This is a genomic window from Streptomyces sp. NPDC032091, assembly GCF_055580265.1.
This window is the reverse complement of sequence record NZ_JBVILR010000025.1, coordinates 1-57,671: the sequence shown is the minus strand read 5'-3', so window position 1 is coordinate 57,671 and position 57,671 is coordinate 1. Positions and strand designations below refer to the sequence as shown.

Here is a 57,671-nt window from a genome sequence, read left to right as displayed (position 1 = left end):
GCTGACGTGTCCGATGGCGCTGTTGAAGGTGTACGGCATGCGCGCGCCGGTGACCCCGCCCCGGCGGACGGCGAGTTCGCGCAGGACCTCGACGCCGGAGTGGTGGCGGTGGTCGATGTCGGTGTGCAGCCGGGCCTGGAGGAGCTGGGCGCGTTCGGCGAAGGTCAGCCGGCGGTCGACCTCGGCCTCGACGAGGAGGGTGTCGGAGAACTGGCCGATGGCCTCGAAGACGCGGGGGTGGACGGGCGGGCGGTGGGCGACGGTGGTGGTGAGGGTGAACCGCTCCCCCGCGCCCCAGGCGGCGAGGGTTTCGGCGTACGCGGCGAGGAGCAGGGCGGAGGGGGTCAGGCCGGCGGCGGCGGCGCGCTCCTTGAGCGCGGTCCAGGCGGTCGGCTCCAGGGTGACGCGGCGCGGGGTGAAGCGGGTCTCGGTGAGGGCGGCGGGGCTGGTGCGCAGGGGCAGGTCGGGGTGGGGGGCGAGGTCGTCGGCGCGCTCGGCCCAGTAGGCGCGGGAGCGGCGGGCGGGGGCCTTGTCGCGGGCGGCTTCGAGGGCGGCGAGGTAGTCCTCGTAGGGGAGTTCGTCGTGGACGTCGGCGCCGGGGCTCTGGTAGGCGTGCCACCAGGCGCGGAAGAACAGGAACATGCTGATGCCGTCCATGACGAGTCCGTCGTGGCCGACGTGGAGGAGCATCCTGTCGTCGTCGAGGATGGTGGCGTCGACGGTGATCAGGGGGGCCTGGTCGGCGGGCAGGACCTGGTGGGAGCGCATGTCGCGGAGCTGGGCGCGGATGGCGTCCTGCTGGCGGGGGGTGTGGGAGCGCAGGTCGAGGACGCCGATGCGGGGGGCGTGGTCGCCGTATTCGGTGGCCTGGCGTTCGTCGGACAGGAAGCGGGAGCGCAGGCCGCTGTGGGCGGCGATCACCGTGTCGAGGGAGGACTGGAGCCGGTCGATGTCCCAGTCGCCCTCGATCTCGTGGAAGACGTGGCTGGAGACGTCGCCGACCTCGAAGATCCCGCTGCGGCCGAGGTAGTAGCTGCGCTGGAGGGGCGTGAGGGGGAAGCCGGGACCGTGGTCGGCCTCGCGCTCCAGGTGGGCGACGAGGGCGGGCTTGGCGGCCTTGACGCGGGCGATGAACGCGGGGTCCATCCGCTCGCGGTTGCCCGTCAGGCGCAGGTCGCCGTCGGCGAGGGTGACGGTCAGCCCGCGGTCGGCTATCTCGCGCAGGATGTGGCGGTGCTGGTTCATCGGGCCTCCCCCGAGGTCAGGGCGGCGACGGCGGAGGGCTCGGCGCGCTCGGCGATGACGGCGGCGAGTTCCGCGAGGGTGCCGCCGTGCAGGAGTTCGTCCATGGACAGGTCGACGTCGAGGGCGTCGAGGATCTGGTACTGGACGGTGACGGCCTGGAGGGAGCCGGCCGCGAGCTGGGTGAGGGTGCGGTGGGCGATCCGCTCGTCGGCGCCGAGCCGCAGGGCGGTGCGGGCGATCTCGGCGAGCCAGGGGGTCAGGACGGGCTCCGCCGCGTCGCCGGCGTCCGGGGACGGCTGGAAGAAGACGGCGTCGGCGAGGTCGACGGCGGCGCCGGGGGTGAGGAGTTCGACGGTACGGGGCCACGCGCGCGGGGTGTCGAGGCCGAGGGCGGCGGCCAGGCGGGCGGCGAAGCGGGGCATGACGGGGGCGGCGGCGTGCGCGAGGAGGCGGGCGGCGGCCAGTTCGAGGGCGAGGGCGGTGCGGTTCTCGTCCTCCCAGCCGGGGGTGTCGGTGAGGAGGCCCTCGGCGCGGGTGAAGCGGACGGTGTCGCGGACGATGCCGTCGAGTTCGGCGGCGGCCTGGTTGAGGGAGAAGGAGTCGTTGCCGAGGGCGCCGGTGACGGCGTTCAGGCGGGTGCCGAGGCGGGCGAGGAAGGCGGTGTGCTCGGGGGTCCAGTTCCCGGCGTCGGGGGCGCGGCCGCCGTGGTGCTTGGCGACGCGGGCGCCGAGGTCGGTGAGCCACTGCTGCCAGGTGCCGATGAGGGTGTCGGCGAGGGTGGCCTCGTAGGCGGCGCGCCGGAAGTCGGTGCGGGTGCCCTCGGGGCGGGTGGCGGCGAGGAAGTAGCGGACGGCGTCGACGGTGTCGGGGGTGAGGACCTCCTTGCCCCAGATCGCGTGCCGGCGGCTGGTGGAGAACTTCTCGCCCTCCAGCAGGTAGAACTCGTTGACGTGGTAGTCGATGTCGGGGGTCCAGCGGGGGTGGGCCAGCTGGTAGAGGACCGGGTAGAGCACGGAGTGGTAGAAGCTGTTGTCGTAGCCGAAGAAGTGGACGATCTTCCAGTCGGCGGAGGGTTCCGCGGCCCGCCAGGGGCGGCCGAGGCGGGCGCCCAGGGACTGGATGCCGTGCAGGAACCCGTAGCTCATCTCGGGCCAGACCCAGATGACCTGCCCGTCGGTGTCGCGCTCGCGGGGGGCGACGCCCCAGCCGGAGGGGTGGGTGAGGGGGAGGTCGAGGGTGGGGCGGCGGAAGAGCCGGTCGGCGAGTTCGCGCAGTCGGGCGGGGACGCGGCCGCGCCGGTGGTGGGCGCGGACGTCGCCGGCGTAGGCGTGCAGGGGCAGGGTCCAGCGGGCGGCGGGGCCCGGGCGGGGCGCGCTGCCGGTGAAGGCGGAGCGGGGGTCGGCGAGGTCGGCGACGGTGTTGGGTTCGCCGCACTCCTCGCACAGGTTGCCGGAGGTGGCGGCGCCGCAGCCGGGGCAGCCGCCGGTGACGTCGGCCTCGTAGAGGTACTCGCCGGTGAGGGCGTCGTAGAGGGCGTCGTGGGCGGCGACGTCGATCTCGCCGGAGGCGACGATCCGGCTGAAGAAGTCCCTGAGGCCGTCGGGGTAGCCGGGGTCCTGGTCGGTGACGGTGTACTGGTCGAGGGGTATGTCCATCAGCCGCAGGGTTTCGGCGATCTCGGCGCTGTAGTGGGCGGCGGTCTCGGCGGGGGTGCGGCCGCCCCGGCGGGCGGCGCCGAGGACGTAGCTCTGGTAGTCGTCGCTGCCGGTGAGGTGGTAGGCCTCGGTGCCGTTCATGCGCTGGAAGCGGGTGAAGGCGTCGGCGCCGAGGTAGGGGCCGGCGAGGTGGCCGAGGTGCAGGTCGCCGTTGGGGGTGGGCGGGGTGGAGAAGACGAAGACGGGGCGGTCGCCGAAGCCGGTGCGCACGGGTGCGGAGGCGGCGCGCGCGGCGCGTTCGGCGTCGCGCCAGTACTGGGTGAAGAACACCAGGTCGGTGCCGTTTCCGGCGTCGTCCTGCGGGCCGGTGTTCACCAGGACGTGCGACTCGAAGGGTTCGAAGAGGACGACGGTGCCGGGGACGGCCTCGTGGCGTTCGCCGTCGATGACGAACTCGCCCCGGCCGGAGACGATGACGAACAGTTCGGTCTCGTCGTGGTGGTGGTCGTCGGTGGCCCGGCCGGGGGCGACCCGGCCCCATCCGGCGCCGGTCCCGAGGCCCCGCACCCCGCTCATGTCGATGCCGAACGCCTGTTCCAGCACGTCGTCGTCATAACGCGCGATGATCATGTCGTGGCCTTTCGCGGGGACGGGAGGGAGGGGATCAGGTCCGCGGCGCGGGCGGCGAGCGCCGGCGCCAGGCGGTAGCCGGAGCCGCCGGCGGCGCCCGCGAAGAGGAGCCGGCCGTAGGGGTCGAGGGCGGTGGCCAAGGGCGTCCCGCCGGGCCCGTACGCGTCGCAGAACACCCGGCCCGACCGGCAGTGGGCGGCCAGGGCGGGGGCGTAGCGGGTGAGCAGGGCGCGGCCTTCGCGCAGGTGGGCGGCGGTGAGGGCCGGGTCGACGGTGGCGGGGTCGGGGTCCCATTCGGGGCAGGTGTAGCTGAGCAGCCAGTGGCCGCGGTGGTGGAAGGGCAGCAGGAAGGCGTCCTCCTCGTGCAGGACGACCGCCCGGTCCCCGGGGGCGGGCGGGACGTCCACGTGCAGGGCGACGACCTTCTTGACGCGGGCTCCCAGCGGGGCGACGAGCTCGCGCCAGGCGGGCTGGTCCAGCCAGGGGCCGGGGGCGATGACCACGTGCCCGGCGGCGAGGGTGGCGCCGCCGCTCAGGGTGAGGCGGGCGCCTCCGGGACCGGCGGCGGCGGTCTCGACGCGGACGCCCTCGCGGAAGGAGACGGCGGGGCGCAGTTCGGCGGCGAGGAGCTGGGTGAGGGTGTGGACGTCGGCGTACTGGCAGCCGTCGCCCTCCCAGGCGCCGTAGCCGTTCGGCAGGGCGGGGACGCAGGGAGGCAGTTCGCCGGTCCAGCGGAGTTTGGCCTCCGGCAGGTAGGCCTCGCGGAGGGCCTCCTCGGCGGGCTCGGGTGCGAGGACGGTCATGTCGAGGGGGTGGATGGGCAGGTCGGGGCGGGCGGCGTGGAGGTCGGCGTAGAAGCGCTCGCTCTCGGCGGCCAGGGCCCGGACGGTGTCGTCGGCCCCGCGCGGCAGGTGCAGTCCGGCGGAGCGGCGGGTGGCGCCGGAGCCGATCAGGTCCCGGTCGAGGACGGTGACGGTGGCGGCGGGGTCGCGGGAGAGGACCTCGCGGGCGATGAGCACGCCGAGTATCCCCGCGCCGACGACGGCGACGTCGACCCGCGCCCCGGCCGGCCCGCCGGCGTGCGGGGCGGTGGTGCGGTAGGCGGGGGCGGCGGTGGGGTCGGCGCCCGGGGTGGCCGGGGCGGTGGCGGGCCGGGGGGCCGGGGGCCGGGGGGCCGGGGGCGGGGTGGCCTCGGGGTCGGTGGTCAGGGGGCGGCAGGTGCCGGTGCGGTCCGTGGTCATCAGGCGGTCCACCGTTCGTCCTGGGGGGTCTTGGAGGACCACTCGATGAAGGAGGGGAGCTGCTCGTCCCCGCGTACGCCGCACAGCCGGTCGGCGATGCGCCGGCTGCGCCAGGCGTTGAGGCTGAGGTTGGGGTCGGCGAGGCCGCGCTGGCCGCGGACCCCGTTCTGGACGAAGATCCGGCGGTCGGCGGGCCCGTCCCAGCGGACGGCGTAGTCCTCGTCGACGCGCAGTTCCTCGCCCTCGCGCTCCAGGCGCCCGGCGAGCGGGGCGAGGAACTCGGTGGCGGCGGGCCGGTAGCCGGTGGCCCAGACGACGACGTCGGTGTCGAACCTCTCGACGGCCTCCGTCTCCTGGGTGTGCCGGGCGCGGACCTCCCAGCCGCCGAACTGGCCGGGCCGGACGTCGAAGACCTCGCGGCCGGGGTGCAGGGCGACCAGGTCCTCGTTGCCGTCCACGAACCGGTGCATGTAGATGCCCTGGTAGATCTCGCGGAGCGTGGACTCGGAGATCCCGTCGCTGCTGAGGACGTTGCGGGAGTTCAGCGCCTGGCGGCGCTCGCGCGGGAGCCCGTAGAAGTAGTCGGCGTGGCTGGGCATGTAGTAGTCGTTGGTGAAGGGCGAGTCGTCGATGGGGAGGTAGTTCTGCCGCCGCGAGATCCACGAGACCCGGCGGGGCAGGTCCCAGCCGCCCCGGGAGATCAGGTCGAGGAAGGCCTCGGCGCCGGACTGGCCGCCGCCGATGACCACGACCCGCTTGCCGCCGACGTCCTGCGCGTTGGCCATGTAGTCGCTGACGTGGAACTGGGTGGGGCCGAGCTGGTGCTCCCCCAGCGGCGGCACCCAGGGCCGGCTGCCGACCCCGACGACGACGTTCTCGGCGGTGACGGTGCGGCGTGCGGTGCGGACCGTGAACACCCCGGGTCCGTCGTCGAAGTCGACCTCCTCCACGCCTTCGCCGAAGACGACGTTCTCGTTGCGGCGGCTGGCCCAGGCGAGGTAGTTGCGGAACTCCAGCCGGGGCACGTCGTCGAACCGGGCGTTGAGGAAGTGGTAGACCCGGCCCTTGGCGTGCAGGTAGGAGAGGAAGGAGAAGGGGTTGGCGGGGTCGGCCAGGCTGACCAGGTCCTTGAACTGGGAGACCTGGAGGCCGGCGCCCGGGATCTGCTGGCCGTCGTGCCAGCCGAAGGACTCCTTGCGGTCGAGGAAGAGATTGGGTACGTCCGGCCTGCTGTGCAGCAGGGACGCCAGGCTGAGGTTGGCCGGGCCCACGCCGACTCCCACGCAGCGGAAGTGCGTGATGCCCGGCCGGAAGCTCTCGTGCCCCATGGTTCGGAACCTCTCGTTCGATGTGCGGTGGCTGAGGTGAGGGGGAAGTGGGGTGAGGGAGGGGTGGGTGAGGGAGCGTCAGGCGGTCATGCCGGTACTCCGGTGGGGAGGCGGGTGGTCTCCTCGTAGCGGCCGGCGAGTCCGTGGGCGCCGAGGAACGACAGCCAGCGGGAGGCCTCGCGCGGGGTCTCCGCGGCCCGGTTGAGCCCGGCGGGCAGGGCGCCGGCGAGGATCCGCGTGACCCCGTAGGCGACGGGGAGGGAGACGCAGCGGGCCATCGCGGACTCGTCCGGCCCGCCGGTGAGGTCGAGCAGGCGGGAGCCGCGCCAGCGCTCGCCGGATCTGGTGCGCAGCTCCAGGGAGACGGCCAGCACGACGCGGTCGCGGTCGGCGGGGCCGGCCGGGTGGCGGGCGGCGAGGTCGTACGCCAGGGCGCGGACGGCGCCGGGGTCGCCGGCGGAGACGGTCTCGAACACCTCCTTCCAGGCGTCGTGCCAGCCGGCGTTGCGCAGGGTGCCGCGGACGAAGGTGTCGAGGTGCCAGTAGTACGGGATGCCGTACTGGGCGACGAAGGGGAGGCTGTCGCGGTTGGGGTAGGCCTCGAACTCCTCGCCGGCCAGGATCAGGGGGGCCGTCGCCTCCCAGGGCCGGGGGACGGTGATCTCGGCGCACCCGGCGATGTGGCGGGCCGGGCTGCCGAGGGCGGCCAGGACCCCGTACGGGGCCCAGCTGAAGCGGTAGCGGAACGGTCCGGGGACCGCCGGGAGCCCTCCGCAGTGGGAGGTGAACACGGCGGTCGCCGGGGAGGGGCCGAACGCCTCGCGGGCCCGGGCGACGAGGTCGTGGGCCATGAGGTGGTCGATGCCGGGGTCGAGCCCGGCCTCGGTGAGGACGACGGTTCGGGCGCGCGCGGCGCTCCGCTGCGCCTGTGCGGCCAGTTCCGGGGAGGTGTAGCTGGTGCAGGCGAAGTGGGCGCCGCGGTCGGTGGCCAGGCCGAGCAGGGGGGCGTGCTCGGTGGCCGGGAGCATGGAGACGAGGACGTCGCCCGCGCCCGTCTCCGCCGCCAGGGCCGCGGGGGTGAGGGCGCGGACCTCGGCGCGGCCCGCCAGGCCGAGGGCGGCCAGGCGGGCGGCGGCGCGCTCGGCGGTGCGGTCCCACAGGACCACGCGGCGGGCGCGCTCGCAGACGAGGGAGAGGCCGGAGCGTCCGGTGGACAGGCCGGTGCCTATCCAGTGGACGGTGCCGGACGCGGGGGCCGCGGCCGGCGCGGCGGGCGCGGGTAAGTCAGATGACAAGGGGTGCCTCCTGGGCTTCGACGGCCGTCCGGTAGGTGTGCAGGGCGCGGGCCCAGACGCCGTCCCACTCGGCCAGGCGCAGCAGGTGCGGGGCGAGTTCGGCGGAGAAGGCGGTGCTGGCCTCGACGGGGAGGAGGGAGGGGAGGTTGTCGATGGCGATCAGGTCGAGGGGGCGCTCGCCGTCGCGCAGGGTGCGGACGGGGGCGTCCCAGGTGGTGGTCTCGTCGTAGACGGGCAGGACGTTGCAGTCGGAGGTGACGTCGCAGGTGACGTCGCAGACCAGGGAGAGGCGGCGGGCGGGTTCGTCCAGGTCGGCCTTGGTGAGGAACGGCGGGACGGGGGTGGTGGTCAGGACGGTGTTGACGAGCAGGTCGTGGGCGAGGAGGGCGGGGCGGTCCAGGGCGCGGGTCTCGGGGAGGTCCCAGCGGGCGGGTTCCAGGCCGGCCTGGACGAGGGCGTCGCAGGCGCCGCGGCCGCAGCGGCCGAGGGCGCCGATGACGAGGGCGGTGGTGGGGTCGCCGTGCGGGGCGGTGGAGGCGAGGAGGGCGTCGAGGGCGGGGCGGTCGGTGGGGACCAGCGGGGTGGTGAGGGCGCGGCGGTGGTGCAGGACGGCGAGGGCGGCGCCGACGTAGCCGGCCCAGTAGCCGAACGCGGCGACGCGGCGGCCGGCTTCGTCGGTGAGGTACTCCATGTCGAGGAGGGCGCCGCCGCCGGCGGTGAAGCGGGCGAGGAGCTCGCGGGCGCCGGACTGGCCCTTGTAGGCGTGGCCGAAGTAGATGTGCCGGTGGCGCAGGGCGGGGGCGCCGGGTCCGGCGGGGAGTTCCTTGAGGCCGAGGACGTACGCGTCGTCGGGGGCCTGCGCGTGCCAGGAGGCGGTGGGGGCGGTGGCGCAGCCGGCGGCGGCGTAGTCGGCGAGGGGGAAGGCGCGCTGGGCCGACTCCTCGACGGTGATGCGGATCCCGGCCCCGACGAGGCGGGCGGCGTCCTGCGGGGTGAGGGGGGCGCGGCGTTCGGTGCGGCGGGCCTCGTGCCGCATCCAGAGGTGAGCATTGTCCGACATGGTGCGTTTTGTCCTGTCTGGAGGCATGGGAGTGGCCGACCCCCGGCCTGATCGCGGTGGCGGGGGCTGCGTCCTGGACGTTCTCGCGCGCTACAGGAGCGGGATCCGGGCGTTCGCCAGAGGGCGGTAGGCCGGGGTCGCTGTGGTGCTCCAGCCTGCCCTGCGGAGTTCGCCCACCACGGCGGCGGCGAGGGCCGTCGCCAGCTCCCCGCCCGGGCAGCGGTGGGCTCCCGCGCCGAAGGTGAACACGGTCGGATTCACCCGGCCGGGGGAGAGCGCGTGCGGGTCGGGGTTGACGGCGGGGTCCCGGTTGGCGGCGGCGAGGAGGACGAGCACCTGCTGTCCCGGCCGCACGGTGGATCCGGCGTGGGTGAACGGTTCGGCCGCGAAGCGGCGGGTGTTCTGGACCGGCGCGTCGTAGCGCACCACCTCGCGCACGAGCGCCCCGGTGTCGGGAGCGTCGGCGCCCCGGGCGAGGGCGACGAGGGTGTTGCCGATGAGGCCGGCGGTGGCGTCGTAGGTCTGGGACAGGAACCCGATGGCGTTGGACAGCAGCGGCCCCGGGTGCGCCCCTCCGCCGCGCCCGGCGGCCGCCACCAGCTCCCGTAGCAGCCCGTTCGCCGGGCCGGCCGCAGCCGCCGGGGCCGCCGAGGCCGACGCCAGGGGCGGCCCCAGGAGTTCGCGGAGCCGGACCGCGGCACGGGCGGCGGCGTGGTGGTCGGCGGCCGTGGCCGTGGCGGGGATGCAGCGGACGAAGTCGCCGATCGCGCGGGCCGCCTCGCGGTCGGCGCCGTCCGTGAGGCCGGAGAGGGTGGCCACCACCCGGGCGGGAACCCCGAACATCAGCTCCTCGTACGGGACTTCGCCGCCCCGTGCCAGCTCCTCGTGGGTGAGGCGGGCGGCCAGTGCGGCCGCGTGCCCGAGGTCGGCGCGGGCCAGGGCGGCGGCCACGACCCCCTTGAGCCGGGCCGCCGCCGCGCCGTCCGTCATCCGTACGAGCTCGCCGAAGACCTCTCCGGCCGCCGTCCCGCCGATCCCGGCCGGGACCGGCTCCGCCACGGGCCGCACCCGCAGCCCGCCCGCGCCGAGCACCGCCCGCACCGCGGCCGCGTCGGCGGCCACCCACGCCCCGAGCGCCTCGTCGAAGGCGAAGGGGCGCTCGGCCACCAGGCGCGCGTAGTACGGGTAGGGGTCCGCGAGGCGGACGGCCTCGACGGGGGTGGGGGCGACGGTGCTGCTCACGACCTGCTCCTTGTCGAACGGTGGTACGGGTACGGCGGGTGGTACGGGTACGGCGGGTGGTACGGGTAAGGCGGCTGGTGCGGCGCGGTCAGGCGGCCACGCGGGCCGCCCGGCGCATGTCCAGGGAGCCGGCGATGGCCATCCGCAGGACCTCCGACGAGCCCTCGTAGATGCGCAGGGAGCGGATCTGCCGGTACAGCCGCTCGGTGACGGAGTCCCGGACGATCCCCGCCGCGCCCAGCAGCTGGACCGCGGAGTCCACGACGTCCTGCGCGGCCTCGGTGGCGTGGACCTTGGCGATGTTGGAGTGCCGGGCGAAGCGGCGGCTGCCCCGGTCGGTCTCCCAGGCGGCCCGGGCCACCAGCAGCGAGGCCGCGTTCAGCTGGACCTCCATGTCGGCGAGCCGGGCCTTGACCAGCTGGAGGTCGAAGAGCACGGACCCGTACGCCTCCCGCGCCAGTACGTGGGCGAGCGCGGTGTCGAAGGCGCGCCGGGCGAAGCCGAGGGCGGCCGCGCCGACCGTGGTGCGGAACCGCTCCAGCAGGTCCACGGCGACCACGAACCCCTTCCCCGGCCGCCCCAGCACCGCGTCGGCCGGCAGCCGGCAGTCCTCGAAGGCGAGGTGGGCGAAGGAGCGCGGGGCGATCGCGTCGACCCGCTCGACCCGCAGCCCGGGCGTGGCGGCCGGCACCAGGAACGCCGACAGCCCCAGCGGGCCCGGGCCCTCCCCGGTCCGGGCGATGACGACGAACACGTCCGCGATGGTGCCGTTGGCGATCCACGCCTTGCGTCCGCCGAGCCGGTACGAACCGTCCGGCGCGCGCACCGCCTCCAGCCCGACCGACGCCAGGTCGGACCCGGCCTCCTTCTCGGAGACCGCGAACGCGCCGATCAGGGTGCCGGCGGCCATCCCCGGCAGGTAGCGGCGGCGCTGCGCCTCGCTGCCGAAGCGCAGCAGCGGGGTCGCGGCCAGCGCCTGGATGGAGAAGGCGAAGTCGGCCAGGTCCTCGGCGTAGGCGAGGGCCTCGCGGCGCAGGCACACCGCGCGGAAGTCGTCCACCGGGACGCCCCGCGGGTCCAGTTCGGACAGCCAGCCCGCCGCGCCGAGGGCGCGCACGAGGCGGCGCCCGGCGTCGTCCGGGCCGAGGGAGCGGACCTCCTCCCACAGGACGCGGTTGCTGTCGCACCAGGCCCCGGCCGCCGCGGCGAGACGGCGGTGGGAGTCCTCGTAGAAGGGGAGCGCGAGCACCTCGGGGTCGAAGCTCGTCGTGGGTTCCATGGTCCGGCTCCTCAGATGACCAGCTCGGCGGGGGCGCCGGCGTCCTCGGCCGCGGCCGCGCGCACCCGCTTGACCAGGGCGTGTTCGATGAAGAAGGCGAAGGAGGCGTAGCCGCGCCAGATCCGCCGCCACTCGCGCTGGACGGCCTCCTCGCCGGAGAGGTGGCGGACCTCGTCGAGGTAGGCGACGACGATGTCGGCGGACTGGCGGGCGTGGCCGGCGGAGAAGTTGTCGATGGACAGGTGGGCCTCTTCGTAGGAGACGTCGAGGCCGTGCCGGCGCAGTTTCCGGATCTCGTGCATCCGCATGGCGCCGAGGCCGAACATCTCGATGCCCAGGTTGTAGCCGAGGATCTCGTTGTAGAGGCTGTCGGGGAAAAGCGACAGGCAGAGCTGGTGGATGGAGAAGCCGTACAGGTGGTCCGGCAGCTCGCCCTGGTGCAGGAAGGCCTCCTGGCGGATGTGCGGCAGGTCCATGTCCATGCTGGCCAGGACCTTGTGGATGAGGGTGATGTGGTTCTTGGCCGTGTCGCCGCGGCCCATCTCGTCGGCGTAGATGGCGAAGAGCATGTCGTCACTGCGCCGGCCGCGCCGGCCGAGGTTGCCGACGCGGTGCGCCCAGGTGCCGTCGATCAGGCTGCCGAGGGCGTACGTGGACTGTTCGAAGACCACCTCGTCGCGGGAGGGGACCTCGTCGAGGGGCTCGTACGGGTCGACGAGCTTGTCCCAGTAGATCCGCTCCACCCGCTCCAGCAGGGCCTGCGGGGTGTAGGGGAACCAGGAGGCGTCGGTGAACAGGCCCTCGGCGCCGTGCTCGAAGAGGATCTCGCCCTCGGCGAGGCCGGCCTCGGCGCGGGCGCGGGCGAGCGGCAGCACACTGGGGTGGCGCTCGAAGTTGACGAGCCGGTGGAAGAACCGGCGGTGGTCCTCGGGGCCTTCGGGTTCGCCCACCAGGATGTCGGCGGGGTCGGCGGCGGTGAGCCGGTCGCTCCAGAGGCGGGCGGCCGCGTCCCCGGCGGTGGCGGGGACGAGGTCCGCACCGGCGGGCTCGCCGTCGGCGACGGCGCGGGCCCAGGCGGTGAGGACGGCGGCCTCGGCCTCGTCGAAGACGCCGAACATGGGGCCGCCGAACTTGACGGCCTTCAGGAAGCGGCAGGGGCCGCCGTCGCCGGCGGGCTTGAGCCGGCGGGAGGCGCGCAGTTCGCGGACGAAGGCGGCGGTGTCGAGGTCGCCGGTGTCGAGCCAGTCGGTGAGCCGGCGGGTGCCCAGGCGGACGGAGTGGTGCTGGCGGCCGGCGTGCGGGGCGTGCCGTTCGACGATCCGGGCGACCTTGGCGTCCAGCGACAGCCCGTCGTGCCAGGCGGCGAGTTCGGCGAGGGCGGCGGTGTGCTCCCGCTCCAGGCGCAGCAGGAGGCGTACGGCGGCCAGGGCGCGGCGGCGGTCGGCGGGGCCGGTCGGGGACTCCTTCGTGAAGGCCAGGTAGGCGGCGAGCACGGGCCGGACGTCGCTCTCGGTGAGCATCGGCTCGGTGCCGAGGAGGAGTTCGTCGAGGCCGAGGGCGTGGGCGGCGTAGTGGACGCCGACGACCTCGGGGAGGAAGGAGGCGGGCAGCCGGGACAGGGCCAGGTGGAAGGCGCCGTGCAGGGCGGTGAGCGGGCGGGCGCCGGCCGCGTCGAGGAAGGCGGCGGACTCCACGCCGGGGAGGTGGACGCCCTGGGCGGTGAGGGCCCGGCGGCGGCGGCCGAGGAGGCCGGCCTCGGAGGTGCCCTCCCCCTGGAGCAGCCAGTGCTGGCCGAAGAGGCGGCCGACGATCTCGGCGGGCTGGGTGGCGGCCTGGGAGAGGGTGTCGAGCCAGCAGCCGCCGGTCAGGGCGAGGGGGGCGCGCTGGCGCAGTACGGCGGCGCGGACCTCGGGGTCGGGGTGGGCGCGCAGCGGGCCGAGGACGGCGGCGAGTTCGGCGCGGGCGGCCAGGACGTGGGCGGCGACGGCGTCCGCGTCGGCGCCGGGTCCGAGGGCGCCGCCCCCGTCCGCGTCCTCGTCGTCCGGGGCCAGGAAGGCGGCGAGGACGCGGCGGGCGGCGAGCAGGACGGCCTCGCTCTCCTGGTCGGCGATCAGGCGCCGGAAGAGCCCGGCGGGCGGCCCGGCGGTGATCCGGGCGGCTTCGGCGGCCCCTTCCGGGGAGGCCTCGAAGGGGCCGGAGGGCAGGGAGGTGGTCAGGTCGGGGAGGGAGAAGGCGGGCGCGTAGTGGCTGCGCGCCATGTCGAGGGAGATTTCCTCGTCGGGGGTCTGGGGCGCGCTCATGCCGGGGATCCTTCGGGTGCGGTGACGGGTGCGGTCGCGGGGTCGGTCGCGGGCCGGGGCGCGGGGTGGGGCGCGGGCCGGGGCGCGGGGTGGGGCGCGGGCCGGGGCGCCGGGTCGGTCGCGGCGGGCGCCGGGGCGGCGGGGGTGCGGGCGGCCGTGGGCAGTGCGCGGAGCAGGACGGCGATCCGTACGCCCGGGACGCTGGACGCCAGCAGGTAGTGGCCGTGGGGCTTGAGGGCCCCGTCCCGGGCGCGGTCGACGAGGTTGATCAGCGGGTCGGCGGCGAAGCAGTGGCCCACGCGCGGGATGTTGTCGAGGAAGAGCTGCTCGCGGGTGAAGCCGGCCTGGCGTTCCTTGAGGACGACCAGGGGCTTGTGGAGGTTGGCGTGGAACACGCCGTCGATGTCGCCGGTCTTCATGCCGGCCTCGTCGAGTATCCGCCGGTTGACCTCGCGGGCGAGGTCGGAGCTGATCTCGTTGGACCAGTCGAGTCCGGCCGGGTCCTGGGCGCCGGCGCCCGCGACGACCTCGTAGGCGTCGGGGCCGAGCGGGTCGGCGCTGATGAGGCAGGAGGCGGCGCCGTCGCTGAAGAGGGCGAAGTTCTCCATGCGGACGGACTCGTCGGTGATCCGGTCGGCGGTGACGACCATGACGGTGCGGTGCATGCCGGAGGTCACGTACGCCTGGGCGGTGCGGATGCCGGCGAGGAGGTTGGCGCAGCGGCCGAGGGTGAGGCCGGTGAAGGCGGCGGTGCCGAGCCCGGTGGCGGCCATGACGTTCTCGACGAACGCGCCGTGGGTGCGGGGGCCGCCGGGGAAGCGGGTGGAGCACAGGACGAGGCAGTCGACGTCGGCGGGGGCGGCTCCGGCGCCGTCGAGGGTGGCGCGGGCGGTCTCGGCGGCGAGGGTCTCCAGGGACTTGGCCGTGCGGTGGACCGAGCCCCAGCCCCACAGTTCGGCGCGCGGCGGCATGCCGAAGCGGCGGGCCCGCTCGCGCAGGCCCTCGATGGTGGTGTGGTCGCAGCGGAGCTCGCCGAGGACGTAGCGGGGCGCGGACAGGTGGACGGCGCCGGGGGCCGGTCGGCCCCCCGGGCCGGCGGGCGCGGTGGGTGTCGCGTACGGAAGGCTCACGGTGCCGGATCGCTCTCTCGGTCGGCGGCGGACGGGGCGTTCGGGGCGGGGGCGGCGGCACCGGTGGCGGCGGGTGCGGGCGCGGCGGGCTCGGCGGCCAGCAGCGCGTTGGCCTCGGCGTACGGGAGGGCGTCCGCGCCGAAGCCGAAGGTGCCGGACTCGGCGATCTCGCGGGCGGCGCGGGTGAGGGCGCCGAGCGCGGCGCGGGACAGGGCGGATCCGGTGCTGATCCGGCGCACGCCGAGGGCGCCGAGTTCGGTGACGGAGAGCTTCAGGGCGCCGGTCATCAGGACGTTGACGGGCCGTGAGACGGCGGAGCAGACCGCGCGGATCGCCTCGGCGTCGGGCAGGGCCGGGGCGTAGAGCACGTCGGCGCCCGCTGCCTCGTAGGCCCGCAGGCGGCGGATGGTGTCGTCGAGGTCGGGGCGGCCCAGGAAGAAGTTCTCGGCGCGGGCGGTGACGGTGAAGGGGAAGTCGAGCCCCTTGGCGGCCTCGACGGCGGCGGCGACGCGTGCGACGGCCTCGTCGAGGGGGCGCAGCGGGTCCTCGTCGCGGCCGGTGGCGTCCTCGATCGAACCGCCGGACAGGCCGGCCGCGGCGGCGAGGCGGATGGTCTCGGCGACGTCCTCGGGCCGCTCGCCGAAGCCGCTCTCCAGGTCGGCGGTGACGGGCAGTCCGGTGGCGTCCACGATGCAGGCGGCGTTCGCGAGGAGTTCCGCGCGGGTCAGCCGGTTGGCACCGTCGGGGCGGCCGAGGCTGTGGGCGAGGCCGGCACCGGTGGTGGCGAGGGCGGCGAAGCCGAAGGAGGCCAGGATGCGGGCGGTGCCGGCGTCCCAGGGGTTGGGGACGACGAAGGGGCCGGGGCGGGTGTGCAGGTCCCGGAAGGCTTCGCCGCGCCGGAGTCGGGCGGCGGGGTCGGTGCTGGGGCGGGTGTGGCTCATGAGGGTCCTCGCAGGGGTGGCTTCGTACGTCGGGCGGGCCGTCAGATCAGCTCAACGTACTCATCACCAGGGATGATCGGCCCGGTGGCGGCGGGCTTCGTCACCTCCGCGACCACCGCCGCCTCGTGGGCGAGGGAACGCAGGAGGGAGGTCGCGGCGTCGGGCCGGTCCTCGAAGTAGAAGTGGCCGCCGACGGCCCAGTGGCGCTCGGGCGGGGCGGCGCACTCGCGGGACCAGGGGTCGAGCGCGGCGGGGGCGACGTGCGGGTCGTTCGTGCCGTTGAGCAGGGTGACCGGGACGCTCAGGCGCGGGCCCGGGCGGTAGCGGTGGGCGGCGACCATGCGGAAGTCGGCCCTCAGGTGGGGCAGGAGGAGTTCCTGCACGGCCTCGTCCTCCAGTACCTCGCGCGGCAGTCCGCCGAAGTACCCGACGGCCTCGGCGAAGGCGCGGCCCTCCAGCCGGGCCGTCTCGACGACGCGGGCGGTGGGCAGCAGCGAGGGGGCCGAGCAGCCGGAGGCGACGAGGCCGGCGAAGCCGCGTACGCCGTCCAGGCGGCGGGCCACCTCGAAGGCCAGGGCCGCGCCGAAGCTGTGGCCGAACAGGAGGAAGGGACGCCGGCCGGGGGTGTCGCCGGCGATGGCGGCCGCGGCGCCGTCGGCGAGGGCGGCGAGGGAGGCGGGGGCCGGCTCGCGGAAGCGGTGGCCGCGGCCGGGCGGGCACACGGCGGCGAGCAGTGCCTCGCCCTCCAGGGCGGGCTGCCACCCGAGGAAGGTGCGGGGGTTCCCGCCGGCGTGCGGGAAGCAGTAGACGCGGACGGCGGCGGGGGCGGGGCCTGCGGCGGTCTCGGAGGTCAGGAACCAGGGTGAGGCAACCACGAGGATCAGCCATTCCTTTGCCGGTCGGTCAGTGGCGGGAGGTGATGCAGTGCAGGACGGGGCGTCGGTGGGCGATCAGTTCCAGCCAACGTCGTTGGTGGAGGTGGGGGTGGGCGCGGGGGTCGTCCCGGGCTGCGGGTTGTTCCAGCCGACGTCGCCCGTCTCACCGTTCTCACCGGCGGCGACGTGCGGGTTCACGAGGTTCCAGCCGACGTCGCCGGAGCGCAGGTGGCTGACGGAGCCGGCGGGGGAGGCGTCCTCGGTGGCCTGGAGGGCGAAGCCGGCGACCGCCGTTCCGAGCCCGAGGGCCACGCCGGCCGTCGCGAGAACCACGCGTCCGCGGATTCCCGAAACGCGGTTGGCCGGACGAGTCACCATGCGGTTCTTCCCCATTTTGCCCAGTCCCCTCAAGTCGTTTCGCGTTTGGACATTCCTGGAACGCCAAACCGAGGCGGTAGCCGGGTGGTCTCGATCTCCGGTGCGCCTTCTCGGTGTTCGTTCCTGCGGTGAGACCAAATCTCCCCTGCCCGCTTGAGAGGAACTAGACCTACGATGGCTCCGGTTTACGCATTGCGGGAACCCACGGGGTCTCAACCGCCGCAAACAGCTCCATACCGGACAGACAGGGGTGGGTAGTGGACGTAGTCAAATACGTCAAAACCGCACAGAGCGGTGCACCTGAGGAGCTGTGCAAGGCCGCGGCGGGGGAACCGCAGGCCTTCTTGCGGGAACTCGCAACGCACCTGGGCCTGCTCGCGCAGGAGGCCGCGCAGCAGGCGGCGCGGCCGGCCCCGGCGACGGCCGCCGAGGTCCCGGCCGAGGAGGTGGTCGGGCCCGGCGTGCGGTACCTGCACGGCCTGGGCAGCATCTCGACGGCGATCAACGAGGCCCTGGGCTCGGTCCGGCGCGACATCCTGACGGCGCAGCCCGACGGGGCGCGGCCGAGCGCGGTACTGAAGGACGCGCTGGAATCCGTACGCCGGCAAATCTCGGCGGGCATCGCGATGCGGACCCTGTATCAGCACACCACGAGATTCGACGAGGCGACGAAGGAATACGTCCGCGCCGTAACGGAATATGGCGCTCAAGTACGGACGCTCGAAGAATTCTTCGACCGTCTGATCATCGTGGACGACGTCGCCTTCATTTCCGCAAACGAGGACCGTACCACGGCGATCTCGATTACCGAACCGACCATCGTACGATTTCTGCGCGACACGTTCGACAAGGCCTGGGACCGGGCCAAGCCCTTTCCCTTCGTACCCCTGCACGCCGCGAAGGCGGCCGACGAGGTGGTCCCGGCGATCCGGGAGTCGATCAGCCGGCTGCTGGTGGAAGGTTACTCGGACAAGGCCATCGCGCGTCGCATAGGGATCAGCGAGCGCTCCCTCCAGGCCCATATCGCGGCCATCAAGCAGGAACTCGGCGCGCACAACCGATTACAGCTCGGCTACCTCCTGGGCCGCAACGAGGCCACCTACGTGGTGTGACGGCGGGGGCGGGGGAGCCGGAGGGCTACTGCCGGTTGAGGTAGGTGAGGACCGCGCGGACGCGGCGGTTGGTGTCGTCGTCATCGGTGATGCCGAGTTTGCCGAACAGCGAGGTCGTGTACTTGCTGATGGCGCCGTCGCTGAGGAACAGGCGGCGCGCGATGGCGTGGTTGGACAGCCCCTCCGCCATCAGGGCCAGTACGGAACGCTCCCGTTCGGTGAGGCGCTCCAGCCCCCGGTCGGGGCCGCCTCCCGTCAGCAGCTTCGCGATGACGGCCGGGTCCATGGCGGTGCCGCCCGCCGCGACGCGTTCCAGGGAGCCGATGAACTGGTCGGCGTCGAACACGCTCTCCTTGAGCAGGTAGCCGACGCCGCCGCTGCCGTCGGCCAGCAGTTCGCGGGCGTAGAGCTGTTCGACGTGCTGGGAGAGGATGAGGACCGGCAGGCCGGGAACCTCGGCGCGGGCGGCCAGCGCCGCGCGCAGGCCCTCGTCCGACTGGGTCGGGGGCATGCGGACGTCGACGACGGACACGTCGGGGCGGTGTGTCCGCAGGACGTCGAGGGTCTCGGGCCCGGTGGCGGCGGTGGCCACCACCTCGTGCCCGAACGCCTCGATCAGGCGGACCATCCCGTCGCGCAGCAGGTACAGGTCTTCGGCTACGGCTATGCGCATGGCACGGCCATCCTGACACGGGTCGGCCCGCCGTGGGGGCTGGTGATCGCCAGAGTTCCGTCGAAGACGGCGAGGCGGCGGCGCAGGCCGGCGAGCCCGCCGCCGGGCCGGACGTCGGCCCCGCCCCGGCCGTCGTCCTCGACCTCCACCACGATGCCGTTCTCGTCCCGGACGAGGGAGACGTGCGCGCGGGCCGCCCCCGCGTGCTTGACCGCGTTGGTGAGGAGTTCGGCGACACCGAAGTAGACGGCGGACTCGATCGGCGGCTCCAGGCGCAGCGGTCCGCCGGCCCGGACGGCCACGTCGAGGGGGACGTCCAGGGCGAGCGCGCGGACGGCGTCGACGAGCCCGCGCTCGCTGAGGACGGGCGGGCTGATCCCCCGGATGAGCTCACGCAGTTCGGTCAGCGAGGCGGTGGCACCGGCCCGCGCCTCCCGCATCAGCTCCCTGGCCCGCTCGGGGTCCCGGTCCATCAGCGCCTCGGCGGTGGCCAGGGCGAGCCCGAGCGCGACGAGGCGCGCCTGGGCGCCGTCGTGGAGGTCCCGCTCGATGCGGCGGATCTCGGCGGCCTGCGCGACGGTGGCGTCGGCGCGCTGGGAGGTCAGCTCGTCCACGCGTTCGGCGAGCGCCATCGCGGGCGACGGGCCCAGGAAGCGGACGGCCACCCGGCGCAGGGACCGCCAGGCGTACGGGGCGCAGCCGACGGCCACGGCCAGCGCGCCGGCCCCGGTCAGACGGGCGGCGGTCCCGGAGCCGGCCGGCCCCACGCCGGCCGCCCCGAGGGCCGCCACGGCCAGCGCAGCCGGCGGGACGGCGGCCACCACCCCCGCGGTGAACGGGGCGACGAGGGCGAAGCGCAGGTCGCGCCAGGTGGCGGGGTCGCTCCACCACAGCCGCATCCGCTGGTCCATGACGGCGTCGCGGCGGCTGCGCTCGTAACTGAAGCCGTTCCACCAGTACCCGGTGGACAGTTGCATCACCGGCCCGGCCTCCCGGTAGCCGGCGGGTATCGAGGTGCCGGTCCACCGCGCGACGAGGGAGCGGACCGCCCCGCAGACGGTCCGGGCCACGGCGAGGGTGCCCGCGCACACGATCACGGCGGGCCCGATCCACGCCCACGGGTGCGCGGCCCCGCACCACACCGCCAGCCCCACGGCGGCGGCCCACACCGCCGGCACCGGCAGGCAGACGGCCGCGGCGACGCACGCCCGCCCGAACCCCACCGCGGCCCGCACCACCCAGGATCCCGCACGTCCCATGACTCCCCCTCGTCTCCGGTCCACTCCCCCACTGTGCACCGCCCGCGGCCCGCGCTGGGTCGGCCCGGCGCGGGAGTGGGGCTGGGCCCACCCCCCTGTGGGCCCAGGCCGATACCGCGCCGAACGGCCGCTCCGTAGCGTCGTGGCCATGGACACCACGGCAGACACGAAGACCACCGACCCGGCCCTCCTCGACACCCCCGGCGCCCGGGCCGCCCTCGGCACGACGCGGACCTGCGTCACGCTCTACGCCGCCGTCACCAGCGCCGCCCTCCTGGCGGTCGTCGCGGTCGCGGCCACCGGCCACCTGGTGAACCCGTTCATGTGGACCCGCGCGGCCCTCCTCCCCCTCATCGCCCTCCTCCTCCACCGCCTGACCGCCTCCACCGCCCGGGGCTCGCGCCGCGCCTTCGAACGGCTGCGCACCCTCACGGCCGTCTTTCCGGTCGCGATCGTCGGAGTGGACCTCATCCCGGGCGTCTGCCCGTGGTGGTACGCGGCGCTGCAGGCCCTCTGCGTCCTCCCGGCCCTGCGCGTCACCCTGGCGCTGCGCGGCCCGGCCCTGCGGGTGGCATTCCCCAAGAAGCCCTGAACCGGGTCCCATTGATACCCGATGCTGGGCGCATGGCACCGACGTCCCACCCGGCCGGCCGGCCGAGCACCGCTGCGTGAACCTCACCGGCCTCCACCGCCGGCTGCTCGCCGACGTGATCACCATCGGCAGGGCGTACCCCCTGGTCATCACGGGTGGCTACGCCGTCCAGGCCCACGGCCTCGTCGACCGGGCCAGCCAGGACCTCGACGTCGCCACCGAGAACCCCGCGCCCATGGCGGACATCGCCGCCGACCTCGCCCGGCAGCTGGCCGACGGCGGCTGGCACATCACCGTCATCGGCGTGGACCCGCTGTCCGCCCGGCTGATGGTCACCGACCGCACGGACGGCGGGCGGTGCGGGGTCGACGTCCTCAAGGAGAACCTCTGGGCCGCTCCCCGGCCCACGCCCTACGGACCGGTGCTCGCCTTCGACGACGTCATCGGCACGAAGGTCCGCGCCCTCGCCGACCGGGGCGCCGTCCGCGACCTCATCGACGTCCACGCGGCCGCCCCGCACCGCACCCTCCCCGAGCTCGAACGTCTGGGGGTGCGCCACGGCCGCGGCGCCTTCCGCCTCGACGACCTGCGCGACCGCCTGGCGGGCGCGGACTGGTACGACGACGAGGAGTTCGCCGCGTACGGCCTCGACGGCCACGCGACCGCGGTCCTCCGTGCCTGGGCCCGGCACTGGGCCCGCGACCTCGAACCGAGGCTGGCGGACGACCGGGACGGGCCGTCCTGACGGGACGTCGACGACGGTCAGGATTCGAGAAGCGCGGCGCACCCGGCGCGTCTAGCCTGCTGGTCATGGACATCAGCATTCACACGACCTCCCTCCCGCACGTCGACCCGGACGCGTCGCTCGCCTTCTACCGCGACGTCCTCGGCTTCGAGGTCCGCAGCGACGTCGGGCAGGGCAGGATGCGCTGGATCACGGTCGGCCCGGCCGGCCGGGCGGGCACGTCGATCCTGCTGGCGCCGGCCGCCACCGACCCCGGCATCACCGAGGCCGAACGCCGCACGATCAGCGAGATGATGGCCAAGGGCACCTACGGCTGGATCCTGCTGGCCACCCCGGACCTCGACGCCACGTTCGAGAAGGTGCGGGCCGGCGACGCCGAGGTCGTCCAGGAGCCGACCGAGCAGCCGTACGGGGTCCGGGACTGCGCGTTCCGCGACCCCGCGGGCAACCTCATCCGCATCCAGGAACTGCGCTGAGCCCAGGGGGGGTCCCATGTGCAAGCCCGAATGGGGACGCGCACGCGTCCAGGCTCAGCGCCTGGCCGGTCTCGCGCGGCTGCGCCGCGTCCGCGACCGGATCGACCGGCAGTACGCGCAGCCGCTGGACGTGGAGGCACTCGCCCGCGAGGCGCACCTCTCCGCCGACGACCTGACCCGGCAGTTCCGGGAGGCCTACGGCGCGTCGCCGTACGGGTACCTGATGGCGCGTCGCGCCGAACGGGCGGCGGCGCTGCTGCGGCTGGGCGTCGGCTTCGCGGCCGGGCGCCGGCGGGAGACCGCCACGCCCGCCAGGCAGATCGCGCCGCCCAGGAGGGTGAGCCCGCCCGGGATCTCGTCCAGGACGGACCAGGCGATGAGGACGACGACCGCCGGGACCGCGTAGGTGGTCGCGCCCATCCTGCCGGCCGTGGTGCGCGACAGGGCGTAGGTCCAGGTGGTGAAGGCGAGGGCGGTCGGGAAGAGCCCCAGGTAGACCATGTTGAGGGTGGCCGACAGGGGGGCCTGCGGGAGCTGGCTGAGGAGCTGGCCGGCGAAGGGCAGGGTGCAGGCCGTGCCCACGAAGCAGCCGTACGTGGTGACCTGGATCGGGTCGGCGTGCCGCAGTGCGGGCTTCTGCGAGACCACCCCGGCCCCGTAGGCGAGCGCGGCGACCAGGCAGAGCAGGACTCCGGTGAGGGAGGAGGTTCCGCCCTTGGAGGTGGACATCCCCACGACGACGGCCCCGGCGAAGGAGACGCCCATCCCGGCCAGCAGCATCGGCGGGAACCCCTCCTTCAGCAGCCAGACGCTGAGCAGGGCGATGACGAGGGGGCCGATGTTGACGACCATGGCGGCGGTGCCGGCGTCGACGCCCTGCTCGCCCCAGTTCAGCGTCACCATGTACAGCCCGAACCAGAGCACCCCGGAGGCCAGGATCCCGGGCCACGCCTGACGGGGCGGCAGCGGTACCCGCTTGACCAGCAGGACGGCTCCCAGGGCGACCGAGGCCGTGAGGAGGCGGCCGAGGGCGAGGGCGCCGGGGCCGTAGTGCTCGGCGGCCGCGCGGATGGAGACGAATGCGGAGGCCCAGAGTGCGACGGTGACGGAGGCGGCCGCGAGGGCGCGGTGGTCGATGCTGGAGTCGCCAGCCGGTTGGTCCATGCGCGTCAATGTATTGATGGATATCGGCCTTGCCTACGCGAATTCCCGCGCGATGAGGCCGCGTCAGGGCGCCGTCAGCAGGGTACGCAGGCGTTCGGCGTAGGCCTTGGGGTGGCTGGTGTTGCCGTTGTGACCGCCGGGGAAGACGCGTATCTCCTCGCCCACCAGGTCCGCCAGTGCGGCGGCGCAGGCGCGGTCGAAGACGGTGGCGGGGGTCGTGGCGCCGACGGCCGGGACGATGCGGGTCGGGGTGGTGGCCAAGGCGGCCGGGTCGAGGGTGTCCTGGAGGATCGCCGAGAAGTCGTGCTCGACGAAGTAGGCGAAGTTGGCGCGGCGCAGTTCGGTCATCGGCTGCGGGGTGAGGCCCGGTTCGGAGTCCTTGCCGCTGGTGTCTATGCCGAGCACCCGGGCGGTCTCCCGCAGGGTCGCGGGGAGTCCGGCCGTGCGGTGGAGGTGCCGGAGCTCGGCCAGTTCCGCCTCGTGCCGGGCGCGGTCGGCGGCGGGCAGCAGGCTCGGCGCGACCGGTTCGTGGGCGATCAGGGTGGAGAGCCGGCCGGGGTGCCGGGCGGCCACATGCAGCCCGATGACCGCGCCGAGGCTGCACCCGAGCATCAGGGCGGGCTCGTCGGTGACGGCGCCGAGCAGCCGGCAGACGTCCTCCGCGTGCTCGGCGAGCGAGGTGGTCCGGCCGGGCTCCGCCGGCCGGCTGCGGGACAGGCCGCGGCGGTCGTAGGTCAGGACGGTGAACGCGTCGGCGAGGTGCGGGACGAGGTCGACGGTGCGGTCGGCGTCGCCCTCGCCGCTCTGGGAGATGAGCAACAGGGGCCCGGTGCCCTGGAGTCGGTAGTGGAGGCCGGCGGTGGTCGCGGTGCGGTGGCTGGACATGACGGAGGCGCTCCTTCGTGGGTCGGGCGGTGCGGGCCTTCGTCCCGCACCGTGATCCGAAGGTAACCCATCACCATCGATACATCAAGAACGATGGATCGATTTCGATGAATCTCTTCTGATGTAATCTGGCGGGGTGGATGGAATCGAACTGTTCCTGCTGGGCCGGGCCCTGATGAAGCTCGGCGAGGAGGCCCTGCCCGAACCCCCGGGCGGGGCCGGGCAGTACGCGGGCGGCACCCGTTCCGTCGTCATCGTCGCCGGGGACGTCGCCGCGCACCCGGGCACGACCGTCGGCGAGACGGCGCAGCGCACGGGGCTGCCGCAGAGCCAGGTCTCGGGCGCGGTCGCCCGTCTGCGCGAGGCCGGTTCGGTGGAGACGGCCCCCGACCCCGCCGACCGCCGCCGGACCCTGGTGCGGCAGGCCCCCGGGGTCTCCGCGCGGGTGGCCGCCGTACGGGCTGCGGGCGCCTCGAAGGTCGAGGAGGCCCTCGCCCGGGCGTTGGGCGAGGACGGGGCCGGGCGGCTGCCGGAGGTGACGGAGGCACTGGAGCTGCTCGCCCGCCACCTGGCGGTACGCGGCGAGCAGCCGGCCTGAGCCCGCCGGCCGCTCCGGCCGGACGCCGGACGGTCAGACCGCCGGTCCGTCAGGCCGCCGGTCCGTCAGACCGCCGTCGGCCGGGGCGCCGTCGGCCGGGGCGCCGTGAAGGCCGCCACGTCGTCCGCGACGGCGCGGGCCACCGCTTCGTGGTGCTCGGTCAGGTAGAAGTGGCCGCCGGGGAAGCTCCGGAAGGTGAAGGCCGCCTCCGTCAGCTCCCGCCAGGCCATGGCCTCGGCCACGCTCGTCCGCGGGTCGGACTCCCCGCAGAGCACGCTGACCGGGGTGCGCAGCAGCGGTCCCGGCTCGTGGCGGTAGGTCCCGAGGGCCCGGTAGTCGCCGCGCAGCGCCGGCAGGACCATCGCCCGCAGCTCCGGGTCGGCCAGCAGCCCCGGGTCGGTGCCGGCCAGCGCCTGGACGTGGGCGAGCAGGGCGTCGTCGTCCCGGGTGTGGAGGTCGTCGTGCCGCGCCACCTGCGGGGAGCGGCGGCCGGAGAGGATCAGGCCGCGCGGGCCCCCGCCGCCGGACGCCCGGCCCGTACCGCCGGCGGACACCTCCAGGCGGCGCGTCAGTTCGTACGCGAGGACCGCGCCCATGCTGTGCCCGAACAGCACCAGGGGCCGCCCCCGCCAGGGCTCCAGGGCCCGTTCCACCTCGTCGGCGAACCCCGCGACGGTGTCGGGGGACGGTTCGCCCAGCCGTTCCTGGCGGCCGGGGTACTGGACGGTGAGGACCTCGGCGTGCGCGGCGAGGTCGCGGGAGAGCGGGAGGTAGAAGGAGGCGCTGCCGCCCGCGTGCGGGAGGACGACGAGGACCGGCGCCGTGCCCGGGGCGGCCGGCGGGTGGAAGCGGCGGATCCAGGGGCCGCCGGCCGTCGTGGCGCGGGCGGCGCTCACCCGGCGGTCCCGTGGGGGGCGTCCGTCAGCAGGAGCTTCTTCTGCGGCTTGCCCATCGCGTTGCGCGGGATGGAGGCCACGAAGCGCACCTCGCGCGGGCGCTTGTGCACCGACAGGTGCGCGGCCACGAAGTCCGTCAGCTCGGCGCCGGTGACGCCCTCGGCGACGACGAAGGCCACGATCCTCTGCCCGAGGTCGGTGTCCGGGACGCCGACGACGGCCGCCTCGCTCACCCGGGGGTGGTCGAGCAGGGCGTTCTCGATCTCGCCCGCGCCGATCCGGTAACCGCCGGACTTGATCATGTCGATGGAGGCCCGGCCCACGATGCGGTGGACCCCGTCCTGGGGGTCGACGGCCGCGATGTCGCCCGTACGGAACCACCCGTCCGCGGTGTACGCGGCCGCGGTCGCCTCCGGGCGGCCCAGGTAGCCGGAGAACAGCGTCGGCCCGGTCAGCTGGAGTTCGCCGATGTCGGCGCCCGGCTCGGCGGCGATGCGGGTGCGGATGCCGGGCAGTGGGGTGCCGACGGTCCCGGGGCGGACCTCGCCGCCGGCGCGGCCGCTCACGGTGATCAGGGTCTCGGTCATCCCGTACCGCTCGACGGGCCGGTGCCCGGTGAGGCGCTCCAGGTCGCGGAAGACGGGCGCGGGGAGGGCGGCGCTGCCGGAGACGAGGAGACGGGCCCCCGACAGGGCGGCGGCGGCCTCCGGCGCGGCGGCGATACGGGACCACACGGTCGGCACCCCGAAGTACAGGCTGCCGCCCGCGGCGGCGTACGCCTGCGGGGTCGGGCGGCCGGTGTGCACGAGGCGGCTCCCGGTGCGGAGGGCGCCGAGCACGCCGAGGACCAGGCCGTGGACGTGGAACAGCGGGAGCCCGTGCACGAGGGTGTCCTCGGCGGTCCACTGCCAGGCGGCGGCGAGTGCGTCGAGGTCGGCGGCGAGGGCGGCGGCGGTGAGGACCACGCCCTTCGGGGCGCCGGTGGTGCCGGAGGTGTAGAGGATGAGCGCCGGGTCCTGCGGGCCGGCCGCGCGGGACCCGCCCGTCGTGTCGGAGCGGCGGGCGAAGTCGACGGTCGTCAGGGCGGCGCCGGAGTCCCGGAGGATGTGCTCGCGTTCGGCGGGGCCGGCGTCGGGGGGCAGGGGGACGAAGGGCACCCCGGCGAGGAGCCCGCCGACGGCTGCGGCGACGGTCTCCAGGGAGGCGGTCGCGGTGACGGCGAAGGCGGGGGCGCCGGCGATGTCGGCGGCCACGGCGCGGGCGGCGCCCAGCAGTTCCTCGTACGAGGCGGTACGGCCGGCTACGGCGATGGCGTCGGCACGGTCGCCGAACGTACCGTCTAGGGCGGTCAGCACGCGGTCACTCCCTGGGGTGGCGGAAGCCCAGGGTACGACGCCCCGCCACACTCCCACCCGAGCGGCACTGGTCCCACCGCCGGGCCGGCCGGCCCGGCGGGCCCGCGCCGGAGGGCACCGGCCGGACAGGGGGTGCGGGGGCCGCGCAGCGAGGGCGCGGCCCCGCGCCGTCGCGGGGGGCGGGGGTCAGATGACGCCCTGGGCCAGCATCGCGTCCGCCACGCGTTCGAAGCCCGCGATGTTCGCGCCCGTCACATAGTCGCCGGGGGCGTCGTAGCGGGCCGCCGTCTCGTGGGCGACGTGGTGGATCTCGCGCATGATGGAGGCCAGTTCGTCCTCGACGCGCTCCCGGGACCAGGCCGCGCGGCCCGCGTTCTGGGACATCTCCAGGGCGCTGACCGCCACACCGCCCGCGTTGGCGGCCTTGCCCGGGCCGAAGGCGACGCCCGCGGCCTGGAAGAGGTGGACCGCCTCGGGGGTGGTGGGCATGTTGGCGCCCTCCGAGACCGCCTTGACGCCGTTCGCGATGAGCGCGCGGGCGTCGTCGGCCCCCAGCTCGTTCTGGGTCGCCGACGGGAAGGCCACGTCCGCCGGGACCTCCCAGACACGGCCGCCGGGCACGAAGCGGGCCGAGGGGCCGCGGCGGGCGGCGTACTCGCTGACGCGGCCGCGCTCGACCTCCTTGATCTGGCGCAGCAGGGCGAGGTCGATGCCCTTGTCGTCGATGACGTAGCCCTGGGAGTCCGAGCAGGTCAGCGGGTTGGCGCCGAGCTGCTGGAGCTTCTCGACGGTGTAGAGGGCGACGTTGCCGGAGCCGGAGACCACGGCGGTGAGGCCGTCCAGGGAGACGCCCTTGACCGCCAGCATCTCGCTCGCGAACAGGACGCTGCCGTAGCCGGTGGCCTCGGGGCGGATCGCGGAGCCGCCCCAGCCCTGGCCCTTGCCGGTCAGGACGCCGGCCTCCCAGCGGTTGGTGATGCGGCGGTACTGGCCGAACAGGTAGCCGATCTCGCGGCCGCCGACGCCGATGTCACCGGCCGGGACGTCGGTGTGCTCGCCGATGTGGCGGTGGAGCTCGGTCATGAAGGACTGGCAGAAGCGCATGACCTCGGCGTCCGACCTGCCGTGCGGGTCGAAGTCGCTGCCGCCCTTGCCGCCGCCGATGCCGAGGCCGGTCAGGGCGTTCTTGAAGATCTGCTCGAAGCCGAGGAACTTCACCACGCCGATGTCCACCGACGGGTGGAAGCGCAGGCCGCCCTTGTAGGGGCCGAGCGCGCTGTTGAACTCCACCCGGTAGCCGCGGTTCACATGGACCCTCCCGCGGTCGTCCGTCCACGGCACCCGGAAGATGATCTGCCGCTCGGGCTCGACGAGCCGCTCGACGAGGCCGGCCTCTGCGTACTCGGGGCGCGCCGCGAACACGGGGGCCAGGGTGTCCAGGACCTCGCGCACGGCTTGGTGGAACTCGGGCTGGGCGGGGTTGCGACGCTCGATGTCGGCCCTCAGTACGTCCAGCCTCTGCTTCGGGTCGGTCACGTCAGATTCCTCTCCAGCGTCAGGGGCGGGCGTGCGGGCCCACGCGGGAGGGTACCGGTACGCCGGGTACCTGAGGAGGTACCGTCTCGCCAGCTGGGCCGGCCGCGTCCTCCGCCATGGTGCGTGGCGCGTTCCCGACCGCGGGACCGGACGGAGCGCGGCGGCGGGATCGAGGGGGGAGACCTGCATGGAGACGGTACGGTGCGCGGCGCTGGTCGCGGCGACGATCACGACGGGGCTGGTCAGCGGCCTGTTCTACGGGTTCTCGGTGGCGGTGATGCCGGGCCTGCGGGCCTGCGGCGACCGGACGGTCGTCGAGGCGATGCAGCGGATCAACGTGGCCATCCTCAACGGCTGGTTCCTGCTGGGCTATGTGGGTGCGCTGGTGTTCACCGGGCTCGCCCTGGTCCTCGGGGTGGCGGCCGGCGGGGGCGGTGGGACGGCGCCGCTGGCGGGGGCGTTCGCCGCTTACCTCCTGGCGGTGATCCTCACCGCCCGGGTGAACATCCCGCTGAACAACGCCCTGGCGCAGGCCGGCCCGGCCGAACGGATCGCCGACCCGGCGGCCGTGCGCCGCGCGTTCGAGGGCCCGTGGGTCCGGGCGAACACGGGGCGCACGGTGCTGTGCACGGTGGCGTTCGGGCTGCTGGTGTGGGCCCTGGTCGTGCGGGGGTAGCGGCCCGGGGGCCCGGCGGGGTCAGCGCGGGGTGGCGCGGCCGTGGAGGAGGAGGGCGCGGGTGAGGGCGGTGAGGGCGGCGGTGCAGAGCAGGGTGCGCAGGATGTTGGTGGTGACCCAGGTGCCCTTGAACTTTCCGACCACCGCGAAGCCGGTCATCGTGGCGGCGTCGCCGGCGTCGGCGAGTTCGTTGTTCAGCGGGATGTTCACCGCGAAGGTGATCACCAGGACCGCGAGGTAGGCGACGGCGGCCGCGCCCGCCCATCCGGCGGGGCCCCGTCTGCCCTTGCGGTGGGCGACGAGGGCCGCGGCGGCGGTGACGAGCAGCGCGAGGACGAAGACGCTGCCGAAGAGGCCGTTGCCGTCGATGACGGCGTTGATGTGCTGCATGGCGGTGACGTAGGTGCGGTCGTCGCCGGCGGCCAGGCCCGGCATCACCGAGACGTCGAAGGCGAAGAAGAGGCCCGCCATGAGGCCGATGAGGACGGTGGAGAGGGCGAGCAGCGGGCCGGCCGCCCGGCCGGCGGCGGACGTCACCCCGCCGCCCTGTGCGCCGTGTTCCGGGTTCGCGCCGTGTTCCGGGGTCATGGGTACGTCCTCACCTGTGGCGGGTGGCTGGATACCGGCGGGCGCGTGCCCGCGCGCGCTGTGATCCTGGCAGCCGTACGGGCTCCGTACCAGCGGTTCGCCCCGAAACGGCCGGACGGGCCGGGGAGTCGACCCCGGCCCGTCCGCCGGCGCGTATCAGCCGCGGCGGCGCGGCGCGGCGTCAGCCGTGGACGTGCAGCGGCTTGCCCGCGAGGGCCAGGTGGGCCTCGCCCAGGGCCTCGGTCTGGGTCGGGTGGGCGTGGACGAGGCTCGCCACCTCCGACGGCAGGGCCTGCCAGTTGAAGATGAGCTGGGCCTCGCCGATCTGCTCGCTCATGCGGGAGCCGATCATGTGCAGGCCGATGACGGGCCCGTCGGCGAGCTGGACGAGCTTGACGTCGCCGGCCGTCTTCAGGATCTTGCTCTTGCCGGTGCTGCCCGCGTTGAACTTGCTGACGACGACCTTGTCCTCGCCGTAGAGCTCCTTGGCCTTGGCCTCGGTGAGGCCGACGGAGGCGATCTCCGGCTCGCAGTACGTGACGCGCGCGACGCCGTCGTAGTCGATCGGGGTCACGGGCAGGCCCGCGACGCGCTCGGCGACCAGGATGCCCTCGGCGAAGCCGACGTGGGCCAGCTGGAGGGTCGGGACCAGGTCGCCGACGGCGGAGACGGTCGGCAGGTTGGTGCGCATCAGCTCGTCGACGACGACGTGGCCGCGCTCGACGGCGACGCCCGTCTCCTCGTAGCCCAGGCCCGCGGAGACCGGACCGCGGCCGACGGCGACGAGCAGCAGCTCGGCCTCGATCTGCTTGCCGTTCTCCAGGGAGACGCGGACGCCCGACTCGGTGTACTCGACACCGGAGAACCGCGAACCCAGCTCGAACTTGATCTTCCGCTTGCGGAAGGCGCGCTCCAGCGACTTGGAGATGTCCACGTCCTCGGCGGGCACCAGGTGGGGCAGGCCCTCGACGACGGTGACGTCCACGCCGAAGGACTTCCAGGCGGAGGCGAACTCGACGCCGATGACCCCGCCGCCGAGGATGATCGCCGACTCGGGAACGCGGTCGAGGAACAGGGCGTGGTCGGAGGATATGACCCGGTCGCCGTCGATGGTGAGGCCCGGCAGCGAACGCGGCTGGGCACCGGTGGCGAGGACGACGTGGCGGCCGCGGTAGCGGACGCCGCCGGCCTCGACCTCGGTCGGGGAGACGAGGCGGCCCTCGCCCTCCACCAGGGTGAGGTTCTTGCGCGCCTTCAGGGTGCCCTGGAGGCCCTTGTAGAGGCCGGCGATGACGCCGTCCTTGTACGCGTGGACCCCGGCCATGTCGATGCCGCCGAAGGTGGCCCTGACGCCGTAGGACTCGCTGCGGCGCAGTTCGTCGGCGACCTCGCCGGCGTGCAGCAGGGCCTTGGTGGGGATGCAGCCGTTGTGCAGGCAGGTGCCGCCCAGCTTGCCCTTCTCGATGAGGACCACGTCCAGCCCGAGCTGGGTCGCGCGCAGGGCACAGGAGTAGCCCCCGCTACCGCCACCGAGGATGACCACGTCGTACACGCCGTCGGCGGAATTCTCCATTGTGGTGATGCCCTTTCGTCTCCCCTGGCACGGGCCGGCGCATGACCAGCCCTCCCGGCATGCTCTCATCTCCCCCTGGCGGAGCCCGGTTTGGGGGTCTCGGCGTCCGGCGTCCTTCGAGCACGGGGCGGTCGCGCGGCGCGGTGCGGCCGCCCTCCAGTCCGCCTCCACCCGCGTGGTGCACCATCTCCCCCGCACGACCGCGTCGCACTACGGATGGGTGAACACGACACGATGGCCGAAGACACGGGCGGTTCGCTCCCGGGCGGTGGTGCCGTGCCCTCCGCAACGGCCGCGCTCCCGCACCCGATCCCGCGCCCCCTCCCCCACCCGCTCCCGTACGCCGTCTCCGGCGCCACGCCGGACGCCCTGCGCGCCCGCGCCCGGCGGTTGCGCGCCCGGCTGGGCCCGGACGGCGACGCGGCGGCCGGCGCCGGACTGTGCCGGGCCCTCGCCGGCCCCCGCGCGGCCCGCGCGCACCGGGCGGTGGTCGTCGCCGCCGACCGCGCGGAGCTGGCCCGCGGGCTGGACGCCCTGGCCCTGGGCCGGCAGGCCGCGGGGCTGGTCCGCGGCTCCGCGACGCGGGCGGCGGCCCTGGCCGTCCTCTTCGCCGGCCAGGGCGCCCAGCGGCCGGGCATGGGCCGGGGCCTGTACGGGGCGTTCCCCGCTTTCGCCGCCGCCTTCGACGAGGTGTGCGCGGAGTTCGGCGACGGCTTGCGGGAGCTCGTCTTCGGGGACGACGCCGGCGCCCTGGACCGGACGGGCACCGCGCAGCGCGCGCTGTTCGCCGTCGAGGTGGCGCTGTACCGGCTGGTGGAGTCCTGGGGCGTGGCGCCGCGGTTCGTCGGCGGGCACTCGGTGGGCGAGATCGCCGCCGCGCACGTCGCCGGGGTGCTGTCCCTGACGGACGCCGCCGCGCTGGTCACCGCGCGCGGGAGGCTCATGGACGCCCTGCCCGGGGGCGGGGTCATGGTCCGCGTCGGGGCGGCCGAGGAGCGGGTCGCCCGGCTGCTGGTCCCGGGCGTGGCCATCGCCTCCGTCGACGGTCCGGACGCCGTCGTCGTCTCGGGCGCCCGCGGGGCCGTCTGCGGTGTGGTGGCGCGGCTGGCCGAGCTGGACGTGAAGTCCAAGGTGCTGCGCGCCGGCCACGCCTTCCACTCCCCGCTGATGGACCCGGTGCTGGAGGAGTTCCGTACGGCCGTCGCCGGCCTGGACTTCCGGCCGCCGCGGACGGCGTTCGTCTCCACGCTCACCGGCGGCCTGGTGACGGACGCCGTCGCCCGCCCCGAGTACTGGGTGCGCCACATCCGCGAGGCCGTCCGCTTCCAGGACGCCGTCCGCGCGCTGGAGGCCGAAGGGGCCTCCGCCTTCCTGGAGTTGGGGCCCGACGGTCTCCTGACCGGCATGACCCGCGCCTGCCTCGCCGAGGGCGGCGCGGGCGCCGTCCTGGTGCCGGCCCTGCGCCGGCAGGGGGACGAGGTGCGGGCGCTGCTCACCGCGACGGCGACCCTGTACGTCCACGGCGCCCTCGCCGAACTCCCGCTGGGCATCCCCTCCGGCCCCCCGGACGCCGGCCGGCCGGCGGAGGCCCCCGACGGGGAAGGAGCGGGGACGGAGCCGCACGCACGGAAGAGGGACACGGGGACGGAGACGACCACGACCGCGACGAACCCGGCCCCGACCGGCATGACCGCGACGGGGCATCCGCTGGCCGCGTACCGGCTGGACCTCCCCGAGGCCGGCTCCGTCCTGTTCACCGGAACGGTCTCCGCCCGCACCCACCCCTGGCCGGCGGGCGGCGAGGTGCCCGTCGGCGCGGTCGTCGAGGCGGCCCTCGCGGCGGGCACGGCCCTCGGTCTGCCGGAGGTCGCCGAGGCCGCCGCCGAGGCCCCGCTGGTGCTGCCCGAGCGGGGCGCGGTCCGGCTCCAGTTGCTGGTGCAGGCGCCCGACGAGGCGGGCCGGCGCAGGCTGACCGTCGCCTCGCGGCCGGAACCGGCGGCCGAGGAGGAGCCGTGGTCACGGCACCTGACGGCGGCCCTGGCCCCCCGCCGGGCCTCGGCCGGGCCGGAGGACGGCCCCCGGCTCACCGCGTGGCCGCCGGAGGGCGCCGAACCGCTGGAGGTGGACGGGGAGCACCCCGCCCTGGAGCGGGCCTGGCGCCGGGGCGAGGAGTTCTTCGCCGAGGCCGCCCTGCCGGACGGACGGGTGGCGCAGGCCGGGGCGTACGCCCTGCACCCGGACCTGCTGGACGCCGCGCTGCACCCCGTACTGGCCGCCGGGGAGGGGACGTTGACGCCCGCCGCCTGGAGCGGGGCGGTCCTGTACGCGACCGGCGCCGCCTGCCTGCGGGTGCGGGCGCTGCGCGGGGCGTTCGGGGTGGTGGAGCTGGAGCTCGCGGACGCCGGGGGCGGGCCGGTGGCGGCCGCCACCGTGACCCTGTCGGCCGTGCCGGACGGCGCCGGCCGGGGCGGACGGCCCGTCGTCCCGCTGCGCCTGGTGTGGGAGCGGGCCGCCGACGCCCCCGAGGCGGCGGCCTCGGTGACCCGGGCGCTGGTCGGGGTCCCGGGGGACGGCGGGCGGGACCCGTCGGTGCTGCCGGACTGTGACGGGGCCCCCGTCTACCCGGGGCTGGGGGACCTGCCGGCCGGGGCCGGGCCGCCGGAGCTGGTCCTGGCTCCGCTGACGCGGGCCCGCGCGCCGCGGGAGATGTCCGGGGCGCGGGTGCGGGCCGCGGTGGGCGAGGTCCGCGAGCTGGTCGGCGCCTGGCTGGCCGACGAGCGCTGCGCGGGCACGGCGCTGGCCGTGGTGACGAGCGGCGCGGAGGCGGTGCTGCCCGGCGAGGACGTGCCCGACCTGGCCGGGGCGGCCGTACGCGGCTTCGTGCGCTCGGTGCAGGCGTGGCTCGCCGAGGAGGGCGCGCGGCGTCTCATGCTGGTGGACGTGGACGACAGCGACGCGAGCCGCAAGGCCCTGGTGCGGGCGCTGGGCGGTGCGGAGCCGGAACTGGCGCTGCGCGACGGCGTCGCCTACGCCCGGCGCCTGGTGCGGGCCGAGCCCGTCCCGGCCCGGGCCCTCGCGGCCGGCGGCTTGGAGTCGGTGCGGCTGAGCGGAGCCTCCGACGGCCCTTGCGCCGAGGAGGCCGCCCGGCAGCTGGTCGAGGGACACGGCGTACGGCTGGCGGGGCCCGGCGAGGAGGCGGCGGCGATCGTCCACCTGGCCGGGCCGGACGGGCCGTCGTTGGAGGCCGCGGTGGACGCCGCGCTCGCCCTGGACGGGCACACCACGCCGCTCGCGTTCGTCACCACCGTCGGGGGCGCGGTCGGCGCGGGCTGCGCCGAGGAGACCGCCGTCCTGGGGGCGTTCCTCACCGCGCTGGCGGCCCGCCGCCGGGCCGCCGGGCTGCCGGCGGCCGTCCTGGGCTGGGGCGCCGACCCCGAGGGCGTCCCGGCGGGCCTGGCGCCGCTGGCCGGGGCCGCCGGGCCGGCGCCGCTCGGGCACGCGCTCGCCCGGAGCCTGACCCTGGTCTCCGCCCGGCCCGACGCGGGCCCGCTGCGGGCCGCGGGCGGGCCCGTACCGGCGCTGCTGCGCGCCCTGGTCCCCGTACGGCCGCGCCGGGCGGCCAACCGGTGGTCCGCCGGGGCCGTTTCGCCGCGCGAGCGGCTGGCGGCGCTGCCCGCCGGGGAGCGGACGGCGGTGCTGACGGAGCTGGTGCGCGGGCACGCGGCCGCCGCCCTCGGGCACACCGGGGCCGAAGCGCTGTCCCCGGAGCGGCCGTTCACCGAGCTGGGCCTGCGGCCGGCGGCGGCCGTGCGGCTGGCCGGCGCGCTGCTCGGGGCGACCGGGCTGACGATCGCCCCGCTCGCCGTCTTCGACCACCCTTCGGTGACGCGGCTGGCCGGACACCTGGCCGGGCTGCTCGACGGGCCGCCGGAGGCCGCGTACTGCGCCCGGCGGGCCGGGGGCACGTTCGCCGGGCTGCTGCGGGGCGCCCACGCGCAGGGCCGTACCGCCGAGGGCGCGGCGCTGCTGATGGCGGCGGCCGAGCTGGTGCCGGGCTACGACTCCCGCGCCGGGGTGGCGCACTGGCCGGCCCCGGTCGGGCTGGCGCCGCACCGGGAGGGCGCGGCGGGGCTGTTCGCGTTCCCGTCGCTGGGCGCGGGCTCCGGCCCGCACGAGTACCTGGCGCTGGCGGGGGCCCTGGCCGGCGGCCGGGGCCTGACGGTGTTCGCACACCCCGGGTTCGCGGGGGAGGCGGTGCTGCCGCGCGGCCGGCAGGCACTGGTACGGGCGCAGGCGGAGGCGGTCGCCGCGGCGGCGGGAGCGGCGCGGCCGGTGCTGCTGGGCCACTCCTCCGGCGGATGGGTCGCGCACGCCGTGGCCCGGGAGCTTCTGGAGATCGGCGGAGAGGCGGCGGCGGTGGTGCTGCTGGACACGTACGCGCGGAGTGAGGGCCGTCATGGGCTGGAGGTGCTGACGGAGCGGATCCTCGACCCGGACGGCCCGCTGGGGGTGCCCGACGACGGGCGGTTCCTGGCGATGGGCGGCCACCTGCGGGTGTTCGCCGACTGGACGCCCGAGCCGGCGGCGGCGCCGACGCTGCTGGTGCGCGCCGCCGCGTCGGCGGCCTCGGCCGCGGGCGGCTGGGAGTACGCCGACCACGTGGCGCAGGTGCCGGGCGACCACTTCTCGCTGCTGGACGCGGACGCGGGCGCGGTGGCCGCCACCGTGGACGGCTGGCTGCGGAAGGTGGCCCTCTGATGGCGGCGGCCGGGCGGCTGCTCGCCGTGTCCGACCTGCACGTGGTGCACGCGGAGAACCGGCGGCTGGTCGAGGAGCAGATCGTCCCGACCTCCCCGCGGGACTGGCTGCTGGTGGCCGGGGACGTCAGCGAGACGGCGTCCGAGATCGAGTGGGCGCTGGGCCTGCTGCGGGAGCGTTTCGCGCGGGTGGTGTGGACCCCGGGCAACCACGACCTGTGGACGCCCCGGGACGACGCGGTCTCCCTGCGCGGGGAGGCGCGTTACCGGTACCTGGTGGAGATGTGCCGGGGCCTGGACGTGCTGACCCCGGAGGATCCGTACCCGGTGTGGGAGGGGGAGGGCGGCCCGGTGGCCGTCGCCCCGCTCTTCGTCCACTACGACTACTCGTTCCGGGCCGCGGGGCTGACGAAGGAACAGTCCCTGGCGGCCGCCCACGAGTCGGGGGTGGTGTGCACGGACGAGTTCCTGCTGCACACCGACCCGTACCCGGACGCGGACAGCTGGTGCCGGGCCCGGGTGGCGGCGACGGAGGCCCGCCTGGACGAGGTGGACCCCGCCCTGGGGACCGTGCTGGTCAACCACTACCCGCTGGTCCGGGAGCCCACCGACGTCCTGCGCTACCCGCAGTTCGCGCAGTGGTGCGGGACCACCCTGACGGCGGACTGGCACCTGCGCTACCGGGCGGCGGCCGTGGTCTACGGGCACCTGCACATCCCCCGGACCACCTACCACGACGGGGTGCGCTTCGACGAGGTCTCCATCGGCTACCCGCGCGAACGGCGCGTGCGGGGCCTGACGCGCGGTGTGCTGCGGGACGTCCTGCGGCCGCGCGAGGGCGGGGGCTGAGCGGAGGCGGGGCGGAGGCGGGGCCGGGCTCCCGGCCGGGTCCGGTCCGGGCTCCCCCAGCGGTCTTCGAGCGGGCGGCGAGCGGCTGCTGGTGCCGTGGGAGCGACGGGTGCGGCGCGGGCCGCGCCCGCGCGACGAGAGGACGGACCTCCCCATGGCGGACCCCCAGGCCCTGCGCGAGCTGTGGCTCAGGCAGTACCACCCGGCCTCCGACGGCGCGCCCACCCTGGTCTGCTTCCCCTACGCGGGTGGTTCCGCCGCCTACTTCCATCCGCTCTCCGAGGCCCTGTCGCCCGGGGTACGGGTGCTGTCGCTGCAGTACCCGGGCCGCCAGGACCGCCGCTCCGAGCCGGTGCGCACGGACCTGCACGCCCTCGCGGACGAGATCGCGCGGGTGCTGTCCGCCGCCGTCGACGGCCCGTTGGTCTTCTTCGGCCACAGCATGGGTTCCACCCTCGCCTACGAGACCGCGCGGCGGCTGGCGGACGGCCCGGACGGGGAGCGCGTCCTCGGTCTGGTGCTGTCGGGCCGGCGCGGCCCGTCCACGGTCCGCCACGAGGACGTCCACCTGCGGGACGACGCCGGAATCATCGAGGAGGTGGTACGGCTGGACCGCACCAGCGCCGCCCTCCTCGCCGACCCGGACATCGCCGCGATGGTGCTGCCGGTGCTGCGCGGCGACTACACGGCGGTGGAGACGTACGCGCCGCGTCAGGGGCCGCGGCTGCGCTGCCCCGTCAGCGTCCTGACCGGTGACGCCGACCCGCAGGTGACGGCCGAGGAGGCCGGGGCGTGGGAGCGGACCACGGACGGCGCCTTCCGCCTGCGCACCTTCCCGGGCGGCCACTTCTACCTCAACGCGCACCGGGAGGCGGTGAGCGCGGCACTGGCCGAGGACCTGGCCGCCTTCGCCCGGCCGGCGCGCGTGTGACCGCACCGCGCGGGGCGGGAAAACCGAGGGGCCAGTTTTCTTTTTCCGGACCGCCGGGCTTTTCCGGTATGCGGGCCCGGAAATTCGAATGCGCTCCCGGAGGCCGCGCTGTATGGTCTCCCGAGCCGCGCTCCAGCGAAATTCGAGCGGAGTGTGCGGGAACAGAAAAAGGGCTGCCGCGACCCGGCCGGTGACCGGGTCGCGGCAGCCCGCGCGTTCGGGGTGGAAAAGCGTCAGCCGGCCTTGCGGCGGAAGGTCCGGTTCTGGCCGTTGGGTCCGTTGAAGCCCTTGATCTTCAGACGGCCCTCGTGGTGGGCCTGCTGGGCGCGGGAGTTACGGGCCTTGCGCTCCAGAGCCTCGCGGAACTTGTCCTTGCCCTCGGCCTCGGCGGCGTGGTTTTCCGGCTTATCAGTCATGGGTTACCTCCTGGGCTTTTTCTAGAGCACTTTTATTGTGACATCCGAGTGGACGTATGGCGACCCTCTTCCGAGGGAATGGCGCAATTCCTGCGGGAATGGCGCGCGGGGGAAGGGTGGAATCAGGCGGCGTAGGGGGAGAGTTCCGCCGCCAGGGCGGCGTCGACGTTGGCCTTCAGGAGGGTGCCCGTTTCGCCGTGGCGTTCGGAGAGGATCTCGCCGTTCGCGTGGACGCGGGCGACCAGGTGGCCCTCGCTGTAGGGGATCAGGACCTCGATCTCCGTTTCGGGGTGCGGGAGTTCGGCCTCGATGCGGGCCAGCAGGGCGGCGATGCCCTCGCCCGTGCGGGCCGAGACGGCGATGGCGCCGGGTTCCGCCTCCAGCAGGCGGGCCAGGGCCTCCGGGCTGGCGGTGTCGGCCTTGTTGACGACGACGACCTCCGGGACGCCCGCGCCACCCACCTCGCCGACGACCGCGCGGACCGCCTCGATCTGGGCCTCCGGGTCGGGGTGCGAGCCGTCGACCACGTGGAGGATGAGGTCCGCCTCGGCGACCTCCTCCAGCGTCGAGCGGAACGCGTCGACGAGCTGGTGCGGCAGGTGGCGGACGAAGCCCACCGTGTCGGCCAGGGTGTAGGCGCGGCCCGCCGGGGTCTCCGAGCGGCGGACGGTCGGGTCCAGGGTGGCGAACAGGGCGTTCTGGACGTGGACCTCGGCGCCGGTGAGCCGGTTGAGGAGCGAGGACTTGCCCGCGTTGGTGTAGCCGGCGATGGCGACCGAGGGGACCTTGTTGCGGCGGCGCTCCTGGCGCTTGAGGTCGCGGGCGGTCTTCATCTCGTCGATGTCCCGGCGCATCTTGGCCATCTTGTCGCGCAGCCGCCGCCGGTCGGTCTCGATCTTCGTCTCGCCGGGGCCGCGGGTGGCCATGCCGCCACCGCCGGCCCCGCCGCCGCCCATCTGCCGGGACAGGGAGGCGCCCCAGCCGCGCAGGCGCGGCAGCATGTACTGCATCTGCGCGAGCGCCACCTGGGCCTTGCCTTCGCGGGAGGTGGCCCGCTGGGCGAAGATGTCGAGGATCAGGGCGGTCCGGTCGACGACCTTGACCTGGACGAACTCCTCCAGCCGGACGAGCTGCGAGGGGCTCAGCTCGCCGTCGCAGACGACCGTGTCGGCGCCCGTCTCGATGACGAGGTCGCGCAGTTCCTTCGCCTTGCCGGAGCCGATGTAGGTGGCCGGGTCCGGCTTGTCCCGGCGCTGGATCACCCCGTCGAGGACCAGGGCGCCGGCCGTCTCGGCGAGGGCGGCGAGCTCGGCGAGGGAGCTCTCGGCCTCCGCGACCGTGCCGGAGGTCCAGACGCCGACCAGCACCACGCGCTCCAGGCGGACCTGGCGCTGCTCGACCTCGACGACGTCGCGGAGTTCGGTGGAGAGGGAGGCGACGTGGCGCAGGCCCGTCTCCTCCCGCGCGTCGATGGCCTCGGCCGTGCCGATCGGGCGGGTCGAGGGGGTGGTCGCGGGCTGTTCGTTCGCGGTCATGCGCATCCAATCGGAAGGGGTGGGTGGGAGTCGGTCACTGGTTCAGGCGGGACGTGAGGCGTATGTCCGCCGCGGAGGAGCCGACGCTCACGGCGCGCGGGCCGGGGGCGTCGGTCCAGGCGTGGCGCCCGGTGTCCCAGTACTGGAGCTGGCGGGCGTCGACCGGGACGGTGACGCGCTTCTCCTCGCCGGGTTCGAGGGAGACCTTGGTGTAGCCGGCGAGCTTCTTGACGGCCTGCGGCGCGGAGACGAGGGGGCTGGGGCCGAGGTAGACCTGGACGGTCTCCTTGCCGGCGACGGACCCGCTGTTGCGGACGGTCACGCGGACGCTCGCCCCGGCGGCGGTGCGCTCCACGGCCAGGTCCCGGTAGTCGAACGTGGTGTACGACAGGCCGTGGCCGAACGGGAAGAGGGGGGTGACGCCCTGCTTGTCGTACCAGCGGTAGCCGGAGTGGATGCCCTCGCTGTACTCCTGCTTGCCGTCGACCCCGGGGAACCGCCTGGGGTTCCCGGCGACGGGGTGGGCGTCCTCGGAGGCGGGGAAGGTCTGGGTGAGCCGGCCGCTGGGGTTGGCGTCCCCGTACAGCAGGGCGGCGGTGGCCTGGGCGCCCTCCTGGCCGGGGTACCACATGTCGAGCACGGCGGCGGTGTCGGCGAGCCACGGCATCAGCACGGAGGAGCCGGTGTTGAGGACGACGACGGTGTGGGGGTTGGCGCGGGCGACGGCGGAGATCAGGGCGTCCTGGCCGTCGGGCAGGGAGAGCGAGGGCCGGTCGTAGCCCTCGGAGCCCTCGTCCTGGGCGAAGACGACTGCCGTCTTGGCGGTGCGGGCGGCGGCGACGGCGCGTTCGAGCTTCTGCGCGGCCTGCTGCGGGGTGACCCAGGTGAGGTCGACGGACAGCGGGCGGTCGGGCCAGGCCCAGCCGCTCATGGACAGCTTGTGGGTGCCCTTGGTGAGGCGGAGGACGACGCTGGTGGTCTCGCTGAAGGAGTCGGCGGCGTAGACCGGTTCCTGTCCTTCGATCTGCAGGACGGCGAGGCCGCCGTCGACGCGGACGCCGATGCGGTAGTCGCCGTCGGCGGGGACGGTCAGGGTGCCGTCGTAGAAGGCGCGGTCGCCGCCGGGGTCGAGCTGTTTGCCGCCGGTGAAGGCGGGGCTGAGGTTCTCCGCGGGGAGCGGGCCGCCGAGCCGGTCGACGCCGGGCTCGTAGCGGACGGTGGCGCCGGAGCCGGCCCGCTCGCGCAGGGCGTCCAGCGGGGCCTTGGCGGCGTCGGGGACGACGTGGGCGCTGCCGAGGCCGGAGACCTTGGGGCGCAGGGCGCTGTCGCCGATGACGGCGAGGTCGGTACCGGCCGCGCCGGTGAGCGGCAGGGCCGGGCGGCCGCCGGCGGGCGCGGTGTTGCGCAGCAGGACGGCGCCGTTCTCGGCGACGGCGCGGGCGGTGGCGCGGCCGGCCTGGGCGTCGCGTGCGGGCCGCGGGGCCGCGGGGGCGTCGAGGAGGCCGAAGCGCTCCATCTGGCCGACGATGCGGATCACCGAGCGGTCCAGGGCGGCCTGCGGGACGGTGCCGTCGGCGAGGGCCTTGCGCAGGGAGGAGCCGAGGTACTTGGAGTCCGGGACGGGGTCGGTGGGCTTGCCCATCTCCAGGCCGAGTTCCTGGTCGAGGCCCTTGGTGAGGTCGGCGGTGGCGTGGGTGGCGAGCCAGTCGGACATCACCCAGCCCCGGAAGCCCCACTGATCGCGCAGGACCTTCTGGAGCAGCTGGTCGTTGCCGCAGGAGTGGGTGCCGTTGACCCCGTTGTAGGCGCACATGACGGCGGCCGCGCCGGCGTCGACGGCGCTGCGGAAGGCGGGGAGTTCGACCTCCTGGAGGGTCTGCTCGTCGATGGCGGCGTCGACGGTGAAGCGGTCGGTCTCCTGGTTGTTGCCGGCGAAGTGCTTGACCGTGGCCATCAGGCCCTGGCTCTGGGTGCCCTTGATCTGGGCGGCGGCGGTGCGCGAGCCGACCAGCGGGTCTTCACTGAAGGTCTCGAAGTTGCGGCCGCCGTACGGCACCCGGATGGTGTTGACCATGGGGCCGAGGACGACGTCCTGGCCGAGGGCCCGGCCCTCGTGGCCGAGGACCTTGCCGTAGGCGGTGGCGAGGGAGTCGTCGAAGGTCGCGGCGAGCGCCGTGGGGGTGGGCAGGGCGGTGGCGCGGACGCCGTTGAGGCGGACGCCGGCCGGCCCGTCGGAGGCCTGGAGCGGGGGTACGCCCAGGCGGGGCACGCCGGGGAGGTAGCCGACGCCCCGGGCGAGGGGCCCGCCAGTGGGGCCGGCCGTCCAGTGGACGAAGGACAGCTTCTCGTCGAGGGTCATCCGGGCGACGAGGCCGCGGACGCGGGCCGTGCCCTCGGTGCGGTCCTCGGTGGCACCGGCGGGGGCGGCGGTGAGCAGGCCGCCCGTGCACAGGAGGGCCGCCGAGGCGGCGAGGAGGCGTGTGGCGCGGGGGCCGGGGCGCCACCGCCCGCGTATGCGGAGGGTGCGGCGGAGGGGTGTTCGCTCCCCTGACCTGCGGGACGGCATGGGGGGTCTCCTGAGTCTTTCGGCGGTACGGCGTGCGGCGGCCGGGCGGCCGGCGGCGGCGCGCGGGGGTGCGGCGGCCCCGGAGGGGCGCCGGGGTATGCGTACGTCCACGCTTCCGCAGATCGGGGCCGGGGAGGAGGTCGCCCGGCCACACTCTTCGCGGGACCGCGCCCTGGGGCCCGAACACCGCGCGGGAACTGGGACGTTGGGCGGTGGCGCGGTGGCCGGCGGCTGGCGGGGAGGGCCCGGAGCGGGTGCGCGGGCCCCCGGGGCGGGTCCCGGGTGGTGGCCCGGCCACCACGCGCGGCGGGCCCGGAGGGCGGTGCGGAGCGGGGCCGGGCGAGCGGGGTGACCGGTCGGTAAGTGTGTATCCGGCCTACCTGGGCCGGGCGCCGCCGGGCGGACAGGGTGGAGGGGATCCCACGACCACGACACCGCGAACCGCCCCGGCCGGCTGCCTCGGGGTGCCCGACCCCGAGGAGCGTCATGCGAACCGTTCGCCCGGCCCCGGAAGCCGAGAGCCTGTCCCGTGTCCCCGCCTCGGAGGTCCGCGCCCTGCGCACGTCGGTGCTGGGTTCGCTGCGCCGCCGCGACCAGCGGCACAAGGGCGAGCTGTACGTACGGGCCCTGCTGGACACGCCCGGCCGCAAGACGATGCGCAACCTGGCCGTGAGCACGGGTGAGCGGGCCGCGGAGCAGAGCCTGCACCACTTCATCAGCTCCTCGACCTGGGACTGGTCCCCGCTGCGGGCGGAGCTGGCGGCCGGTCTGGAGCGGCTGCTGGCGCCGCGTGCCTGGGTGGTGCGCCCGCTGGTGATCCCGAAGACGGGCCGGCACTCGGTGGGGGTGGGGCGCAGGTTCGTCCCGCAGCTGGGGCAGGTCGTCAACAGCCAGCACGGGTACGGGCTGTGGCTGGCCTCGGGCGCGGCGGCGGCCCCGGTGAACTGGCGGCTGTCGCTGAGCGGGGACTGGCTCGACGACACGGAATTGCGCCGCCGGGCGGCGATCCCCGACGACTCGGTGGACGCGGGGGCCGCGGCCGCGCCGGAGGCGCTGGCCGTGGACATGGTGGTGGAGGCGGCCGGCTGGACCGGGGCGGCGCTGCCGGTGGTGGCCGACGCCCGGGAGGAGGCCGTGCTGCCGCTGGTGGAGGCGTTCGCGCGGGCCGGCCTGCCGTTCCTGATACGGATCGGGACCGGTACGGGCCTGCTCGCACCGAACCTGTCGGCCGGGCGCAGCCGGGCCGTGGCGGGGTCGGCGGGCGGGCTGGCGGAGCTGGCGCGGCCGCAGCGGCGGCCGGTGCAGTGGCCGGACCCGGCCCGGCCGGGGCGGACGCAGACCTCGCTGGTGGGGCTGCTGCCGGTGCGGCTGCCGGGCGGTCCGGCAGCGGTGCCGCTGACGCTGGTCGGGGTGTGGTCGCCGACCTCCCGGGAGGTGTCGGAGCTGTGGCTGACCAGTCTGACGGGCGCCGGCCGGGGCACGCTGCTGGGGCTGGGCGGCCTGATCGGGCGGGCCGACGCCGACTTCCGCGACACCAGCCTCCCGGTCGGCGCACTGGACTTCGAGGGGCGGTCCTACAAGGGCTGGCACCGGCACGCCACGCTCGTGTCGCTGGCGCACGCCTCACGGCTGCTGGAGGCGGGCGCGCACCGGGGCCCCGTCGCGTCGGTCACGTCGATCCCGCTGACGGGGGGACGGCGGGTGCGGGGTCGAGTGCGGCGCGCGCCCGGTGCAGCCGCAGCGCGAGCTGAAGTTCCAGCGCCTGGTCGGGGTGCTGCCAGTCCCGGCCGAGCAGCTGGGTGATGCGTTCCAGGCGGCGGGAGACCGTGTTGGGGTGCACGTAGAGGATCTCGGCGGCCCGGGTGGGGCTGCCGGCGGCGCTGAACCAGCCGTCGAGGGTCTCCACCAGGTTGCCGAAACGTTCCGCGTCGTGCTCCAGCAGCGGGCCCAGGGTGCGTTCGACGAACCCGGGGACGTCGTGGTCGTCGGAGAGCAGCATGCCGAGGAAGCCGAGGTCGCGGTCGTCGGCGGAGCGGCCGGTGGCGCCGAGGGCGGTGAGCGCCTCCAGGCAGCGCAGGGCCTGCCGGTAGGAGGGGTGGACGGCCTCGGCGCCCCGCGCGGGCCCGCAGGCGCCGGCCGTCACCGGGGCGCCGGTGGCGGTGGCGAGGTCGGCGCGCACCCGCGCGGCCGCACCGGCCGCGTCCTCTCCGGGCAGCAGCAGGACGAGCCGGTCGCCCTGGAGGGTCTTCATGCCCCGGTGGCGGCGGGCGTAGGCGGCGGCCCAGCTCTCGACGAGGCCGGCCGCCGGACTGTGTGCATCGGCGACGACCAGCACGTACGGGCGCTGGAGCACGGCGGCGAGGGCGCGGGCCCGTTCCACCAGCCGCTCGGCCGGGGCCTCCCAGGTGGTGAGGTCGGCGAGCAGGTCGTCGCGCACCCGCCCTTCGACGGCGCTGGAGCGCTGGACGACGAGCAGCAGGGCGACGGTACGGGCGTAGGAGAGCAGGACCCGCTCGCCCGGCGGTCCTGCGTCGGCGTCCGGGTGGAACAGGAGGCAGCCGATCTCCTCCGAGCGCACCGACAGCGGGAGCACCCAGGTGCCGTCGGACAGCGGGCAGGCCACGCCGGTGGCGGCCGCGTTGAGCCGTACGCGGTCCAGCTCCCCGGGGTCGGGGCGGGGCATCCGTCCGCGTTCGGCGAGCCGTTCGCCGGCCGCGCCGCGCACGGCGAGGCTGCCGCCGAGTTCGGCGGCGGCCCGGGTGAGGAGGGCGTCGAGGCCCACGCCGTCGAGGACGAGCTGGACGAGCTCGTCCTGGACGCTGCCCGCGCGCAGGGCGTCGCCGAGGGAGGCCCGGACGCGTGAACCGGCCTGCGCCAGTTCGGCGTTGGCGGTGTGGACGCCCTCCAGCAGGCGGGCGCTCTGGATGGCCGTGGCGGCGAGATCGGCGAGGGAGCGCATCAGCGCGACCTCGTCGGGGGTGAAGTGGTGGATGCCGCGCGCGGCCACGTACAGGTAGCCGATGTGCCGGTCGTCCGCGCACAGCGGGACGCCGAGCACCGCCTGGAGGGATTCGGCGTGCAGCACCTCGTCCAGGGCGGTGGCGTGGGTGGTGCGGTCGTCGGCGAGGTGGTCGGCGGTCCAGAAGGGGGCGGGCCGCTCCCCGGGCCCGGCCGCCGCGGGCAGCGCGCCGGCGGGGATGCGGTAGCCGACGGTGAGGGCGCTGACGGCGCCGTCGGCGGTGGTGAGGGTGGCGGCTCCGTCCTCGTCGAGGAGGACGGCGGCCGCCAGGTCCATGGTGGTCATGAGCCGGGCCCGGCGGGTGACCAGGCGCAGGGTCGCGTCGAGGCTGCCGGGGCGGGTCAGGTCTCGGGCGGCGTCGACGAGCGCGGCGAGTTCGGCCTCGCGCCGGCTGCGCCGTTCGAAGTGGGCGGTGACCTCCAGGGCGAGGCCCCTGGCGCGCTCCAGCCGTTCGAGGTGTGGTGCGGGGCCCGCGGTGCGGGCGCGGGCGACGAGTTGGTCGTAGGCGCGGGCCGGTGCCTCGCCCGCCAGGAGTTCGAGCACGCGAAGTGCGCCGTCGTCGGTGTGGGAGTCCTCCCCGGTCACTGTTGCCCCCGATCGGCCGGATCCGTCGATGGCGGGGAAAGTAACGTCCGGTTATAAGGAGCGTCAACCGACCTTTATGGCCTGCATACATGTGGTATCGCGGTGATCCGGCCACCGCCGGGGGCTCCGGGACGGGGCCCCCGGGGTGCCCGCGCCACCTGGCCCGGGCCCGCGCCGCGGCCTACGCTGGACCGTTTGCCCCGGCAACGCCAGGGGCCCGGCGCGGCCCCGGCCGGGGTCCGGAAGGAGCCCCGGAGCGGCCGGCGGGCGGCCCGGGAAGGGCCCGGAGTCCGGCGGTACACGAGTGGTCCTGGTCCAGACCTCTGCCGGGGCCCGGCCGGAACCCCAGGCGATCGATGGCTCAGGCGGGCACGCCGACGAACAGGCCGCGGCCCGACGGCCCGCCCTCCAGGAACTCCACCTCCAGGCCCGCCCGGACGAACGCCCGCTCGTACGCCGCCCGCTCGAAGAGGGTGATGCGGTGGCTCTCCGCGAGGTGCGCGATCTCCTCGCCCGGTGCGGCGATCAGGTAGTGGACGTCGATGCGGGTGGCGTCGTCCTCCAGCCGCGAGTGCGAGACGCGTGAGATGGTCCTGCCCTCCGCCTCGGTGATCGACGCCCCGACGTACCCGGGGGTGAAGGTCTCCGGGAACCACCACGGCTCCACCACGACCACTCCGCCCGCCGGGTCGAGGTGGGCGGCGAACCGGGCGAGCGCCGCGTCGAGTTCGGCCTGGTCGCGCATGTGGCCGATGGAGCTGAACATGCAGGTGACGGCGGAGTGGGTGGTGCCGAGCGCGAAATCGCGCATGTCTCCGAGGTGCACGGGCACGTCCGGGTTGCGGCGGACCGCCAGCTCGCGCATGTCCGGGGAGATCTCGACCCCCTCGACGGACGCGAAGAGGCGGGCCAGGTGCTCCAGGTGGAGGCCTGTGCCGCAGGCCACGTCCAGGACGCTGTGCGCGCCCGGCACCCGGGAGCCGATCAGCGCGGCGAGGTCGGCGGCCTCGCGGGCGTAGTCCTTGCCCTTGCCCTGGTGGACGAGGTCGTAGAGGCGGGCGATGCCGCCCGCGTAGGCGGTGGTCACGAGGGGTCTCCTTGGCCGGGGTGGGCGGAACCCGGGCGGCCGGCGCGGTGCTCCGCCGCCAGCCGTTCCAGGGTCGGTACGAGTGCGGCGGGCGTCGGCTGCGCGAGGGCTTCCTCGCGCAGCCGGCGGGCCCCGGCCGCGAGCGAGGGGTCGGTGAGGGCCCGTACGACGGCCTCGCGGAGGGTGGCCGCGTCCAGCTTCGCCGGGGGCAGGTCGATGCCCGCGCCCGCTCCGGCGTGCAGTTCGGCCTTGAGCGGGGCGTCCCACAGGGAGCCGACGATGACCTGCGGCACCCCGTGCACGGTGGCGGTGTAGCCGGTGCCGGCGCCGCCGTGGTGGACGATGGCCGCGCAGGTGGGCAGCAGGGCGTCCATGGGGACGAAGTCCACGGCCCGGATGTTGCCGGGGAGGGCCGCGCGGTCCTGGAGCTGGCCGGCGTCGAGGGTCGCGACGATCTCGGCGTCGACGTCGCCGAGGGCGTGCAGGAGCTCCTCGAAGGGGACGGCGTCCCGCCCGTACGTCTCGCGGGCCGACACCCCGAGGGTGACGCAGACCCGGGGCCGGGCGGGCGGCTCGTACAGCCAGTCGGGGACGACCGAGGGCCCGTTGTACGGGACGAAGCGCATCGGCAGCACCTCGCCGGGCACCGGTATGCGCAGGGCCTCGGGGGCGGGGTCGATGCTCCACATGCCCCCGACGAGCTCCTCGACGGCGGCGGCGTCGGGGGTGACGCCGAAGCGGCTCAGGGTCCAGGTGAGCCAGTCGGCCATCGGGTCCTCGCGGCACTCCTCGGGCTGGAGGGCGCGCAGGGCGAGGAACTGGCGGCGGGCGTTCAGGATGACGTCGGGGCCCCACAGCAGCCGGGCGTGGGCCGCGCCGACGACGTGCGCGGCGATCGGGCCGGCGTAGGTGAAGGGTTCCCACAGCACCAGGTCGGGCCGCCAGGCCCGGGCCAGCGCGACGGTGTCGTCGATGGTCGTGTCGCCGTTCAGCGGCGCGAACGACATGGCCGTCATCATGGTCTGCTGTCCGAGGGCGTGTTCCCAGCCCAGCGGGCCGCCACGGGTCTGCGCGAAGTCCAGGCCCTGCTGGTAGGGGGTGGGATCGCCGCCGATCTGCGTCATCAGCTCCACGATGGAGTCGAGGTCGCCGACGGGCGCGGCCGTCAGCCCCGACCCGTTGATCACGTCGGTGAGCGCGGGCTGGCTGGCCACCCGTACCTCGTGCCCGGCGGCGCGCAGCGCCCAGGCCAGCGGCACCAGGTTGTAGTAGTGCGTGTTGTGCGCGAAGCACGTGATCAGGACGCGCATGGCATCCGCTCTCCCTACGGTCGGGGCGGGTCGGGGCGGGGTTCGGGGAGGAACGTGGGCCGGGTTCAGGGGCGGGCGCGGCCGGCGGTGACCGGCTGGCGCGCCGGGGCCCGCAGGACGGGCGAGCGCAGCCGGGTCACCGGGTCGCCGTCGGCGCGCAGGGCCGGGAGGGTCTCGGCGAGGGTGCGCAGCGCGGCGCGCGCGACGGCCTTGACGAGGTGCGCGGACAGCCCGAAGTGCAGGTCGGGCGAGAGCCCGAAGGGCGGGGCGTCGGCCGCGGCCCGCGGGTCGCGGTTGACGGCGGCGACGAGGAGGGTGACGCGGGCGCCGACGGGGAGTTCGGTGCCGGCGAGGGTGACGGCGGTGCGCACGACGCGGGACTCCAGCCGGACGGGGGGCGCCGTGCGCAGGGTGTGCTCGACGACCTCCCCGGCCAGGTCGGGGTCCTCGGCCAGCCGCTGCCAGCCGCCGGGTTCGTCGAGCAGCAGGCGGACGGCGTTGGCGATGAGGACGGCGGTGGGCTCGGCCGCGCTGAGGGCCATGATCTTCGCGGCGCGGACGGTGTCGGCGGTGGACTCGTACAGGGCGTCGGTCAGCAGGTCGACCATGGCCGTCTCGGCGGCCTCGGCGGCCAGCGCCGTGGCGTGGGTCTGCGGGCACAGCAGGCCGTCCAGGGCGTGGCGGCAGTCGGGCAGGAGGCGGGAGAACCGCTCGTGGGCGGCCTCGGGCAGGCCGAGCTGTTCGGCGAGGACGGGGCCGGTGAGCCGGCGGGCGAAGTCCTCGGCGAGGTCGAAGCGGTCGCCGAGCGCGGCCAGGAGCGTACGGGCCCACGTGGCGGTCCGCTTCTCCACGGACTCGGCGTCGTCCGCCCACAGCAGACCGCCGCCGAAGGCGGTGAGCGCGGCGAGCGGCGCGGCGGAGGCGCGGTCGAGGGTGAGGACGGCGCTGCGGAAGGGGAGCGGGTCCCCGCCGGGGGTGTCGGCGGCGGGGCCGGGACCGTCGAAGGCGGGGTGGTCGACGACCTCCTGGGCGACGGCCCGGTCGGCGGTGACCCAGGTGTCCAGCAGGGTGCTGTGGTGGAGCGGGCCGAGGGCGCGGACGGCCTCCTCGGCGGCGGTCGGCTCTCCGGTGCCGGCGCGCAGGACCAGGCCGTACGGGTCGGCTTCGATGCCGGCGAACCACTGGGCGGCGCGGGTGAGTTGGTTCCTGCGGGCCCGGCGGGCGATGTCCCGTCCGCGGTCCTCGGTCAGCAGCTCGGAGGTCATGTTTCTCCTCGTCATCGGTTGCAGCCGGGCAGTGCGTCCAGCCAGGCGTCGACGGCGCGGGCCGCGGCCGGGGCGTGCTCGGTCATCATCGTGAAGTGGTTGCCCGGGACGTCGGTGACGGTGTGGGCGGCGTCCCAGACGGATCGCCAGTCCTCGCGGGGGTCGGTCCACGCGGCCATGGGTTCTCCGGCGCGCAGGTGCAGGACCGGGGCGCGGGTGGGCTCCGGTGTCCAGTCGAGGAGGAGTCGGTGATAGGCACCCATGGCGGTGAGCCGGGTGTCGTCGAGGGGTACGGGCGAGCGGTCCATCGCCCAGCGCAGCATGACATCCCGCCAGACGCCCATGGCTCCGGGCGCGCTGGGGGTGTAGATGTCGGCGAGGACCAGGGCGGCGGGGCCGGTGCCGTGCCGTTCCAGGTGACGGGTGAGGGCGTGGGCGGCGTTGGCGCCGGCGGAGTGTCCGATCAGGGCGTACGGGCGGCCCTGCGCGAGCCGCTCGACGGCGGCGGCGTGCGCGGCGCAGAGGGCCTCCAGCGAGTCCGGCAGCGGCTCCCCGTCCCGGAACCCGGGCTGGGCGAGGGCGACGACGTCCCGGCGTCCGGCGAGGGCGCCGGCCAGGGCGGAGAACTCCAGGGGGCCGGACACGGCGGCGGTTCCGGCGACGCCGATGAGCAGGAGCGGGGCGTCCGGTGCGGCCCGGCCGGCCGGCGCTGCCTGGGCGAGGTGGACCGGGGGAAGGGGGTGGGGGCGGTCGGCGGTGAAGACGGGGCGGAGGGCTGCGACGGCCGCCAGGGCGTCGACCGCACGGTCGACGCGGCCCTCCTCCACGGCGGCGCGGTACAGGGCGGTGAGGGTGCCGCCGCCGGTCCGGCGGTCTCCGGCCGGTGCGGCGGATCCGGCCGGACCGGGGAGGTGTCCGGGGTCCTGGAGGAGCTCCAGGAGGTGGTCGGCGAGGGCGGCGGGGGTGTCGTGGTCGAACAGGGCCTCGGGGGCCGGTTCGAGCCCGGTGGCGGCGGTGAGGCGGCGGCGCAGCTGGGTGACGGCCAGCGAGTCGAAGCCGATGAGCAGGAAGCGGGCGTCCGGCTCGACCTCGTCGCCGTGCCCGTACCCGAGCACGGTGGCGGCCTCCGTCCGCACCAGCGCGAGCAGCGCCTCCCGCCGGGCCTGCGGCCCCATCCCGGCCAGCCGCCGGCCGAGGCCGTCCGGGCCGGCGGCCGCGCCGCCGGGGGCGGGGGTGCCGGCCGGGGTGCCGGCCGGGGGGAGGAGGGGGGTGAGGAGGGGGCTGGGCCGGTAGGAGGTGAAGGAGTCCGCGAAGCGGGGCCAGTCCGTGTCGGTGACCGTCAGCGTGGGGGTGCCGTCGGCGACGGCGGCGAAGAGTTCGTCCAGGGCGGCCTCCGGGGCCATCGGGCGGACGCCCCTGCGCAGCAGGTACGCGCCGCCCTCCCCCTCGCCCATGCCGTCCCCGCCCCACAGGCCCCACGCCACGGAGGTCGCGGGCAGGCCGTCGGCGTGGCGGCACAGGGCCAGCGCGTCGAGGCCGGCGTTGGCGGCGGCGTACGCGCACTGGCCGGCGCTGCCCCAGACGCCCGCGCCCGAGGAGTAGAGGGCGAACGCGTCGAGGGCGAGGGGCCGGGTGAGTTCGTCCAGGTGGCGGGCGCCGGTCAGCTTGCCGGCGTAGACCTCGGCGAAGGTGTCGGGACCGGCCCCGGTCAGCGGGCCGACCTGGGGGATGCCCGCCGCGTGGAAGACGGCGGTGAGCGGGGCGTCGGCGGGGACCTCCGCGAGCAGGGCGGCGACCGCCTCCCGGTCCGCGAGGTCGCAGGCGGCGAAGGTCACCTTGGCGCCCAGCGCGAGCAGTTCGCCCTCCAGCGCCTCCGCCCCGGGCGCCTGCCGGCCACGCCGCCCGACGAGCAGCAGGTGCGCGGCCCCCTCCGCGGCGAGCCGCCGCGCGAGGTGCCCCCCGAGGGCCCCGGTCCCCCCGGTGACCAGCACGGTCCCCCGGGGCCGGTACCCGGCCCCGGAGCCGGGTGCCGGCGGTGCGGGGGACGGTTCGAGGCGGCGGCCGTGCGTACGGCCGTGGCGTACGGCCACCTGGTCCTCGGGGCCGCCGAGCGAGGCGGCGAGGAGGGTCCAGGACGCGGCGTCCGGAGTCTCGGGCAGGTCGACCAGGCCGCCCCAGCGGGCGGGGAGTTCGAGGGCCGCGACCCTGCCGAGGCCCCACAGCTGGGCGCCCGCCGGCCGGGGCCGCTCGCCGGTGGCCGTGGCGACGGCTCCGCGGGTCGCGCACCAGAGGCGTGCGGGGACGGCCCGCTCCTCCAGGGCCTGGACGAGGGCGAGCGTGGCCCGGACCCCGGCCGGGACCGAGCCGCGGTCCGGTCCCTCCCGTTCGTCGGCCCCGAGGAGGGAGAGGACTCCGGTGAGGGTGCCGGCGCCGGCGGCGTCCAGCAGCGCGGCCAGCGTCGTGCGGTCGGCGGTGTCGGCGTCGACGGCCACCCGGCGGACGTCCGCGCCGAGCGCGGTCAGGGCGCGCTCGGCGGCGTCGCCGTCGCCGGAGGTGAGGTCCTGGGCGGACTCGACCAGCAGCCAGCTCCCGGTGAGCCGCGCCCCGTCCGCCGCCGGCAGCGGCTGCCAGACGACGCGGTGGCGCAGGCTTCCCGGGGCCGCCGGAACCCCCGTGCCCGCCGGGACCGCGGGAAGGCCCGGGATCGTCGGCCCGGTCGGCCGGGTGCGGGGGGTCGGGGCGATCCAGAAGCGGCGGTGCTGCCAGGCGTAGACGGGCAGGGGGGCCGGGTGGGCGCCCGGGGCGTCGTCGAAAAGGCGGGCGCGGTCCAGTGCGGCGCCGCGGGCGGCGGCCACGGCCACGGCCTTCAGCAGGGTCTCGGCCTCGGGCCGGCCCCGGCGCAGGACCGGGACGGCCACGTGCGCGTCGGAGGCCAGGACCTCCTCCGCCATGGCGGACAGGACGGCGTCGGGCCCGAGTTCGACGAAGGTGACGGCCCCCAGGTCGCGGGCGGTCCGCACGCCGTCGGCGAAGCGGACCGTCGAGCGGACGTGCGCGGCCCAGTAGGCGCCGGTGCGCAGGTCGTCGCCGGCGGCGCGCAGCCCCGTGACGTCGGAGACGACGGGGATGCGCGGGGCGCGGTAGGTGAGCCGGTCGGCGAGGGCGCGGAACTCCTCCAGCATCGGTTCCATGAGCGGGGAGTGAAAGGCGTGGCTGACGGTGAGCCGCCTGGTCTTGCGGCCCTGTTCCGCCAGCCGGGCGCCGATCGCCGCGACGGCCTCCTCGGTGCCCGAGACGACCACGGCGCGCGGTCCGTTGACGGCGGCGACATCGGCGCCGGGGTGCCCGGCGAGCAGCGCCCGCACCTCGTCCTCGCCGGCCCGTACGGAGAGCATCGCGCCGCCGGCCGGCAGGGCCTGCATCAGCCGGCCCCGGGCGGCGACGAGGGCGCAGGCGTCGTCGAGGTCGAGCACGCCGGCCGCGTGGGCGGCGGCGATCCCCCCGACGGAGTGCCCGAGGAGGACGTCGGGCCGCATGCCCCAGTGCTCCAGCAGCCGGAACAGCGCCACCTCCACCGCGAACAGGGCGGCCTGCGCGTACTGGGTGCGGTGCAGCAGCTCCTCCTCCGGGCTGCCGGGCGCGGCGTCGAGGACGGCGGCGAGGGGCCGGTCCAGGTGGGGGTCGAGGCGTTCGACGACGGCGTCCAGCGCGGCGGCGAACACCGGGTGCGCGGCGCTCAGTCCGCGGGCCATGCCGGGGCGCTGGCTGCCCTGCCCGGTGAACAGGAACGCGGTCTTCGCGTCCCGGCGCCGCACGCCCCGTACCACCGCCGCGGAGGGTGTCCCGTCGGCGAGCGCGTCGAGGCCCCGGGCGAGCTCGGCGTACGTGGTGCCGAGGACGACGGCCCGGTGCTCGAAGGCGGTGCGGGTCGCGGCGAGCGCGTACCCGATGCCGAGGGCGTCGGGCGCGGCGCCGGCGAGGTGCTCCCGCAGCCGCCGCGCCTGGGCGATCAGCGCGTCCTCGGACCGCCCGGAGACGAACCACGGCACGACGGCGGCCCCGGTGGCGGACCCGCCCGAAGCGGGAGCGGCGTCCACGGCCGCGGCCGGATCGGTGTTCGCGTCCGCGGCCGGGGCGGGGGCCGGGGCCGGGGCGGGGGCCGGGGGGCGGGGGGCCTCCTCCAGGATGAGGTGGGCGTTCGTCCCGGCGACGCCGAACGCGGAGACGGCCGCCCGGCGGGGGCGCGGGCCCGCCGGCCACTGGACCGGGGCGGTGAGCAGCCGGACGCCGCCCGAGGACCAGTCGACGTGCGGGGTGGGGCGGTCGGCGTGCAGGGTCTTGGGCAGCAGGCCGTGCCGCATGGCCTGGATGGTCTTGATGACCCCGCCCACCCCGGCGGCCGCCTGGGCGTGCCCGATGTTCGACTTGAGGGAGCCGAGCCGCAGCGGGCGGTCCGCCGCCCGGTCCGTGCCGTAGACGGCCAGGAGGGCCTGCGCCTCGATCGGGTCGCCGAGCCGGGTGCCCGTGCCGTGCGCCTCGACGGCGTCGACGTCCTGCGGTTCCAGGCCGGCGTCGGCGAGGGCCCGGCGGATGACGCGCTGCTGCGAGGGCCCGTTGGGGGCGGTGAGGCCGTTGCTGGCGCCGTCCTGGTTGACCGCCGAGCCGCGGATCACCGCGAGGATCCGCCGCCCCGCGCGGACGGCGTCGGAGAGCCGCTCCAGGACGAGGACGCCGACGCCCTCGGCCCAGCCGGTGCCGTCCGCGTCGGCGGAGAAGGCCTTGCAGCGGCCGTCGGCGGCCAGCCCCTTCTGCCGCGAGAACTCGACGAACGCGGCCGCGTCCGGCATGACGGCGACACCACCCGCGAGGGCGAGGCCGCTCTCGCCGCGCCGCAGCGCCGCCACCGCGAGGTGCAGGGCGACGAGTGAGGAGGAACAGGCCGTCTCCACCGTCATGGAGGGCCCTTCGAGGCCGAGGGCGTACGAGATCCGGCCGGACATCACGGCGTCGGCGCTGCCCGTCAGGAGGTAGCCCTCGGAGCCCTCGGGGACGGTGTCCGGGTCGGTCGCGTACGACCCGTGGGCGGCGCCCACGTACACGCCCGTCCCGCTGCCGCGCAGGGAGCGCGGGTCGATGCCGGCGCGTTCCAGGGCCTCCCAGGAGGTCTCCAGCAGCAGCCGCTGCTGGGGATCCATGACGACGGCCTCGCGCGGGGAGATCCCGAAGAACGCGGCGTCGAAGTCGGCCGCGCCCGCGAGGAACCCGCCCCGGTCGCAGTAGGTGGTGCCCTGCGATTCGGGGTCGGGGTCGTAGAGCCCGGCCAGGTCCCAGCCCCGGTCGCGGGGGAAGGGCCCGGTGGCGTCCCGTCCGGAGGCGACGAGGTCCCAGAGCTCCTCGGGCGAGTCGGCGCCGGGGTAGCGGCAGGCCATGCCGACCACCGCGACGGGCTCGTGCGCGGCCGCGGCCAGCTCCCGGTTGAGCCTGCGGAGGCGCTCGCTCTCCTTCAGCGAGGTGCGGAGCGCCTCCATGAGCTTTTCGGAGGACATGGCCATCGGTGGTCCCTCTCTGGGTACGGCGGTACGGCACTACGGCGGGCGGACGGTCCGGGCGGGGCCGGGGGGAGGTCAGGCGGCGGATTCCCGCAGGGCCAGGGCGATCAGCGCGTCCTCGTCGAGGTCGTCGATGCCGTCGAGGTCGTCGACCGCCCCGGCCGGGCCGGGGACGTCCGGGCCGCCGGCGCCGGATCCGCCCCGGGCCCCATCGAACGTGCCGCCGCCTGAGCCCCGCTCGGGCGGCGCCGCGAGGGCGAGGAGGGTGTCCAGCAGGCCCGACTCCCGCAGCACGGCGAGCGGTACGGCCGCCAGGGCGGCCCGGATCCGCGCCTCCTCGGGGTCGTCTCCGGATCCGTGTCCCGGGAGGCCCGGTGCGAGGAGTTCGAGCAGGTGTCCGGCGACCGCGGCGGGCGTCGGGTGGTCGAAGACCAGCGTCGGGGGCAGCTTGCGGCCCGCGGCGGCGCTGAGCCGCTGCGCCAGCTCACCGGCCGTGAGGGAGCTGAACCCGATGTCCCGGAAGGCCCCTTCGGGGTCGACGTCCTCCGGCCCGGCGTACCCGAGTACGGCCGCGACGGCGCGGCGCACCCCGTCGAGGACGATCTCGTACCGCTCGGCGGGCCCGGCGGCCGCGAGCAGCCCGGGCAGGCCGTCGCCGGCCGGCTCGGCGCCGCCGTCGGAGGCACCGCCGACGGCCTCGCGCACGCCGGGCAGTCCGCCGATGAGCGGGCTGGGCCGGAAGGTGGTGAACCCCTTGGCGAACAGGGGCCAGTCCATGTCGGCGAGGGCCACGCACACGTCCTCGCGGTCGAGGGCCCGGCCGAGGGCCGCCACGGCCTGCGCGGGGTCCATGGGGCGCAGGCCCCGGCTGCTGAGGAACTCCTCTCCGGCGCCCTCGCCCATTCCGCCGCCGCCCCACAGGCCCCAGGCGACGGAGGTGGCGGGCAGGCCCTCGGCGCTGCGCTGTGCGGCGAGGGCGTCCAGGGCGGCGTTGGCGGCCCCGTAGGCGCTCTGGCCGCCGCTGCCCCAGACCCCGGCGCCGGAGGCGTAGAGCACGAACGCGTCGAGCTCCAGGCCCCGGGCGCGGGTGAGTTCGTGCAGGTGGCGGGCGCCGGTGACCTTGCCCGCGTACACGTCGGCGAAGGAGCCGGTGCCGGTGTCGAGGAACGCCTCGGAGTGCGGGACGCCGGCGGTGTGGAAGACGGCGGTGGGCGGGTGGGCGTCCAGGAGGGCGGCGAGCGCGTCCCGGTCGGAGACGTCGCAGGCGGCCACGGTCACCTCGGCGCCGAGGGCGCGCAGTTCGGCGGCCAGCGCGTCGGCGCCGGGCGCACCGGGCCCGCGCCGTCCGGTGAGGACGAGGTGTGCGGCGCCGGCGGTGGCGAGCCAGCGGGCGACGTGCGCGCCGAGGGCGCCGGTGCCGCCGGTGACCAGGACGGTCCCGCGCGGGGTGTACGCACGGCGGGCGGGCGTCCCGGCGGCGGGGACGAGCCGGCGCCCGTAGACACCGGAGGGCCGTACGGCGACCTGGTCCTCGCCCGAGAGGGCCGAGGGGCCGGCGAGGACGGACAGGAGCCGCTGCCAGGCGCGCTCGTCGGGGGTCTCGGGGAGGTCGACGAGGCCGCCCCACAGGGTGGGCAGCTCCAGTGCGATGCCGCGCCCGAGACCCCAGACCTGGGCCCCTTCCGACCGGGGCACCTCGCCCGGGGACACGGCCACCGCGCCCCGGGTGACGGTCCACAGCCGGCCGGTGAGTCCCGCGTCGGCGGCGGCCTGCGCCAGCAGTGCGGTGCCCACGGCGGCGAGGGGCAGCTCGGGGTGGTCGGGGTGCGGGAGTCCGGCGGTCCCGAGGAGGGAGAGCACCCGGGCGTGGCCGGTGTACGGGGTGAGGGAGGCGGCCAGTCCGGTGCGGGTGGCGGTGGCCGCGTCGACGGTGAGCCGGTCGACGCGGACGCCGTGACGGGCGAGGGCGGCTTCGGCTTCGTCGGCGAGGGCGGCGTCCGTCCCGGCGGGGACCACCAGCAGCACGGGCCCGGCCGGGGCCTCGCCGGCACCGGCGCCGGGGAGGGCGGTCCAGGTGGTGCGGTAGCGCCAGCCGTCGATGCCGTCCGGTCCGGCGGCCGGGGCGACGGAGGGCGCGGAGGGCTCCAGCCAGTGGTGCCGGCGCTGGAAGGCATACGTCGGCAGGTCGACACGGCGGGCCCCGGTCCCCTCGAAGAGGGAGGCCCAGTCGATGTCCACGCCCCGCACGAACAGCTCGGCGGCGGAGGTCAGGAGGCGCTCCCAACCGCCCTCGTCACGGCGCAGGGAACCGACGGCGAGGACCTCGTCACCCGTCTCCTGGATGCCCATGACCAACACGGGGTGCGCACTGGACTCCACGAACGTGGCGAATCCCTTGGCGAGCAGCGCGCGGACGGTGTCCTCGAAGCGGACGGGCTGTCGCAGGTTGCGGTACCAGTACGCGGCATCGAGGACGGGTTCCCTGAGCAGACCGCCGGTCACGGTCGAGTAGAAGGGAACCTCGGGCCGGCGCGGAACGATCGGGCCGAGGACGTCGAGCAGTTCGGCCTCGATCCGCTCGACGTGCGCCGAATGCGAGGCGTAGTCGACGGGCACCTGACGCGCCCGAATCCCCTCCGCCTGAGCCTCCGCCACGAACGCGGCCACGGCATCGGCATCACCGGCCACCACGGTGCTCGACGGCCCGTTGACCGCAGCGACACCGAGCCGACCCGTCCACCCCGCAAGCCGCTCCTCGACCTCGGCCAACGGCAACGGCAGGGAAGCCATGCCCCCCAGCCCCGCCAGCTCACGCCCGATCACGGCAGCGCGCAAGGCCACCACCCGGGCGGCATCCTCCAACGACAACGCACCCGAAACGGCCGCAGCGGCGATCTCACCCTGCGAATGCCCCACCACCGCATCCGGAGCAACACCCAGGGAATGCCACACCGCGGCCAGTGACACCATGACCGCCCAGGTCACCGGCTGGACCACATCCACCCGGTCCAGAGAGCGACCTTCCCTGACGACCTCCACCACATCGAAGTCGACAAAGGGCGCCAGCGCGTCCGC

General features: G+C 75.7%; 39 protein-coding genes and 3 pseudogenes (1 of these 42 running past the window's edge). 11 read left to right on the top strand and 31 right to left on the bottom strand.

All coding sequences use genetic code 11. From position 1 onward, the window contains the following. The 13 genes from ACZ5NJ_RS31295 to ACZ5NJ_RS31235 form a co-directional block, all read right to left on the bottom strand. Positions 1-1,245: the beginning of a non-ribosomal peptide synthetase gene (locus ACZ5NJ_RS31295; RefSeq protein ID WP_468769231.1), read on the bottom strand. 2,052 nt of this gene lie to the left of the window's left edge; 1,245 of the gene's 3,297 nt are visible here — the first part of the coding sequence; its start codon is at positions 1,243-1,245; its stop codon lies off the left edge, out of view. Beyond that, positions 1,242-3,530, bottom strand: a complete 2,289-nt coding sequence (locus ACZ5NJ_RS31290; protein WP_468769230.1) for a class I tRNA ligase family protein — start codon at positions 3,528-3,530, stop codon at positions 1,242-1,244. The genes ACZ5NJ_RS31295 and ACZ5NJ_RS31290 overlap by 4 nt, the downstream gene beginning before the upstream one ends. Continuing rightward, positions 3,527-4,771, bottom strand: coding sequence for an NAD(P)/FAD-dependent oxidoreductase (locus tag ACZ5NJ_RS31285; RefSeq protein WP_468769229.1), 1,245 nt, complete (start codon positions 4,769-4,771; stop codon positions 3,527-3,529). The genes ACZ5NJ_RS31290 and ACZ5NJ_RS31285 overlap by 4 nt, the downstream gene beginning before the upstream one ends. Next, on the bottom strand, positions 4,771-6,099 hold the full coding sequence (locus tag ACZ5NJ_RS31280; protein WP_468769228.1) for a lysine N(6)-hydroxylase/L-ornithine N(5)-oxygenase family protein: 1,329 nt from the start codon (positions 6,097-6,099) through the stop codon (positions 4,771-4,773). The genes ACZ5NJ_RS31285 and ACZ5NJ_RS31280 overlap by 1 nt, the downstream gene beginning before the upstream one ends. An 86-nt stretch (positions 6,100-6,185) precedes the next feature. Continuing rightward, positions 6,186-7,394 (bottom strand): saccharopine dehydrogenase C-terminal domain-containing protein, encoded by a 1,209-nt coding sequence (locus ACZ5NJ_RS31275; protein ID WP_468769226.1) that lies wholly within the window; start codon positions 7,392-7,394, stop codon positions 6,186-6,188. Next, entirely contained in the window at positions 7,384-8,454 is a 1,071-nt protein-coding gene (locus ACZ5NJ_RS31270; protein ID WP_468769224.1) for a saccharopine dehydrogenase, read from the bottom strand. Before ACZ5NJ_RS31270 ends, ACZ5NJ_RS31275 begins: the two co-directional genes overlap by 11 nt. A gap of 90 nt (positions 8,455-8,544) precedes the next feature. Then, positions 8,545-9,696 carry a cytochrome P450 gene (locus tag ACZ5NJ_RS31265; protein ID WP_468769222.1) on the bottom strand — a complete coding sequence of 384 codons (1,152 nt, stop codon included), beginning with the start codon at positions 9,694-9,696 and terminating at the stop codon, positions 8,545-8,547. A gap of 88 nt (positions 9,697-9,784) precedes the next feature. After that, positions 9,785-10,975 carry an acyl-CoA dehydrogenase family protein gene (locus tag ACZ5NJ_RS31260; RefSeq protein ID WP_468769220.1) on the bottom strand — a complete coding sequence of 397 codons (1,191 nt, stop codon included), beginning with the start codon at positions 10,973-10,975 and terminating at the stop codon, positions 9,785-9,787. Positions 10,976-10,986: 11 nt separating this feature from the next. After that, a complete protein-coding gene (locus ACZ5NJ_RS31255) occupies positions 10,987-13,275 on the bottom strand; it encodes an iron-containing redox enzyme family protein (protein WP_468769219.1) in 2,289 nt (762 codons plus the stop codon). After that, positions 13,272-14,405, bottom strand: coding sequence for a 3-oxoacyl-[acyl-carrier-protein] synthase III C-terminal domain-containing protein (locus ACZ5NJ_RS31250; protein ID WP_468769217.1), 1,134 nt, complete (start codon positions 14,403-14,405; stop codon positions 13,272-13,274). The genes ACZ5NJ_RS31255 and ACZ5NJ_RS31250 overlap by 4 nt, the downstream gene beginning before the upstream one ends. After that, the gene (locus ACZ5NJ_RS31245) at positions 14,402-15,346 is read right to left on the bottom strand and encodes an isocitrate lyase/PEP mutase family protein (protein WP_468769215.1); all 945 of its coding nucleotides are present in this window, start codon (positions 15,344-15,346) and stop codon (positions 14,402-14,404) included. The genes ACZ5NJ_RS31250 and ACZ5NJ_RS31245 overlap by 4 nt, the downstream gene beginning before the upstream one ends. 41 nt (positions 15,347-15,387) lie before the next feature. After that, positions 15,388-16,221, bottom strand: a complete 834-nt coding sequence (locus tag ACZ5NJ_RS31240) for a thioesterase II family protein (protein ID WP_468769213.1) — start codon at positions 16,219-16,221, stop codon at positions 15,388-15,390. A 75-nt stretch (positions 16,222-16,296) separates the two neighbouring features. Further along, positions 16,297-16,554, bottom strand: a complete 258-nt coding sequence (locus tag ACZ5NJ_RS31235) for a hypothetical protein (protein WP_468769211.1) — start codon at positions 16,552-16,554, stop codon at positions 16,297-16,299. A gap of 302 nt (positions 16,555-16,856) precedes the next feature. Between ACZ5NJ_RS31235 and ACZ5NJ_RS31230 the strand changes: the two genes are divergently transcribed. Further along, the gene (locus ACZ5NJ_RS31230) at positions 16,857-17,711 is read left to right on the top strand and encodes a helix-turn-helix transcriptional regulator (RefSeq protein WP_468769209.1); all 855 of its coding nucleotides are present in this window, start codon (positions 16,857-16,859) and stop codon (positions 17,709-17,711) included. Positions 17,712-17,736: 25 nt separating this feature from the next. Here the strand turns inward: ACZ5NJ_RS31230 and ACZ5NJ_RS31225 are convergent, their stop codons facing one another. Next, a complete protein-coding gene (locus ACZ5NJ_RS31225) occupies positions 17,737-18,384 on the bottom strand; it encodes a response regulator transcription factor (RefSeq protein ID WP_468769208.1) in 648 nt (215 codons plus the stop codon). Further along, positions 18,375-19,643: a sensor histidine kinase gene (locus ACZ5NJ_RS31220; RefSeq protein WP_468769207.1), complete on the bottom strand. Its 1,269-nt coding sequence runs from the start codon at positions 19,641-19,643 to the stop codon at positions 18,375-18,377. The genes ACZ5NJ_RS31225 and ACZ5NJ_RS31220 overlap by 10 nt, the downstream gene beginning before the upstream one ends. A 148-nt stretch (positions 19,644-19,791) precedes the next feature. Here ACZ5NJ_RS31220 and ACZ5NJ_RS31215 point away from each other — a divergent pair, with 148 nt between their 5' ends. From ACZ5NJ_RS31215 to ACZ5NJ_RS31200, 4 genes and pseudogenes are all read left to right on the top strand, one after another. Continuing rightward, complete coding sequence (locus tag ACZ5NJ_RS31215) at positions 19,792-20,235, top strand: hypothetical protein (protein ID WP_468769205.1); 444 nt, start codon at positions 19,792-19,794, stop codon at positions 20,233-20,235. Positions 20,236-20,311: 76 nt separating this feature from the next. Beyond that, positions 20,312-20,980 (top strand): nucleotidyl transferase AbiEii/AbiGii toxin family protein, encoded by a 669-nt coding sequence (locus ACZ5NJ_RS31210; RefSeq protein WP_468769204.1) that lies wholly within the window; start codon positions 20,312-20,314, stop codon positions 20,978-20,980. Between the two features lie 65 nt (positions 20,981-21,045). After that, complete coding sequence (locus tag ACZ5NJ_RS31205; protein ID WP_468769203.1) at positions 21,046-21,456, top strand: VOC family protein; 411 nt, start codon at positions 21,046-21,048, stop codon at positions 21,454-21,456. A gap of 16 nt (positions 21,457-21,472) precedes the next feature. Then, a pseudogene (locus ACZ5NJ_RS31200) lies at positions 21,473-21,724 on the top strand (AraC family transcriptional regulator); the annotation flags it as partial. On the opposite strand, the gene ACZ5NJ_RS31195 reads toward ACZ5NJ_RS31200, so the two are convergent. Together ACZ5NJ_RS31195 and ACZ5NJ_RS31190 are read right to left on the bottom strand one after the other, a co-directional pair. Continuing rightward, positions 21,652-22,620, bottom strand: a complete 969-nt coding sequence (locus ACZ5NJ_RS31195; RefSeq protein WP_468769202.1) for a DMT family transporter — start codon at positions 22,618-22,620, stop codon at positions 21,652-21,654. The pseudogene ACZ5NJ_RS31200 and the gene ACZ5NJ_RS31195 sit on opposite strands and share 73 nt — an antisense overlap. 63 nt (positions 22,621-22,683) lie before the next feature. Further along, positions 22,684-23,505 carry an alpha/beta fold hydrolase gene (locus tag ACZ5NJ_RS31190; RefSeq protein WP_468769200.1) on the bottom strand — a complete coding sequence of 274 codons (822 nt, stop codon included), beginning with the start codon at positions 23,503-23,505 and terminating at the stop codon, positions 22,684-22,686. Between the two features lie 175 nt (positions 23,506-23,680). Between ACZ5NJ_RS31190 and ACZ5NJ_RS31185 the strand changes: the two genes are divergently transcribed. After that, positions 23,681-24,103 (top strand): MarR family transcriptional regulator, encoded by a 423-nt coding sequence (locus tag ACZ5NJ_RS31185; RefSeq protein ID WP_468769327.1) that lies wholly within the window; start codon positions 23,681-23,683, stop codon positions 24,101-24,103. A gap of 65 nt (positions 24,104-24,168) precedes the next feature. Here ACZ5NJ_RS31185 and ACZ5NJ_RS31180 read toward each other — a convergent pair whose 3' ends face one another. The 3 genes from ACZ5NJ_RS31180 to gdhA form a co-directional block, all read right to left on the bottom strand. Continuing rightward, positions 24,169-24,999 (bottom strand): thioesterase II family protein, encoded by an 831-nt coding sequence (locus ACZ5NJ_RS31180; RefSeq protein ID WP_468769198.1) that lies wholly within the window; start codon positions 24,997-24,999, stop codon positions 24,169-24,171. Next, positions 24,996-26,354 carry an AMP-binding protein gene (locus ACZ5NJ_RS31175; RefSeq protein WP_468769197.1) on the bottom strand — a complete coding sequence of 453 codons (1,359 nt, stop codon included), beginning with the start codon at positions 26,352-26,354 and terminating at the stop codon, positions 24,996-24,998. The genes ACZ5NJ_RS31180 and ACZ5NJ_RS31175 overlap by 4 nt, the downstream gene beginning before the upstream one ends. Positions 26,355-26,540: 186 nt before the next feature. Further along, positions 26,541-27,890, bottom strand: a complete 1,350-nt coding sequence (gene gdhA, locus ACZ5NJ_RS31170; RefSeq protein ID WP_468769196.1) for an NADP-specific glutamate dehydrogenase — start codon at positions 27,888-27,890, stop codon at positions 26,541-26,543. A 187-nt stretch (positions 27,891-28,077) separates the two neighbouring features. Between gdhA and ACZ5NJ_RS31165 the strand changes: the two genes are divergently transcribed. Next, positions 28,078-28,566, top strand: coding sequence for an anthrone oxygenase family protein (locus ACZ5NJ_RS31165; protein WP_468769194.1), 489 nt, complete (start codon positions 28,078-28,080; stop codon positions 28,564-28,566). A 21-nt stretch (positions 28,567-28,587) separates the two neighbouring features. On the opposite strand, the gene ACZ5NJ_RS31160 is transcribed toward ACZ5NJ_RS31165, so the two are convergent. Together ACZ5NJ_RS31160 and lpdA are read right to left on the bottom strand one after the other, a co-directional pair. Further along, complete coding sequence (locus tag ACZ5NJ_RS31160) at positions 28,588-29,154, bottom strand: anthrone oxygenase family protein (protein WP_468769192.1); 567 nt, start codon at positions 29,152-29,154, stop codon at positions 28,588-28,590. A 181-nt stretch (positions 29,155-29,335) separates the two neighbouring features. Further along, complete coding sequence (gene lpdA, locus ACZ5NJ_RS31155) at positions 29,336-30,727, bottom strand: dihydrolipoyl dehydrogenase (protein WP_468769190.1); 1,392 nt, start codon at positions 30,725-30,727, stop codon at positions 29,336-29,338. Positions 30,728-31,003: 276 nt separating this feature from the next. On the opposite strand from lpdA, the gene ACZ5NJ_RS31150 reads away from it, so the two are divergent. The 3 genes from ACZ5NJ_RS31150 to ACZ5NJ_RS31140 all read left to right on the top strand — a co-directional run bounded on the left by ACZ5NJ_RS31150 (position 31,004) and on the right by ACZ5NJ_RS31140 (position 37,264). Then, positions 31,004-35,485 carry an acyltransferase domain-containing protein gene (locus ACZ5NJ_RS31150; protein ID WP_468769188.1) on the top strand — a complete coding sequence of 1,494 codons (4,482 nt, stop codon included), beginning with the start codon at positions 31,004-31,006 and terminating at the stop codon, positions 35,483-35,485. Continuing rightward, entirely contained in the window at positions 35,485-36,333 is an 849-nt protein-coding gene (locus tag ACZ5NJ_RS31145; RefSeq protein ID WP_468769186.1) for a metallophosphoesterase family protein, read from the top strand. Before ACZ5NJ_RS31150 ends, ACZ5NJ_RS31145 begins: the two co-directional genes overlap by 1 nt. 154 nt (positions 36,334-36,487) lie before the next feature. Further along, positions 36,488-37,264, top strand: coding sequence for a thioesterase II family protein (locus ACZ5NJ_RS31140; protein WP_468769185.1), 777 nt, complete (start codon positions 36,488-36,490; stop codon positions 37,262-37,264). A gap of 233 nt (positions 37,265-37,497) precedes the next feature. Here ACZ5NJ_RS31140 and ACZ5NJ_RS31135 read toward each other — a convergent pair whose 3' ends face one another. The 3 genes from ACZ5NJ_RS31135 to ACZ5NJ_RS31125 form a co-directional block, all read right to left on the bottom strand. After that, positions 37,498-37,680 carry a DUF5302 domain-containing protein gene (locus tag ACZ5NJ_RS31135; RefSeq protein WP_468769184.1) on the bottom strand — a complete coding sequence of 61 codons (183 nt, stop codon included), beginning with the start codon at positions 37,678-37,680 and terminating at the stop codon, positions 37,498-37,500. A 122-nt stretch (positions 37,681-37,802) separates the two neighbouring features. Then, on the bottom strand, positions 37,803-39,215 hold the full coding sequence (gene hflX, locus ACZ5NJ_RS31130; protein ID WP_468769182.1) for a GTPase HflX: 1,413 nt from the start codon (positions 39,213-39,215) through the stop codon (positions 37,803-37,805). Between the two features lie 34 nt (positions 39,216-39,249). Further along, positions 39,250-41,781, bottom strand: coding sequence for a beta-glucosidase (locus ACZ5NJ_RS31125; RefSeq protein ID WP_468769180.1), 2,532 nt, complete (start codon positions 41,779-41,781; stop codon positions 39,250-39,252). 486 nt (positions 41,782-42,267) lie between these two features. On the opposite strand from ACZ5NJ_RS31125, the gene ACZ5NJ_RS31120 reads away from it, so the two are divergent. Further along, the gene (locus tag ACZ5NJ_RS31120) at positions 42,268-43,584 is read left to right on the top strand and encodes an IS701 family transposase (protein WP_468769178.1); all 1,317 of its coding nucleotides are present in this window, start codon (positions 42,268-42,270) and stop codon (positions 43,582-43,584) included. Here ACZ5NJ_RS31120 and ACZ5NJ_RS31115 read toward each other — a convergent pair. From ACZ5NJ_RS31115 to ACZ5NJ_RS31090, 6 genes and pseudogenes are all read right to left on the bottom strand, one after another. Further along, positions 43,574-45,343, bottom strand: a pseudogene (locus ACZ5NJ_RS31115) (helix-turn-helix domain-containing protein); the annotation flags it as partial. The gene ACZ5NJ_RS31120 and the pseudogene ACZ5NJ_RS31115 overlap by 11 nt on opposite strands. A 403-nt stretch (positions 45,344-45,746) precedes the next feature. Beyond that, entirely contained in the window at positions 45,747-46,472 is a 726-nt protein-coding gene (locus tag ACZ5NJ_RS31110; RefSeq protein WP_468769176.1) for a class I SAM-dependent methyltransferase, read from the bottom strand. Next, on the bottom strand, positions 46,469-47,782 hold the full coding sequence (locus tag ACZ5NJ_RS31105; RefSeq protein ID WP_468769174.1) for an activator-dependent family glycosyltransferase: 1,314 nt from the start codon (positions 47,780-47,782) through the stop codon (positions 46,469-46,471). Before ACZ5NJ_RS31105 ends, ACZ5NJ_RS31110 begins: the two co-directional genes overlap by 4 nt. A gap of 65 nt (positions 47,783-47,847) precedes the next feature. Further along, positions 47,848-49,047, bottom strand: a complete 1,200-nt coding sequence (locus tag ACZ5NJ_RS31100; RefSeq protein ID WP_468769172.1) for a cytochrome P450 family protein — start codon at positions 49,045-49,047, stop codon at positions 47,848-47,850. A gap of 11 nt (positions 49,048-49,058) precedes the next feature. Continuing rightward, a pseudogene (locus ACZ5NJ_RS31095) lies at positions 49,059-54,575 on the bottom strand (SDR family NAD(P)-dependent oxidoreductase); the annotation flags it as partial. A 96-nt stretch (positions 54,576-54,671) separates the two neighbouring features. Next, on the bottom strand, positions 54,672-57,671 hold a 3,000-nt coding region (locus tag ACZ5NJ_RS31090), incomplete at its 5' end, for a type I polyketide synthase (RefSeq protein WP_468769170.1).

What these genes read in the sequence shown, in the direction of transcription:
- ACZ5NJ_RS31270 (WP_468769224.1), bottom strand. Translation starts at nt 8,454, where the DNA reads ATGTCGGACAATGCTCACCTCTGGATGCGGCACGAGGCCCGCCGCACC.
- ACZ5NJ_RS31215 (WP_468769205.1), top strand. Translation starts at nt 19,792, where the DNA reads ATGGACACCACGGCAGACACGAAGACCACCGACCCGGCCCTCCTCGAC.
- ACZ5NJ_RS31145 (WP_468769186.1), top strand. Translation starts at nt 35,485, where the DNA reads ATGGCGGCGGCCGGGCGGCTGCTCGCCGTGTCCGACCTGCACGTGGTG.
- ACZ5NJ_RS31105 (WP_468769174.1), bottom strand. Translation starts at nt 47,782, where the DNA reads ATGCGCGTCCTGATCACGTGCTTCGCGCACAACACGCACTACTACAAC.
- ACZ5NJ_RS31285 (WP_468769229.1), bottom strand. Translation starts at nt 4,771, where the DNA reads ATGACCACGGACCGCACCGGCACCTGCCGCCCCCTGACCACCGACCCC.
- ACZ5NJ_RS31100 (WP_468769172.1), bottom strand. Translation starts at nt 49,047, where the DNA reads ATGACCTCCGAGCTGCTGACCGAGGACCGCGGACGGGACATCGCCCGC.
- ACZ5NJ_RS31225 (WP_468769208.1), bottom strand. Translation starts at nt 18,384, where the DNA reads ATGCGCATAGCCGTAGCCGAAGACCTGTACCTGCTGCGCGACGGGATG.
- ACZ5NJ_RS31205 (WP_468769203.1), top strand. Translation starts at nt 21,046, where the DNA reads ATGGACATCAGCATTCACACGACCTCCCTCCCGCACGTCGACCCGGAC.
- ACZ5NJ_RS31195 (WP_468769202.1), bottom strand. Translation starts at nt 22,620, where the DNA reads ATGGACCAACCGGCTGGCGACTCCAGCATCGACCACCGCGCCCTCGCG.
- ACZ5NJ_RS31120 (WP_468769178.1), top strand. Translation starts at nt 42,268, where the DNA reads ATGCGAACCGTTCGCCCGGCCCCGGAAGCCGAGAGCCTGTCCCGTGTC.
- ACZ5NJ_RS31290 (WP_468769230.1), bottom strand. Translation starts at nt 3,530, where the DNA reads ATGATCATCGCGCGTTATGACGACGACGTGCTGGAACAGGCGTTCGGC.
- ACZ5NJ_RS31160 (WP_468769192.1), bottom strand. Translation starts at nt 29,154, where the DNA reads ATGACCCCGGAACACGGCGCGAACCCGGAACACGGCGCACAGGGCGGC.
- ACZ5NJ_RS31135 (WP_468769184.1), bottom strand. Translation starts at nt 37,680, where the DNA reads ATGACTGATAAGCCGGAAAACCACGCCGCCGAGGCCGAGGGCAAGGAC.
- ACZ5NJ_RS31260 (WP_468769220.1), bottom strand. Translation starts at nt 10,975, where the DNA reads ATGGAACCCACGACGAGCTTCGACCCCGAGGTGCTCGCGCTCCCCTTC.
- ACZ5NJ_RS31220 (WP_468769207.1), bottom strand. Translation starts at nt 19,643, where the DNA reads ATGGGACGTGCGGGATCCTGGGTGGTGCGGGCCGCGGTGGGGTTCGGG.
- ACZ5NJ_RS31165 (WP_468769194.1), top strand. Translation starts at nt 28,078, where the DNA reads ATGGAGACGGTACGGTGCGCGGCGCTGGTCGCGGCGACGATCACGACG.
- ACZ5NJ_RS31255 (WP_468769219.1), bottom strand. Translation starts at nt 13,275, where the DNA reads ATGAGCGCGCCCCAGACCCCCGACGAGGAAATCTCCCTCGACATGGCG.
- ACZ5NJ_RS31280 (WP_468769228.1), bottom strand. Translation starts at nt 6,099, where the DNA reads ATGGGGCACGAGAGCTTCCGGCCGGGCATCACGCACTTCCGCTGCGTG.
- hflX (WP_468769182.1), bottom strand. Translation starts at nt 39,215, where the DNA reads ATGACCGCGAACGAACAGCCCGCGACCACCCCCTCGACCCGCCCGATC.
- ACZ5NJ_RS31185 (WP_468769327.1), top strand. Translation starts at nt 23,681, where the DNA reads ATGAAGCTCGGCGAGGAGGCCCTGCCCGAACCCCCGGGCGGGGCCGGG.
- lpdA (WP_468769190.1), bottom strand. Translation starts at nt 30,727, where the DNA reads ATGGAGAATTCCGCCGACGGCGTGTACGACGTGGTCATCCTCGGTGGC.
- ACZ5NJ_RS31245 (WP_468769215.1), bottom strand. Translation starts at nt 15,346, where the DNA reads ATGAGCCACACCCGCCCCAGCACCGACCCCGCCGCCCGACTCCGGCGC.
- ACZ5NJ_RS31190 (WP_468769200.1), bottom strand. Translation starts at nt 23,505, where the DNA reads ATGTCCAGCCACCGCACCGCGACCACCGCCGGCCTCCACTACCGACTC.
- ACZ5NJ_RS31125 (WP_468769180.1), bottom strand. Translation starts at nt 41,781, where the DNA reads ATGCCGTCCCGCAGGTCAGGGGAGCGAACACCCCTCCGCCGCACCCTC.
- ACZ5NJ_RS31140 (WP_468769185.1), top strand. Translation starts at nt 36,488, where the DNA reads ATGGCGGACCCCCAGGCCCTGCGCGAGCTGTGGCTCAGGCAGTACCAC.